The 46,112-nt window shown below is 71.0% G+C and carries 43 protein-coding genes and 4 pseudogenes; 22 read left to right on the top strand and 25 right to left on the bottom strand.

Translation table 11 applies throughout. The annotated features are described in order from the left end of the window. Positions 1-413: 413 nt before the first annotated feature. On the bottom strand, positions 414-1,532 hold the full coding sequence (locus tag ACFY16_RS37840) for a glycerate kinase (RefSeq protein WP_390651761.1): 1,119 nt from the start codon (positions 1,530-1,532) through the stop codon (positions 414-416). Between the two features lie 216 nt (positions 1,533-1,748). Between ACFY16_RS37840 and ACFY16_RS37835 the strand changes: the two genes are divergently transcribed. Beyond that, positions 1,749-2,891 (top strand): ADP-ribosylglycohydrolase family protein, encoded by a 1,143-nt coding sequence (locus tag ACFY16_RS37835; protein ID WP_390651758.1) that lies wholly within the window; start codon positions 1,749-1,751, stop codon positions 2,889-2,891. A 42-nt stretch (positions 2,892-2,933) separates the two neighbouring features. Here the strand turns inward: ACFY16_RS37835 and ACFY16_RS37830 are convergent, their stop codons facing one another. Beyond that, complete coding sequence (locus tag ACFY16_RS37830; protein ID WP_390651757.1) at positions 2,934-3,806, bottom strand: SDR family NAD(P)-dependent oxidoreductase; 873 nt, start codon at positions 3,804-3,806, stop codon at positions 2,934-2,936. An 84-nt stretch (positions 3,807-3,890) separates the two neighbouring features. Here ACFY16_RS37830 and ACFY16_RS37825 point away from each other — a divergent pair, with 84 nt between their 5' ends. Together ACFY16_RS37825 and ACFY16_RS37820 are read left to right on the top strand one after the other, a co-directional pair. Beyond that, positions 3,891-4,751, top strand: a complete 861-nt coding sequence (locus tag ACFY16_RS37825) for a helix-turn-helix transcriptional regulator (RefSeq protein ID WP_390651756.1) — start codon at positions 3,891-3,893, stop codon at positions 4,749-4,751. After that, on the top strand, positions 4,748-5,239 hold the full coding sequence (locus tag ACFY16_RS37820) for an NUDIX domain-containing protein (RefSeq protein WP_390651755.1): 492 nt from the start codon (positions 4,748-4,750) through the stop codon (positions 5,237-5,239). The genes ACFY16_RS37825 and ACFY16_RS37820 overlap by 4 nt, the downstream gene beginning before the upstream one ends. 15 nt (positions 5,240-5,254) lie before the next feature. On the opposite strand, the pseudogene ACFY16_RS37815 reads toward ACFY16_RS37820, so the two are convergent. Beyond that, positions 5,255-5,449 (bottom strand): annotated as a pseudogene (locus ACFY16_RS37815) (DUF2191 domain-containing protein); the annotation flags it as partial. Between the two features lie 77 nt (positions 5,450-5,526). Here ACFY16_RS37815 and ACFY16_RS37810 point away from each other — a divergent pair. Further along, positions 5,527-6,264 carry an NAD-dependent deacetylase gene (locus ACFY16_RS37810; protein WP_390651754.1) on the top strand — a complete coding sequence of 246 codons (738 nt, stop codon included), beginning with the start codon at positions 5,527-5,529 and terminating at the stop codon, positions 6,262-6,264. A gap of 12 nt (positions 6,265-6,276) precedes the next feature. Here the strand turns inward: ACFY16_RS37810 and ACFY16_RS37805 are convergent, their stop codons facing one another. Together ACFY16_RS37805 and ACFY16_RS37800 are read right to left on the bottom strand one after the other, a co-directional pair. Next, positions 6,277-7,506, bottom strand: a complete 1,230-nt coding sequence (locus tag ACFY16_RS37805) for a neprosin family prolyl endopeptidase (RefSeq protein ID WP_390651753.1) — start codon at positions 7,504-7,506, stop codon at positions 6,277-6,279. A 69-nt stretch (positions 7,507-7,575) separates the two neighbouring features. Continuing rightward, positions 7,576-8,526, bottom strand: coding sequence for a zinc metalloprotease (locus ACFY16_RS37800; RefSeq protein WP_390651752.1), 951 nt, complete (start codon positions 8,524-8,526; stop codon positions 7,576-7,578). A gap of 217 nt (positions 8,527-8,743) precedes the next feature. Here ACFY16_RS37800 and ACFY16_RS37795 point away from each other — a divergent pair, with 217 nt between their 5' ends. Then, positions 8,744-9,100, top strand: coding sequence for a hypothetical protein (locus ACFY16_RS37795; RefSeq protein WP_390651751.1), 357 nt, complete (start codon positions 8,744-8,746; stop codon positions 9,098-9,100). A gap of 5 nt (positions 9,101-9,105) precedes the next feature. On the opposite strand, the gene ACFY16_RS37790 is transcribed toward ACFY16_RS37795, so the two are convergent. The 6 genes from ACFY16_RS37790 to ACFY16_RS37765 form a co-directional block, all read right to left on the bottom strand. Next, a complete protein-coding gene (locus ACFY16_RS37790; RefSeq protein WP_390651750.1) occupies positions 9,106-9,588 on the bottom strand; it encodes a methylated-DNA--[protein]-cysteine S-methyltransferase in 483 nt (160 codons plus the stop codon). A gap of 27 nt (positions 9,589-9,615) precedes the next feature. Continuing rightward, positions 9,616-11,085, bottom strand: coding sequence for an AlkA N-terminal domain-containing protein (locus ACFY16_RS37785; RefSeq protein ID WP_390651760.1), 1,470 nt, complete (start codon positions 11,083-11,085; stop codon positions 9,616-9,618). 147 nt (positions 11,086-11,232) lie between these two features. After that, on the bottom strand, positions 11,233-11,706 hold the full coding sequence (locus tag ACFY16_RS37780; RefSeq protein ID WP_390651749.1) for a hypothetical protein: 474 nt from the start codon (positions 11,704-11,706) through the stop codon (positions 11,233-11,235). Beyond that, positions 11,703-13,058: a hypothetical protein gene (locus tag ACFY16_RS37775; RefSeq protein WP_390651748.1), complete on the bottom strand. Its 1,356-nt coding sequence runs from the start codon at positions 13,056-13,058 to the stop codon at positions 11,703-11,705. Before ACFY16_RS37775 ends, ACFY16_RS37780 begins: the two co-directional genes overlap by 4 nt. 128 nt (positions 13,059-13,186) lie before the next feature. Further along, the gene (gene lpdA / locus ACFY16_RS37770; protein ID WP_390651747.1) at positions 13,187-14,599 is read right to left on the bottom strand and encodes a dihydrolipoyl dehydrogenase; all 1,413 of its coding nucleotides are present in this window, start codon (positions 14,597-14,599) and stop codon (positions 13,187-13,189) included. A gap of 196 nt (positions 14,600-14,795) precedes the next feature. Next, the gene (locus ACFY16_RS37765) at positions 14,796-18,833 is read right to left on the bottom strand and encodes a molybdopterin-dependent oxidoreductase (protein ID WP_390651746.1); all 4,038 of its coding nucleotides are present in this window, start codon (positions 18,831-18,833) and stop codon (positions 14,796-14,798) included. On the opposite strand from ACFY16_RS37765, the gene ACFY16_RS37760 reads away from it, so the two are divergent. Continuing rightward, positions 18,832-18,972: a hypothetical protein gene (locus ACFY16_RS37760; protein WP_390651745.1), complete on the top strand. Its 141-nt coding sequence runs from the start codon at positions 18,832-18,834 to the stop codon at positions 18,970-18,972. The genes ACFY16_RS37765 and ACFY16_RS37760 overlap by 2 nt on opposite strands. 258 nt (positions 18,973-19,230) lie before the next feature. Here ACFY16_RS37760 and ACFY16_RS37755 read toward each other — a convergent pair whose 3' ends face one another. The 3 genes from ACFY16_RS37755 to ACFY16_RS37745 are packed head-to-tail and all read right to left on the bottom strand — an operon-like array spanning position 19,231 to position 21,695. Then, entirely contained in the window at positions 19,231-20,019 is a 789-nt protein-coding gene (locus tag ACFY16_RS37755) for an ABC transporter permease (RefSeq protein ID WP_390651744.1), read from the bottom strand. Beyond that, positions 20,016-21,005, bottom strand: coding sequence for an ATP-binding cassette domain-containing protein (locus tag ACFY16_RS37750; RefSeq protein ID WP_390651743.1), 990 nt, complete (start codon positions 21,003-21,005; stop codon positions 20,016-20,018). The genes ACFY16_RS37755 and ACFY16_RS37750 overlap by 4 nt, the downstream gene beginning before the upstream one ends. Positions 21,006-21,032: 27 nt before the next feature. Then, positions 21,033-21,695, bottom strand: coding sequence for a DUF4097 family beta strand repeat-containing protein (locus tag ACFY16_RS37745; protein ID WP_390651742.1), 663 nt, complete (start codon positions 21,693-21,695; stop codon positions 21,033-21,035). A 238-nt stretch (positions 21,696-21,933) separates the two neighbouring features. Here ACFY16_RS37745 and ACFY16_RS37740 point away from each other — a divergent pair, with 238 nt between their 5' ends. Continuing rightward, on the top strand, positions 21,934-22,689 hold the full coding sequence (locus tag ACFY16_RS37740) for a helix-turn-helix domain-containing protein (protein WP_390651741.1): 756 nt from the start codon (positions 21,934-21,936) through the stop codon (positions 22,687-22,689). A 296-nt stretch (positions 22,690-22,985) separates the two neighbouring features. Beyond that, a complete protein-coding gene (locus ACFY16_RS37735; RefSeq protein WP_390651740.1) occupies positions 22,986-23,747 on the top strand; it encodes a class I SAM-dependent methyltransferase in 762 nt (253 codons plus the stop codon). Between the two features lie 48 nt (positions 23,748-23,795). Here the strand turns inward: ACFY16_RS37735 and ACFY16_RS37730 are convergent, their stop codons facing one another. The 5 genes from ACFY16_RS37730 to ACFY16_RS37710 all read right to left on the bottom strand — a co-directional run bounded on the left by ACFY16_RS37730 (position 23,796) and on the right by ACFY16_RS37710 (position 29,345). Beyond that, positions 23,796-24,305: an O-acetyl-ADP-ribose deacetylase gene (locus tag ACFY16_RS37730; RefSeq protein ID WP_390651739.1), complete on the bottom strand. Its 510-nt coding sequence runs from the start codon at positions 24,303-24,305 to the stop codon at positions 23,796-23,798. Between the two features lie 94 nt (positions 24,306-24,399). Beyond that, entirely contained in the window at positions 24,400-25,812 is a 1,413-nt protein-coding gene (locus tag ACFY16_RS37725) for a phytoene desaturase family protein (protein WP_390651738.1), read from the bottom strand. A gap of 73 nt (positions 25,813-25,885) precedes the next feature. After that, positions 25,886-26,356: a hypothetical protein gene (locus ACFY16_RS37720; RefSeq protein ID WP_390651737.1), complete on the bottom strand. Its 471-nt coding sequence runs from the start codon at positions 26,354-26,356 to the stop codon at positions 25,886-25,888. A gap of 70 nt (positions 26,357-26,426) precedes the next feature. After that, positions 26,427-27,302 (bottom strand): inositol monophosphatase family protein, encoded by an 876-nt coding sequence (locus tag ACFY16_RS37715; protein WP_390651736.1) that lies wholly within the window; start codon positions 27,300-27,302, stop codon positions 26,427-26,429. Positions 27,303-27,515: 213 nt separating this feature from the next. Beyond that, positions 27,516-29,345 (bottom strand): gamma-glutamyltransferase family protein, encoded by a 1,830-nt coding sequence (locus ACFY16_RS37710; RefSeq protein WP_390651735.1) that lies wholly within the window; start codon positions 29,343-29,345, stop codon positions 27,516-27,518. A gap of 490 nt (positions 29,346-29,835) precedes the next feature. On the opposite strand from ACFY16_RS37710, the gene ACFY16_RS37705 reads away from it, so the two are divergent. Next, positions 29,836-30,504: a hypothetical protein gene (locus ACFY16_RS37705; protein ID WP_390651734.1), complete on the top strand. Its 669-nt coding sequence runs from the start codon at positions 29,836-29,838 to the stop codon at positions 30,502-30,504. A gap of 28 nt (positions 30,505-30,532) precedes the next feature. Here the strand turns inward: ACFY16_RS37705 and ACFY16_RS37700 are convergent. Beyond that, positions 30,533-30,712 (bottom strand): annotated as a pseudogene (locus tag ACFY16_RS37700) (nitrate reductase); the annotation flags it as partial. Position 30,713: 1 nt separating this feature from the next. Here ACFY16_RS37700 and ACFY16_RS37695 point away from each other — a divergent pair. Together ACFY16_RS37695 and ACFY16_RS37690 are read left to right on the top strand one after the other, a co-directional pair. Then, positions 30,714-30,925 (top strand): annotated as a pseudogene (locus ACFY16_RS37695) (hypothetical protein); the annotation flags it as partial. Between the two features lie 5 nt (positions 30,926-30,930). Beyond that, a pseudogene (locus tag ACFY16_RS37690) lies at positions 30,931-31,212 on the top strand (IS5/IS1182 family transposase); the annotation flags it as partial. A 19-nt stretch (positions 31,213-31,231) separates the two neighbouring features. Here the strand turns inward: ACFY16_RS37690 and ACFY16_RS37685 are convergent. Then, positions 31,232-31,417, bottom strand: a complete 186-nt coding sequence (locus ACFY16_RS37685) for a hypothetical protein (protein ID WP_390651762.1) — start codon at positions 31,415-31,417, stop codon at positions 31,232-31,234. 588 nt (positions 31,418-32,005) lie between these two features. On the opposite strand from ACFY16_RS37685, the gene ACFY16_RS37680 reads away from it, so the two are divergent. After that, positions 32,006-32,221, top strand: a complete 216-nt coding sequence (locus ACFY16_RS37680; protein WP_390651733.1) for a hypothetical protein — start codon at positions 32,006-32,008, stop codon at positions 32,219-32,221. Positions 32,222-32,417: 196 nt separating this feature from the next. Here ACFY16_RS37680 and ACFY16_RS37675 read toward each other — a convergent pair whose 3' ends face one another. Next, positions 32,418-35,012, bottom strand: a complete 2,595-nt coding sequence (locus tag ACFY16_RS37675) for a glycosyl hydrolase (RefSeq protein ID WP_390651759.1) — start codon at positions 35,010-35,012, stop codon at positions 32,418-32,420. Beyond that, a complete protein-coding gene (locus ACFY16_RS37670; protein WP_390651732.1) occupies positions 34,895-35,611 on the bottom strand; it encodes an MFS transporter in 717 nt (238 codons plus the stop codon). Before ACFY16_RS37670 ends, ACFY16_RS37675 begins: the two co-directional genes overlap by 118 nt. A 146-nt stretch (positions 35,612-35,757) precedes the next feature. On the opposite strand from ACFY16_RS37670, the gene ACFY16_RS37665 reads away from it, so the two are divergent. Both ACFY16_RS37665 and ACFY16_RS37660 read left to right on the top strand, forming a co-directional pair. Then, positions 35,758-36,099 carry a DUF317 domain-containing protein gene (locus ACFY16_RS37665; protein WP_390651731.1) on the top strand — a complete coding sequence of 114 codons (342 nt, stop codon included), beginning with the start codon at positions 35,758-35,760 and terminating at the stop codon, positions 36,097-36,099. Positions 36,100-36,201: 102 nt separating this feature from the next. Then, positions 36,202-36,414 carry a hypothetical protein gene (locus ACFY16_RS37660; protein ID WP_390651730.1) on the top strand — a complete coding sequence of 71 codons (213 nt, stop codon included), beginning with the start codon at positions 36,202-36,204 and terminating at the stop codon, positions 36,412-36,414. Between the two features lie 813 nt (positions 36,415-37,227). Here the strand turns inward: ACFY16_RS37660 and ACFY16_RS37655 are convergent. Then, on the bottom strand, positions 37,228-38,565 hold the full coding sequence (locus ACFY16_RS37655; RefSeq protein WP_390651729.1) for a histidine kinase dimerization/phospho-acceptor domain-containing protein: 1,338 nt from the start codon (positions 38,563-38,565) through the stop codon (positions 37,228-37,230). Positions 38,566-38,719: 154 nt separating this feature from the next. On the opposite strand from ACFY16_RS37655, the gene ACFY16_RS37650 reads away from it, so the two are divergent. Genes ACFY16_RS37650 through ACFY16_RS37630 form a run of 5 tightly spaced genes read left to right on the top strand, consistent with a single transcriptional unit; the run spans position 38,720 to position 44,255 of the window. Then, on the top strand, positions 38,720-39,355 hold the full coding sequence (locus ACFY16_RS37650) for a hypothetical protein (RefSeq protein ID WP_390651728.1): 636 nt from the start codon (positions 38,720-38,722) through the stop codon (positions 39,353-39,355). Positions 39,356-39,360: 5 nt separating this feature from the next. Beyond that, the gene (locus tag ACFY16_RS37645) at positions 39,361-40,095 is read left to right on the top strand and encodes an ABC transporter ATP-binding protein (protein ID WP_390651727.1); all 735 of its coding nucleotides are present in this window, start codon (positions 39,361-39,363) and stop codon (positions 40,093-40,095) included. After that, a complete protein-coding gene (locus ACFY16_RS37640; protein ID WP_390651726.1) occupies positions 40,082-40,744 on the top strand; it encodes an ABC transporter ATP-binding protein in 663 nt (220 codons plus the stop codon). The genes ACFY16_RS37645 and ACFY16_RS37640 overlap by 14 nt, the downstream gene beginning before the upstream one ends. A gap of 56 nt (positions 40,745-40,800) precedes the next feature. After that, a complete protein-coding gene (locus ACFY16_RS37635; protein WP_390651725.1) occupies positions 40,801-43,452 on the top strand; it encodes an FtsX-like permease family protein in 2,652 nt (883 codons plus the stop codon). Between the two features lie 56 nt (positions 43,453-43,508). Next, positions 43,509-44,255 carry a response regulator transcription factor gene (locus ACFY16_RS37630; protein ID WP_390651724.1) on the top strand — a complete coding sequence of 249 codons (747 nt, stop codon included), beginning with the start codon at positions 43,509-43,511 and terminating at the stop codon, positions 44,253-44,255. 45 nt (positions 44,256-44,300) lie between these two features. On the opposite strand, the gene ACFY16_RS37625 is transcribed toward ACFY16_RS37630, so the two are convergent. Further along, on the bottom strand, positions 44,301-44,486 hold the full coding sequence (locus ACFY16_RS37625; RefSeq protein ID WP_390651723.1) for a hypothetical protein: 186 nt from the start codon (positions 44,484-44,486) through the stop codon (positions 44,301-44,303). Between the two features lie 27 nt (positions 44,487-44,513). Here ACFY16_RS37625 and ACFY16_RS37620 point away from each other — a divergent pair, with 27 nt between their 5' ends. From ACFY16_RS37620 to ACFY16_RS37610, 3 genes are all read left to right on the top strand, one after another. Next, positions 44,514-44,936, top strand: a complete 423-nt coding sequence (locus tag ACFY16_RS37620; RefSeq protein WP_390651722.1) for a hypothetical protein — start codon at positions 44,514-44,516, stop codon at positions 44,934-44,936. Between the two features lie 232 nt (positions 44,937-45,168). Next, positions 45,169-45,543 carry a response regulator gene (locus ACFY16_RS37615; RefSeq protein WP_390651721.1) on the top strand — a complete coding sequence of 125 codons (375 nt, stop codon included), beginning with the start codon at positions 45,169-45,171 and terminating at the stop codon, positions 45,541-45,543. Between the two features lie 23 nt (positions 45,544-45,566). Next, positions 45,567-45,989 (top strand): winged helix-turn-helix domain-containing protein, encoded by a 423-nt coding sequence (locus tag ACFY16_RS37610; protein ID WP_390651720.1) that lies wholly within the window; start codon positions 45,567-45,569, stop codon positions 45,987-45,989. Positions 45,990-46,112 lie beyond the last annotated feature (123 nt).

The raw sequence follows: 46,112 nt of genomic DNA, 5'->3' as shown, positions 1-46,112 counted from the left end.
ACACGCACCAGCCACTTCGCACGACTTCGCCCCGCCGACCAGACGGCCGACGGGGCGAAGAAGGCGTAAGACCCCGGATTAACCAACAGCATCCGAGAGGTTCGGGGCCCTTCCGCTGTTCCCGGATCTGCTTCTGTTCCTGGATCTACTGTTCCTGGACGGGATCCTGGTCGGTGCCGTGTGGCGCGGGCGCGGCGAGGCTGCCGAGGATGTTCAGCAGTTCGGCGCTGCGGCTGCCGGGCTCGACGTGGAAGACGACAAGCGGACAGGGGGCGCCCCGGCCTCACCGGGCCAGGGGCGCAGCCCCCCGGATGGGACGGGTGGGGCGGCGGGGACGAGGAAAGGCCGCCGCCTCGGCTCCTCGGCTCCTCAGCCCCTCGGTCCAGGCCTTCCCGCCCCGTGCCGTACCCGCCTCACACCAGAAAGTCCCGCGCGATCCCCTCCGCGACCCGCTCCAGGATCGGCCCCGCCTCCGCGATGCACGTCGCCACGTCCGGTTCGACGTCCGTGAGCGGGTAGGCGCGCCGGATTCCGGCCCGGCCGAGTGCCTCGGGCGGCAGCGCGAGCCGTCCGCACACGGCGACGACCTCCTTGCCCGCCGCCCGCGCAGCCGCCGCGACGCCCGCCGGGGCCTTGCCGTGGAGGGTCTGTTCGTCCAGGGAGCCCTCGCCGGTGACCACCAGGTACGCCCGGTCCAGCGCGGGCGCGAACCCCAGGACGTCGAGCATCACCTCGATGCCGGGCCGGAAGCGCGCCCCGAGGAGCAGCGCGCCGTAGCCGATGCCTCCCGCCGCACCCGCCCCCGGCGACGCCGCGTACTCCGCGGCCCGGGCGCCGACCGCCTCCTCCAGCACCTTGGCGTAGTGCGCCAGCGCGGCGTCCAGCGCCTCCACGTCGTCAGGCGAGGCGCCCTTCTGCGGACCGTAGACCGCGGGCGCGCCCTTCGGACCGGTCAGCGGGTTGTCGACGTCGCTGGCGAGTACCAGCTCCACCGAGGCGAGCCGCGGGTCCAGACCCGACAGGTCCGCCCGCGCCAGATCGGCGAGCCCGCCGCCACCCGGCGAGACCGGCTCGCCCTCCTCGTCCAGGAAGCGCGCTCCGAGCGCGGACAGCATCCCGGCGCCGCCGTCGGTGGTCGCGCTCCCGCCGACCCCGAACACGATCGTCCGCGCCCCCGCGTCCAGCGCGGCCCGCAGCAGTTCCCCGGAGCCGTACGTCGATGCCGTGAGCGGTGCGAAGACGCCCGCCGGCAGCCGCTGCAGCCCGCTCGCCTCCGCCATCTCCACCACCGCGGTGTCGCCGCGCAGCGCGAACGCGGCCGTCACCTCCTGCCCGAGGGGACCGGCGACCCTGATCTCCCGCCGTTCGAACCCGGCGGCGACCGCCGCGGCCACGGTCCCGTCGCCGCCGTCGGCCACGGGCAGCGCCTCCACCTCGAGGTCCGGCACGACCCGGCGCAGCCCGGCCGTCACCCGCTCGGCGACCTCCACGGCCGTCAGCGACCCCTTGAACTTGTCCGCGGCGACAAGCACCCGCCGGGCGTTGTCCACTGCAGCGTCCGCCACGTTGAAATCCCCTTGCTCTCCGGGCCCGTCACGTCAGGGCCAGTCGCGCCGCTGCGACCTTAACCGGAGGACGCCCCCGGCGTCATGCCCCGACCGAACCCTGGGCACCTCCTGGCACCACTCCGTGTCCCGAACCCGGCCCGAACCCGCGCGGGCGCCCCCGGAATCGGGTAAACCGGAGCCATGACCCCTGTGGGCACCGAGCCAGAGCTCGACGACCGCATCCTCGGGGGCTGGCTGGGCCGGATCGCGGGCAACATGCTCGGCAAGCCGGTCGAGCAGGGCGACCTGTGGACGCGGGACCGTATCGACCGCTATCTGCGGCGGGCCGAGGCCCTGCCGCTCACGGACTACCTTCCCGAGCCCCCGAGCGAGAACGACGGCCTGGAGCTGCGACCCGAGTGGCGCAGTTGCGTCCGCGGCCGCATCCACGGCAGCTGCCGCGACGACGACGTCGACTACGCGATCCTCGGCCTCGACCTCCTCGAGACCCACGGCTTCGGCTTCAGCACCGAGCAGGTCGGCGACCGGTGGCTGCTGCGGCTGCCGTACCTCCAGACGTTCACCGCCGAACGGGCCGCTTACCGCAACCTCGCCAACGGCATCAAACCGCCGCTGACGGCGACGTACGACAACCCTTACCAGGAGTGGATCGGCGCGCTCATCCGCGCCGACATCTACGGCTGGACCTGCCCGGGCGTCCCGCACCGCGCCGCCGCCCTGGCCCGCCGGGACGCGGTGCTGTCCCACACCGGCAACGGCGTGTACGGGGCGATGTGGGCGGCGGCCCTGATCGCGGCGGCCTTCACGGCCCCCACCGTGCGGCACGCCATGGACGCCGCGCTCGGCGTGATCCCGGCGAGCAGCCGGCTGGCCCGTACCGTGCGTCGTGTCGCCTCGCTCCACGAGAGCCGGCTGAGCTGGGAGGACACCCTCACCACAGTGGCCGAGGAGACCGCCGGCCTCGGCTGGATCCACGCCGTCCCGAACGCCGCCGTCCTGACCGCCGGGCTGTTGTACGGGGACGGCGACTTCACCCGCACCATCGCGCTGACCGTGCGCGGCGGCCTGGACACCGACTCCAACGGCGCGACGGCCGGCTCGGTGGCCGGCGTACTGACCGGGGCCGACGCCATCCCCGCCCAGTGGAAGGACCCGCTCGAGGACACGGTCCGCAGCGCGGTGTTCGGCTTCGACGGGGTCAGGATCAGCGAACTGGCGCAGCGGACGCTGCGGCTGGCCGGAACGGAGCCCGCGACACCGACTGCCTCGCCGGCCGCCCAGCCGACCCCGACGGGCGGGTCCCGACCCACCGGCTCCTCCTGACCGACCGGTACGGGACCGCCCGACCGACCGGCACGCGCTCGTCTAACCGACCGGGACGGGATCGTCCCCGAACGCCTTCGCCGTCACCCCCATCGCCCGTAGCACCACCCGGTCGCGCACCCCGTCCGGCAGGAACCGCAGCAGCGCCAGCGCCCGGCCGTCCCGGCCTGTGGTGTACAGCGTGGCGGGGCGGCGCGCGGTGAGGGCGCGTACGACGGCGTCCACGGCGGGGGCGACGGGCCCGAGCGGCTGCCGGGCGGCCGTTGCCCGTACGGCGTCCAGGGCGCGGGCGTAGTAGCGCTGGGTCTCCGGCGCTCCGGTCCAGCCCAGCTCCGCGCTCGCCGCGTCCGCCGTGGCGAAGATCGCGGTGTCCATGGCGCCGGGTTCGACCAGGGCGACCTTGACACCCTGGTGCCGTACCTCCGCGCGCAGGGAGTGGGTGAGGGCGGCAAGCGCGGCCTTGGAGGCGGCGATCGGGCCGAAGAAGGGCGGGGGGACGCGGGCGGAGACCGCGCCGACGTTCACGATCCGGCCGCCCGCCGCGCGCAGGGCGGGCAGGACGGCGCGGATCACCGCCGTCTGTCCGATCACGTTGACCTCGAACTGGCGGCGCCAGGCCTCGGTCGGCGTCAGCTCGACGGGACCCTGCCCCATGATCGCGGCGCTGTTGACCAGACCGTCGAGCCGGGGCCCGACCGCCTCGGCCGCCGCCGCGACGGACTCCTCGTCGGTCAACTCCAGCCGGAGAGGTGTGAGTCCGGCATCCCGCAGTATTTCGGCGTCGGCGGGTTTGCGGTGGACCGCATACACAATCCAGCCCTCCGTATGCAGTCGGCGCGCGACTGCGGACCCGACGCCGCCGGTGGCGCCGGTGACGAGCACGGTACGGGAAGGGGACAGGGGCAGATCAGCCACAAGGGCCGCCTTTCACCGGTGAGTTCACTGTCCCTCCCACCCTCCGTCGGACCGCGCCCCGGTTGAAGAGTGCAGAATTTACTGGTGGCAGCGACACCAGCACCGCCGAACACCAAGGACCATGGCCGCAAGGCGCTCGGCGCCTTTCTGCGCTCCCGCCGCGAACGCGCCGACCCGGACCACACCGGTCTGCCGCCCGGCGGCCGCCGCCGTACCCCGGGGCTGCGCCGCGAGGAGGTCTCGCTGCTGTCCGGGGTCAGCCTGACCTGGTACACGTGGCTGGAGCAGGGACGCGACATCAACGTGTCCCCACAGATTCTGCTCGCCCTGTCCCGCGCCCTCCAGCTGGACGAGGTGGAACGCGCGCACCTGTTCCGCCTGGCGGGCATGCCGGCGCCGGAGCCCGCCCATCGCGCCCCGCTGGTCCCGGACACGGTCCGCCTCTTCCTGGACACGCTGATGCCGAACCCGGCGTTCGTGATCGACCGCTGCTTCGACGTCCTCGCCTGGAACGGCGCGCAGGAGCAGTTCCTGGGCGCGGCCCTCGCCGAACGCGCCCCGCACGAGCTGAACAGCGTCTGGATACTGTTCCGCACGCCCGGCATCCGCGCGATCATGCCGGAGTGGGAGGCCGAGGCCCGCTGGCTGACGGGCCTGCTGCGGCAGCAGATGGCGTATGAGATCGACAACCCGCGCTTCACGGAGCTGGTCGACGAACTCCTCTCCACCAGCCCGGAGTTCGCCGCGCTGTGGAAGGAGCACGACGTCGTCGAGTTCCGCTCCTCCGTACGCCGCTACGACCACCCGGACGTCGGCGCGTTCGAGGTGTCGTACGTACGGATGGCGCTGGAGGAGGCACCGTGGCTGAGTCTGATCTGCCACTTCCCGGAGCCGGGCAGCGAGTCGGAGAGGCGGCTGCGCAAGCTGGTTACCCTTCCTGGGTGACCACTGCTGACTACGCCACGTACATCGCAAGCCTCCCCCGCGTTCTCGCAGGGGCCGCCGCCCTCTTCCGCGACGCCGAGGGCCGGGTGCTGCTGGTCGAGCCGAACTACCGTGAGGGCTGGGCCCTTCCGGGCGGCACGATCGAGTCGGACGACGGCGAGACCCCACGCCAGGGCGCGCGCCGCGAGACGGCCGAGGAGATCGGCCTCGACCGCGCGCTCGGCCGGCTGCTCGCGGTGGACTGGGTGCACGGAACCGGCCGGCCGCCGCTGGTGGCGTACCTCTACGACGGCGGCACCCTGGGTGATGAGGACCTCAAGGCGATCCGCCTCCAGGAGGAGGAGCTGCTGTCCTGGCGTCTCGTCCCGCGCGAGGACCTCACCGACCACCTCCCCGGCGCCCTGGGCCGCCGCGTCCTGGCCGCGCTCGACGTGCTCACGGACGGCACGGGCACGGCCGAACTCGAGAACGGCCACCGGGTCGCCTGACCTGGGGCCGGCTCCCCCCTCGGGGTTTCGTGGCTTGCCGTCCACCTCCCGCAACGCCTCGTCGCGGTCGGCGGCCCGGGCCTCCGTACGGTGCCCGCGCTCGATGTGGTCGACGACGAGTTCCACCGCGTCCTGCGGGTTGCCGACCCCCGCGAGCACCATGACTTCCACGACGAGCGCGGCGTCCAGCGAGACAAGGACCTTGGCCATGCCCGGACGGCAGCCGCGGGACCCGGCCGCGGATATCCGTTCGCCGCATCCGGACGGCCCGGCCTACCCTCGGTCACATGACCAAGCCACTCGTCGCCATTCTCAGTGGTGCCGGTGTCTCCACCGACTCCGGTATCCCCGACTACCGCGGTCCGAACGGACTGTGGCGGCGGGATCCCGAGGCCGAGAAGCTCGTGACGTACGAGTACTACATGGGCGATCCGGAGATCCGGCGGCGGTCATGGCAGCTGCGGCGGAAGAACCGGACGCTGAAGGCCGAGCCCAACGCGGCGCACCGTGCGGTGGCCGAGCTGGAGCGGGCCGGGGTGCCGGTGCGGGTGATCACGCAGAACGTGGACGGGCTGCACCAGCTCGCCGGACTGCCCGCCCGCAAGGTGCTCGAGCTGCACGGCACCGCGCGCAGTGTCGTGTGCACGAAGTGCCACACGCGCGGGCCCATGGCGGACGCCCTCGCCCGGGTCGAGGCCGGTGAGGACGATCCGCCGTGCCTGGAGTGCGGCGGGATCCTGAAGTCGGCGACCGTGATGTTCGGCGAGCGCCTCGACCCGGTGGTGCTGGGCGAGGCGCTCGCGATCACGAAGGCCTGCCAGGTGTTCATCGCGGTCGGGACCAGTCTTCAGGTGCAGCCCGCCGCCGGGCTCGCCGGTGTCGCCGCCGACCACGGAGCTCGACTGGTCATCGTCAACGCGGAGCCGACGCCGTACGACGAGCGGGCCGACGAAGTCATTCGGCGGCCCATCGGTACCGCCCTTCCCGAACTGCTGCACGGACTGAGCACCGCGAGCGACTACTAGGGCCTGTCCGGATCAGTTGGCGCCCGGCCCGCCGACCCAGGCGTAACTCGCCCAGTTGTCGCTGCTGCCGAAGTGGGGCTCGATCCCGTACATGTCCGGATCGCTCTCGAGGACACCCGAGGTTCCGTCGTACCGGGCAAGGGTGCCGGCACGGTCGGTCTGGACGGCAAGGTTGTGCATGTACGCCGACCAGGTCCAGCCCGCGGTGGGCATGTATCCGCTGCCCAGGTCGGTTCCGGTCCTTCCCGCGACCTCGTCGGAGTCGAAGACCTCACCGAAGAAGTTGATGTGATCGGCATGGTCGCCGAGTGTCTCGAAGACGCTCTCGTTTCCCATGAACAGCCGCGACGGGTAGTAGCCGACCCAGCGGCCCTGCACCTGCAGCCACCAGTTGTTCTGCCAGAGCTGGTATTTGATGGTGATCGACCGCTGTTCTCCACCGCGCACGCTGTACGGCACGAAGGTGGTCTCCGGGAAGATCGTGTTGTCGACCTGGACCCATCCGTCGACATCCTGGTTGTAGCCGCCGATGTTGTCACCTTGCGCCGTGTAGTTGTTGGTCGTGTAGAAGACGAACAGGTGCGGGACCCAGTCACCGTACAGGTCCTGGCTCTCCTGCCAGCCCGCCTCGACCGTCTGCCGGTTGTTGCGGTCATGGTTCGCCAGACCGATCTGCAGCAGCGAGAAATCGTCGGAGGTCTCGGTGTAGGGGGAGAAGCAGCTGAACACGCCCTCTCCCCCGAAGCAGATGATCTGTTGTCCTGAGGCGGCGTATGCGTGTCCGCCGATTTCCGGCGCCGGGTATGCCGAGGCCGACAGGTACGGCTGAGGAGCCTTCTGCAGATACTGATTCAGCGGTTTGGTGTATCCGAGCTGATCGAGCCTTTTGCGCGCGACGGGAACGGTGCCTGCGGGTCCTCGCTCGGCACCGCTCTCCCCGAGCGGCGTGATGGCAGGAAGCTCGTCGCCGAGAAGAGATGCCATCAACGCCGCGTCGGACGGAGGGGGATCGGCGATCTCGCCCCCTGGCACCTGGGATTCGACAGGCACCCAGTCCAGAATGCGGCCATCCGGTGCTTCCGTGGTGGCGACGGTGTTCAGGCGGGTCTGGCGGTCCTCGAAGTACTCGCGTGTGTCACGCTCGTAATCCGACCGGTAGAGAAAGCGCAGCTCGCGCTCGCGCCCCTGGTCAGGGCTCATGTTTTCCTGGTGCTCTGTATTCTTGAACGGACCGCGTGGCATCTGCGCGTCCTCCTCTTCGTCAGCGGTCGAAGTGGCTCCCGAATGCTCGGGACCTGTTCCGGAGCACCGTCACACCGGTACGGCCTGGCGCGCGAGAGACAGGCGTGCGTTGTCGAGGACGGCGTCCATGCGCGCGACCTGCCCCTGGGTGAACATGAACATCGCCACGTCGTCGGTGTAGTCCATGTAGTTCATGAACATGTCGCCGTTCGGCGCGTTGCCGCACGTCACACTGGGGAAGCCGGGTTTCCCGAGATTGGGTCCGGCCTGGTTGGGGGTGTCCGCCACGAAGTCGCTGCCGCTGCATCCTTGGTCGTCGTCGCCCCAGATGTGCCGCAGGTTGAGCCAGTGCCCGATCTCGTGCGTGGACGTGCGGCCTCCGTTGAACGGAGCCGTGGCGGTTCCGTTGGTGCCGAAGCCGGTATGGGTGATGACCACCCCGTCCGTGGCCGCGGCGCCGCCCGGGAACTGGGCATAGCCGAGCAGACCGCGCTGCAACTGACAGACCCAGATGTTGAGGTAGGAGTTGGCGGGCCAGGAATCCATGCCCCCGCTCAGCGTGAACTTGACCAGGTCGTCCGTGCCGAAGTCCGCGTTGGACGTCTGGGTACGGGTGATGCCGTCCGTGGGCCGCCCCAGCGGATCGGTTCTGGCCAGGTGGAATTCGATGCGCGGATCAGCGATGAGTTCCTGCCACACAGCGGGCACGCCGGCGATGTCCGGGTTCTTGGCGCGGAAGTCCTGGTTGAGGACGTCGATCTGACTGTTGATCTGTGCGTCGCTGATGTTCTGCTGGGGCGTGTTGTACACGACATGCACAACGACGGGAATGTCGATCACGCCCTGCCTCGCGGTTGTCCGCTCCTGTCGTTCATAGGCGAAGGCGGTGTTCTCGATCAACGCCCGATTCCCGGCGTAGTCGGGATTTCTGTCGAGGAGCCTACGGTGAACTTCCATCGCTCCGCACCAGCGGCTGTAGTCGGCCGAGGTGACGCGAAGGTATGACTGTGCGTCGGACATGGGTGTGCCTCCTCCGGATATCCACGGAACAGCGCCGCCGATGCAGAAGAGCGGCTCAGGCAAGAGGTTCGCGTTGCGCGAGCGGGCAGCGCAGAACCTGAGGTGGGCAATGCGCACCACCCAAATAGCCCATACACTAAAAATGCTAGGCACACATCGCTGAACTGGTCAATTCGGCCCAGACCCGTGACGAGCGAGGTCAGAGCGAGGTGATCCCATGAGCGTCCCTTCCTGTCTTTTCAAGTACTGGGTTCACTCTTTCGAGGAGGACACCGAGGATGTGACGGTCTATCGGCCCGCCGACTACGCGTTTCCGCCCGCCCGGGGGCGTCGTGGGATGGAACTCGCCCCGGACGGCACTTTCTTCGACCACCCCGTGGGACGCGGAGATGCCCCGGACACCGTGCCCGGCCGCTGGCGGCTCGTGGACAGCCGGCATCTGGCCATCTCCTTTCCGCAGAGCGACGATCGCCCGGATCGGGGGCTGGAGATCCTGCGCTGCGACAAGGACATCCTGGAAGTTCGCCCCGCCGCCGTGACAAGCCCGCAGGCGCAGGGCGGCCTCGCCGGTTGAAACGGTTAGAACAGTGCCGTTCCCCGCTCGAAGTCGAGCAGTCGCTGCTTGCGTTCCAGGCCGCCGCCGTAGCCGGTGAGGCTGCCGCTCGCGCCGATGACGCGATGGCAGGGCACGATGATGCCGACGGGGTTCCTGCCGTTGGCGAGGCCGACCGCGCGGGACGCCTTGGGGTTGCCCAGCGCGTCGGCCAGGTCGCCGTACGAGCGGGTCTCGCCGTAGGGAATCCGCTGGAGCTGCTCCCAGACGTTGCGCTGGAACGGGGTGCCGTGCAGGCGCAGTTCGAGGGTGAACTCCTTCAACTCACCCGCGAAATAGGCGTTCAGCTGGTCGGCCGCCTCATCGAAGGGTGCGTCGTCGCGGTCGCCGAAGGTCTCCTCCGGGGGGCGGTGGCGCTGAGCCGTCATGTAGAGGCCGCAGAGGACCCCGTCGTCGGCCACGAGGGTGAGGGGACCGTACGGGCTGTCGATGATCGTGTGCTGCTTCACTGAAGTGTCCTTATGATCCTATGGCCCTTATACGGGAAGGAAGTTGATCGGGTGGCTGTCCGTCGCCCATAGGTACTGAACCGCGTACGCCCGCCAGGGCCGCCAGGCCGCTGCCCGGGCGGTGAGTGCCGCGGGCGTCGACGGAAGGCCCAACTCCTGGGCGGCACGTCGGATGCCGAGGTCGGTGGGGAGGAAGGCATCGGGGTCGCCGAGGGCGCGCATCGCGATCACGTCGACCGTCCAGGGGCCGAAGCCGGGGAGGGCGAGCAGCCGGGCACGGGCCTCCGCCCAGTCGCTGTCGACGCCCAAGCGCAGTGTTTCGTCGGCGAGTTGGCTCACGAGGGTGGTGAAGGTGGTGCGGCGCGTGCGCGGCATCGCCAGCGTCCCGGGATCGAGGGCGGCCAGTGCCTCGGGGGACGGGAAGAGGTGGGTGAGGCCGCCCTCGGGGTCGTCCACCGGCTCGCCGTGCGCGGTGACCAGCCGGGCAGCGTGGGTACGGGCGGCGGCCGTGGAGACCTGTTGGCCGAGCACCGCCCGGACGGCGAACTCGGCCTCGTCGACGGTGCGCGGGACGCGCCGGCCGGGGGCCTTGTCGACCAGGGGTGCCAGGAACGGATCGGTGCGGAGCTGGTCGTCGACCGCGACCGGGTCGGCGTCCAGGTCGAGCATGCGGCGGCAGCGGCTGATGGCGACGGGCAGGTCGCGCAGGTCGCTGAGGGTGAGGCGGCAGGCGATGTGGTCGGGCTGCGGGGTCAGCGCCACGATGCCGTGCCCGTAGGGCAGTCGGAGCGTGCGCCGGTAGGCGCCGTCCCGCCACTCCTCCACACCCGGTACGGCGGTCGCCGCGAGGTGGCCGAAGAGGTTGTCGGGGTTGAGCGGTGCGCGGAACGGGAGTCGGAGGGTGAGGACACCGGGGGTGAGGGCTGCGGTCGCCTTGGGGCGTCGGGTGCGCAGTTCGGTCGGGGCGAGTGCGAAGACCTCGCGGACGGTGTCGTTGAAGGTGCGGATGGAGGAGAAGCCGGCGGCGAAGGCGATCTCCGCCATGGGCAGCGCGGTCGTCTCGATGAGCAGGCGGGCGGTCTGGGCGCGCTGGGCGCGGGCGAGGGCGAGCGGGCCGGCGCCGAGTTCGGCGAGCAGTTGGCGTTCGACCTGGCGGGTGCTGTAGCCGAGGCGGGAGGCGAGGCCGGGTACGCCGTCGCGGTCCACGACGCCGTCCGCGATCAGCCGCATCGCGCGGGCGACCAGGTCGGCGCGCTGGTTCCACTCCGGGGAGCCGGGGCTGGTGTCGGGCCGGCAGCGTTTGCAGGCCCGGAAGCCCGCCTGCTGGCAGGCCGCCGCGCTCGGGTAGAAGGTCATGTTCTCCGGCTTGGGCGGCACGACGGGGCAGCTGGGCCGGCAGTAGATACGGGTGGTCGTGACGGCCGTGAAGAACCAGCCGTCGAAGCGTGCGTCCTTGGACTGGACGGCGCGTACGCAGCGCGCCCGGTCGGCGTGCATCCCGTTGTTCTGCATACGTCCAGCATCGGCCACCGGACAGGCCGGGGCTGGCGGGAATCCGACATCAACCTCGGCTGTCCAGGGCGTCCGCGGATCGCCGTGCGGACTCGTGCGGCAGCCGCGGCGACGACGCCGCGGGGCCGGGGATCAGCCCGCCCCTTCCTGCCGGGAGACCAGCGCCCAGATCACGAACAGGTCGATCGCGATCATGGTGATCGGCCAGAAGAACGCGTACGGCAGGAACATGAACTGGGTGATGAGGCTGAGCGCCACGAAGAACAGGCCCGCGAACCTGGCCCAGGCCATACCCTTGAGCACGCCCGCGCCGGTGACAGCCACCAGGACGCCGATGATCAGGTGGATCCAGCCCCAGCCGGTGAGGTTGATCTTGTAGACGTACGAGCCGACACGGGCGTAGACGTCGTCCTTGGCGATCGCCGAGATGCCCTGCAGGATGGACAGTACGCCGCTGCACAGCATCAGTACGCCGGCGAAGACGATGCCGCCGCTGACCCAGCTGTCCTGACCGCGCGTCGGGTCGGGTCCGTTGCGCGGCCGGCTCCACGCGCTGCCGACCTCGCCCCGCGGGTCTCCGGTCGGGTGTGCTGCGTCCTGGCTCATGCGGGTGTCCTTTCTGTGTCCCCCTGATGCGGTCCCCCGGTGATCGGTGTTCTCCCCGAGTCGTCCTCCGCCACGAAGTCGACGACGCCCAGCGCGAAGAGCAGGGCGAGCGCGAGGCCGATGACGACCCAGCCGGTCGGAAACGGCCACAGGACGTAGGCCAGGACCGCCGCCGCGACCAGGATCCAGTTGATCCACGTACGGAATCGGTGCACGAACGGTCCGACGGGCCCGGTGCGCAGCCCCGCGTGGTCGGCGGTGGCGCGGACGGCGCCGATGCCGGAGTGCCACAACCGCCGTACGAGACCGGCGTGGCGTTCCGGTCCGGTCAGCCAGGCCGCGACGGCGATCACCACGCCGAGGGCGACCACGGTCCGTACCGAGGTGCGCAGGAAGCGGGTCAGCGTGTCGTACACGGACGCCGCGGCGGGCTGCGAGACGCTGCTCGGGAGGTGGTCCAGGTACACGACCCGGAAGACGGTCAGGGCGGCGCCCAGCAGGAGCGTGGCGAAGGCGAAGCAGAGCGCTGCGACGATCAGGGTTGTGCGGCGGTGCCTGGAGAGCAGGACGCCGGCCGCGACCAGCACGACCGCGAGGACGGGCAGCCAGAGACCGGCCAGCTGGAGGAGCCGGAAGTAGGTCTTGACCCTGCCGATCTCGTCGGACCGGACAACCGTGATGTTCGTGTGGATCGCGGGGATCTTCCCCGCGACGGTCATGCCCGAGTCGACGAGGCGCTGCTTGACCTGCTCGACGACCGGGGCGAGATCCACGGTCACCGCGTCGTTCTCCAGCTTCACCGCGCCGCCGCCGCTGCCCGTCAGCGCCTTGTCCACGCTGCTGTGGATCTGGCGGTTGGCGTCGGTCCAGATCCGCTTGAAGGCGTCGGAAGCCGCGACCGCCCGCGCCTTGTCGTTGACGAAACTGCTGACCGCGCCTTCGAGGGAGTTCCCCAGTTTGCCCAGGGCCTTCTCCAGCAGGGGCCGCTGGGCCGGGGCCACGTCCTCCAGCAGCGTCGCCAGGTCGAGGTGTTGTGTCACCGCGGTGGTGACGCGGTTCGCCACGGCGTTCTGGATGTCGGGGTCGGAGGCGAGGGGCGCGACGGTTTCGACGTAGTGGTCGGTGTCGCCGATGATGTCGGCGGCCCAGGCGGCGACCACGCCGAACGGGGCGAGGACGCAGCCGAGGACGATGAGCAGGGTGGCGACGAGCGAGCGCGTCCAGTGCCGCGGGGGGCGCGGGGCCGGACGCGTCGCCTCCAGCGCGGTGATGCGGGCCCGGAGCTGCTCCAGCTCGGTCCGGGAGGCGTCCGCGCCGGATCCGTTCGCTCCGGGGACGCCGCTGTCCGGCATGGCGGGCTCCCTTGTCCGTCGGTTCGTCGGTGCGGACCGGTGGATACCAGGAGATCCCGCCCGTACGGCGGCGGCGAATGCTGCGGGGCCGTCCGGGTGAACGGCCCCGTGGGCTCAGGGTGTCCCTCTCACATGTTGATCATGTGTCCGGCGAGGCCGTGCACCGCCTCCTTGACCGCTTCTCCGAGGGTCGGGTGGGCGTGCACGTTGCGGGCGACCTCGTGGACGGTCAGGTCCCACTGCTGGGCCAGGGTCAGCTCGGGCAGCAGCTCGGTGACGTCCGGCCCGACGAGGTGGCCGCCGACCAGCTCGCCGTACTTGGCGTCGCTGATCAGCTTCACGAAGCCGGTGGTGTCGCCGAGGCCGTGCGCCTTGCCGTTCGCGGTGAAGGGGAACTTCGCCACCTTCACGTCGTAGCCGAGCTCGCGGGCCTGTTCCTCGGTGTAGCCGAAGCTGGCGATCTGCGGCTGGCAGTACGTGGCACGCGGGATCATCACGTAGTCGAGTTCCATGGTCTCCGCGTCGGCGAGCGTCTCGGCGGCGATCACGCCCATCGCCTCGGCCGCGTGCGCGAGCATCAGCTTCGCGGTGACGTCACCGATGGCGTAGATGTGCGGCACGGACGTGCGGCAGCGCCCGTCGACATCGATCGCGCCGCGCTCGGTGACCTTCACCCCCGTGTTCTCCAGGCCGTAGCCGGTGACGTTCGGGGCGAAACCGATCGCCTGCAGAACCTTGTCGGCCTCCAGGATCTGCTGGGCACCGTCCCTGCCGGTGACCGTGACACGCACCTGCGGACCCGACTCGTCGATCGCGTCGACGCGGGTCGAGGTGAGTACGTCGATGCCCAGCTTGCGGTACTGGCGGGCGAGTTCGGCGGAGACGTCGGCGTCCTCCAGCGGGGCGACGCGGTCCAGGAACTCGACGACCGTGACCTTCACGCCGTAGTTGTGCAGGACGTAGGCGAACTCGATGCCGATCGCGCCGGCGCCCGCGATCACGATCGACTGCGGGAGGTCCTCGGCGAGGATCTGCTCCTCGTACGTCACCACGCGCGAGGTGCGGCGGGTGCCGGGCAGCAGCTTCGGGGTCGCGCCGGTGGCGATGATGCAGTGCTCGAAGCCGATCGTGCGGGTGTCGCCGTCGTAGCCGGCGACCTGGAGCGTGTGCTCGTCGAGGAAGGTGCCCCGGCCGTCGAGCTCGGTGATCTTGTTCTTCTTCATCAGGTAGTGGACGCCCTTGACCCGGCCGTCCGCGACCTTCCGGCTGCGGCGATAGGCCTCGCCGTAGTCGAAGGAGACCTGTCCGTCGATCTTGATGCCGAAGGTCTTCGCCTCGCGGGTGACGATGTGCGCGAGTTCGGCGTTGCGCAGCAGGGCCTTGGTGGGGATGCAGCCCACGTTCAGGCAGACGCCGCCCCAGTACTTCTCCTCGACGACGGCGACGCGTTTGCCCAGCTGGGCGGCCCGCACCGCGGCGACATAACCGCCCGGGCCCGCGCCCAGGACCACGACGTCGAAGCGCTCGTCCTGCTCGACCATGGGGACTTCCTTTTCGATGAAATTGAGAGCCGTGGGCCGGGGGTGGTGGTGCCCCTGTGCCCCACGGATTGTTTCGTCCCGGCCTCGTTCTCGCCACACGGTCGGGCGGCGTGGCGGGCGGGCGGGCGAGGTGGTCGTTCGAGCAGGCCGTGCCCTTCGCCACCGTCGCCGGGGGTCACCACCGCCGTCCGGTCGGTCAGTAGACGTCGCGCACGTAGCGCTTGTCGGCGGCGAGTTGTTTGACGTAGGCCGCCGCGTCGGCCTCGCCGAGGCCGCCGTGGACGGTGGCGATGTCCCGCAAGGCCTGGTCGACGTCCTTGGCCATGCGGGAGGCGTCGCCGCAGACGTAGAAGCGGGCGCCGTCCTGGAGCCAAGACCACAGCTGGGGGCCGTGTTCGCGCATCCGGTCCTGGACGTAGACCTTGGCCCGCTGGTCGCGGGAGAAGGCGGTGTCCAGGCGGGTGAGGGTGCCCTCGGCCAGGAAGGCGGTGAGTTCGTCCTCGTAGTAGAAGTCGGTGGCGCGGTGCTGCTCGCCGAAGAAGAGCCAGTTGGGGGCCCGGTGGCCGCCGGCCCGGCGCTCTTCGAGAAAGCCGATGAAGGGCGCGATTCCGGTGCCGGGGCCGATCATCACCGCGGGTGTGGCGGCGTCGGCGGGCGGGCGGAAGTGCGGTGAGCGCTGCACCTGGACCGGCACCGGGGTGCCGGGTTCGGCGTCGGCGAGGAAGGGCGAGCAGACACCGTGGCGGGGACGGCCGTGCAGGTTCTCGTACCGGACGACGGAGACCGTCAGTGAGACCAGGTGCGGGTCGGTGAGCGGGCTGGAGGAGATGGAGTACAGGCGTGGTTGCAGGCGTCCGAGCACCTCGGCCCACTCCTGCGCCCCGGCCCGGACACCGAACTCGGCGACCACGTCGACGGCTTGCCGCCCCCAGGACCACTTCGCCAGCTCACCTTTGTTGTCCGGGCGCAGCAGACGCTTCAACTCGCGTGGGTCGCGGGCGCGTTCGGCGACGAAGCGAAGCAGGTCCGGGGTGATGCGGGTGATGTCCAGGTGGCGCAGCAGGGCCTCGGTGAGGGCGATCTCGCCGATACCGTCGACGTGTACGGCCGTGTCCGTGCCGGTTTCGGCATCCAGACCGGTGGCGGTCAGCCACTCCGCCACGAGTGCCGTGGAGTTGAGCGGCCGGACACCGAGGGCGTCTCCCGCCTCGTAGACGAGCGGGGTGTCGCTGTCGCGGGTGTCGAAGGTGAAGCGGCGTACCTCCTTGCCCGAACCCGGCAGGCTCAGCAGGCGGTTGCCGGTCAGTCGGGCGGTGACCGGGGCAGGCCGTTTGGCGCGGGGGGCGACCGGGGCGGGGGCGGGGTCCGTGCCGTCCTTGAGGGCGGTGAGCACCTGGTCCAGCCAGGCCTCCGCCCGGCTCTCGAAGTCGGGTTCGCAGTCCGTGCGCGGGGCGAGGCGCACAGCCCCCAACTCGTCCATGCGGCTGTCGAGTCGGCGGCCGTGCCCGCAGAAGTCGTCGTACGAGGAGTCCCCGAAGGCGAGGACGGCGTAGCGGCGTCCCTCCAGGCGTCGGGCGCCGGGTGCGGTCAGGCTGTCCCAGAAGCCGGTGCCGTTGTCGGGGGCGTCGCCGTCGCCGAAGGTGCTGGTGATCAGCAGGAGATCGGCGTCGGACGGCAGCGCGTCGGGGTCCGTCTCGTCCATGGCGACGAGGGACGTGGTGTGGCCGCCCGCGGTGAGCCGGTCGGCGGTGGCGGCGGCGAACTCCTCGGCGTTGCCGGTCTGCGAGGCCCAGAGGATCAGGACCCGGCGGCCCGGGGCCTGAGGAGCCGCGGGCTGCTGTGGATCGGCGGGGCCGGTCCGGGAGTACATGCCGGCCAGGGTGCCGTTGACCCACAGGGCGTGTTCGGGGGTGAAGGGCGCGTCCGGCGGCAGCACCGGGACGCCGGGGGCGCCGGAAGGGATCCCGGCGAGGAAGCCGGTGAGGTACTGGCGCTCGCGCTCGGAGAGCACCGGCGGCGGCACGGGGCTGAGGCCGAAGACGGCGGCGGGCGCGGAGACAGCGGCGGGCACGGGGACGGCGGCGGGCACGAGGGCGGACTGTTGTTCGACCTCGGCCGGTGCCGCCGTGCCAGGTGTCTGCACCGTCACCGGAGTGGAGACCTTGGTCAGCGAAACGGCGCACACCTTCAGCTCCGGCTGGAACGACAGCGGGTCGACGGCGTCGCTCGTCACGGCGTTGACGCTCAGGTACTCCCCGAACAGGTCGTTCCAGTGGAACGGCGCGAAGCAGGCCCCCGGGCGCACCCGGTCGGTGACGACCGCGGGCAGCACGGCGCGGCCGCGCCGCGAGGCGACCTCCACCGAGTCGCCGTCGGCGATGCCCAGGCCGGCCGCGTCCTGCGGGTGCAGTTCCACGAACGGGCCGGGGTTGAGCTTGTTCAGCTTGGGCACCTTCGCGGTCTTGGTCAGGGTGTGCCACTGGTGCTGGAGCCGGCCGGTGTTGAGGAGGTACGGGTAGTCGTCGTCCGGCATCTCCGCGGGCGGGATGTGCGGGCGGGCGTGGAAGACGGCGCGGCCGCTCGGGGTGGGGAAGGTGAGCGAGCCGTCGTCGTTCACGTACCGGACGGGGTTGCGGTCGGGTCCGTCGGCGGTGGCGGCCGGCCACTGCACGGGCGTGGCGCGGAGGCGTTCGTAGGTCACTCCGCGCAGGTCGTAGCCGGTCTTCGGGTTCCGGGCGCGCTTGATCTCCTCGAAGACCTGCTCGGCAGTGTCGTAGGAGAACCCGTCCTCGTAGCCCATCGCGCGGGCGACGGCGGCGATGAGCCGCCAGTCGGCCATGGCCTCGCCGGGCGGGTCGGCGGCGGGCCGGGCGAGGGTGAGGTTGCGCTCGCTGTTGATGAGGACGCCCTCGGTCTCGGTCCACAGGGCGCCGGGCAGGACGACATCGGCGTACGCGTTCGTCTCGGTGTCGGCGAAGACGTCCTGGGTGACGACGAACTCGGCGGCCTCCAGGCCTTCGATGACCGTCCTGCGGTTGGCGACGGAGGCGACCGGGTTGGTGCAGATGATCCAGCAGGCCTTGATGTCGCCGTCGGCCATCTTCCGGAACATCTCGATCGTGCCCTTGCCGACGCCGTCCGCCCGGATCGTGCCCGGCGGCAGCTCCCACAGTTCCTCGACGAAGGCGCGCTCGGCGTCTACGAGCACGGAGCGCTGTCCGGGGAGTCCGGGGCCCATGTAGCCCATTTCGCGGCCGCCCATGGCGTTGGGCTGGCCGGTCAGGGAGAAGGGTCCGCTGCCCGGGCGGCAGATCGCGCCGGTCGCGAGGTGCAGGTTGACCAGGGCGTTCGTGTTCCAGGTGCCGTGCGTGGACTGGTTGAGGCCCATCGTCCAGCAGCTCGTCCACTCGCCTGCCTCGCCGATCAGCCGGGCGGCCTCGCGGAGGTCGCCCTCCGGGATGCCGGTGAGCTCGGCGACGGCTGCGGGCGGGTAGTCGGCGAGGAACTCCGGTATCGCCTCCCAGCCCTCGGTGTACGCGGCGATGAATGCGGGGTCGGTGTGGCCGTTCTCGTGCAGGAGGTGGAGAAGGCCGTTGAGCAGGGCGAGGTCCGTACCCGGTTCGATCTGGAGGAACAGGTCCGCTTTCTCTGCGGTGGCGGTGCGCCGCGGGTCTACGACGATCAGCTTGGCGCCCGCCGACTTCACCCGGTCCATCATGCGCAGGAAGAGGATGGGGTGGCAGTCGGCCATGTTCGAGCCGATGACGAGGAAGACGTCCGCCTTGTCCAGGTCCTGGTACGAGCCGGGCGGGCCGTCCGCACCGAGCGACAGTTTGTAACCGGTGCCGGCGCTGGCCATGCACAGCCGGGAGTTCGACTCGATCTGGTTGGTCCGGATGAACCCCTTGACCAGCTTGTTCGCAAGATACTGGGCCTCGAGGCTCATCTGCCCGGAGACATAGAGGGCGACCGCGTCCGGTCCGTGCTCGTCGACGATCGCCCGCAGCCGCCGCGCGGTCTCGGCGATCGCCGCGTCCACGGGTGCGGGCTGCGGCTCCTCCCCGCGGTCCGACCGCACGAGGGCCGTGGTCAGGCGCCCGGGAGCGGACAGCATGTCGGCCGCGGTCGCGCCCTTGGTGCACAGCCGGCCGAAGTTCGCGGGGTGCTCCTTGTCACCGGACGCCTTCAGGACCGTACGGCGGCCGTCCGGGCCTCTGCCGATGTCGAGGACCATGCCGCAGCCGACTCCGCAGTACGAGCAGACCGTCCGCACCTTCGATGTGCTTTCGGCCCGCGTGTCCGGCGCGGCCACGGGCGCCCCCTATCCGATGATCGGCCTGGTTTCGACCTTCCACGACCGTACGAAACGCTGATTACGCGTATGTCTCTTCGGCTGATCATCGGGCGTTAAGCCCGTCGCACAGCCGCGCGGCGGCCGATGTGAGCGCACACCGTGTCCAACCCCCGGGGATCAATGGAACCGTGGCGGATTCCAGCCGGCGATGTTCCGCGGAGCGAGCCCGGCGGATGACCGGGAACGCCGACGGGGCGGCGTACGCCGATGCGGTGTCGGCGGTACGCCGCCCTCGGGCGGGACGGGTTGCGGGAGGTGGCCCGCGCGCTCATGACGGTTACTTCGGGTCGCGGTTGAACTGTGAGGTCGACCAGCGGTAACCGAGCGCGGCCAGGGCGATGGACCAGGCGATGGCGAGCCATCCGTTGTGGCCGATCTCGGTGCCGAGGAGGAGTCCACGGAGGGTTTCGATGGCCGGGGTGAACGGCTGGTACTCGGCGATCGGCTGGAACCAGCCGGGCATGGCGTCGATGGGGGTGAACGCGCTGGAGATGAGCGGCAGGAGGATCAGCGGCAGCGCGCTGTTGCTGGCGGCCTCGGCGTTCGGACTGGCCATGCCCATGCCGACGGCGATCCAGGTGAGCGCCAGGGCGAAGAGCGCGAGCAGCCCGAACGCCGCGAGCCACTCGAGGATGGTGGCGTCGGTGGAGCGGAAGCCGATGGCCACGGCGACGGCGCCGACGAGGACCACGCTGGCGATCGACTGCAGCACGCTGCCGACGACGTGCCCGATGAGCACGGAGCCGCGGTGGATGGCCATGGTGCGGAAGCGGGCGATGATGCCCTCGGACATGTCGGTGGAGACGGACACCGCGGCCCCGATGACGGTGCTGCCGATGGTCATCAGCAGGATGCCCGGGACGATGTAGGCGATGTAGGCGGAGCGGCCGCCGCCGCCACTGATGCCGGCCCCCATGGTGCCGCCGAAGATGTAGACGAAGAGCAGCAGCAGCATGACCGGGGTGAGCAGCAGGTTCAGGGTGAGGGAGGGGTAGCGGCGCGCGTGCAGGAGGTTGCGGCGCAGCATCGTGCTCGAGTCGCGTACGGCGAGGGAGAGGGCGCTCATCGGTCAGCCTTTTCGGTCTGGTCGGGCACGGTGGTGGCGGTGAGGGCGAAGAAGACGTCGTCGAGGTCGGGGGTGTGCACGGTCAGCTCGTCCGCCTCGATGCCGGCGGCGTCCAGTCGGTCGAGGAGCAAGCGCAGCTCGCGCTGGCTGCCGTCGCCGGCGATCTGCAGTGACAGCGACTCCTCGAGGGGGGTCCCCCCGCTCGAGCGAAGCCGAGAGGAGGGGAGGGTGACGTCGTACAGCGCGGCAGCGGCCGACCGGTAGGCCGTCGGGTCGGTGAAGCGGAGTCGGACGTGCCCGCCCGACACGAGCCGCTTCAGCTCCTCCGCGGTGCCCTCGGCGGCGATCTTGCCGTCGTTCAGCACCGCGATGCGGTCGGCGAGTTCGTCGGCCTCCTCCAGGTACTGAGTGGTGAGGAAGACGGTGACACCGTCGCTGACGAGCTCGCGGACGATCTGCCACATGGTGTGACGGGAACGCGGGTCGAGGCCGGTGGTCGGCTCGTCGAGGAAGATGATCCGGGGACCTCCGACAAGGGTCATGGCGATGTCGAGACGGCGCCTCATACCCCCGGAGTAGCCGGCGGCGGGCTTCTTCGCCGCCTCCACCAGGTCGAACCGCTCCAGCAGTTCGGCCGCGACGCGCCGTCCCTCGCGCTTGGACAGATGGTGCAGGTCCGCCATGAGGAGCATGTTCTCCTCGCCGGTGATCAACCCGTCGACGGCGGAGAACTGCCCGGTGACACCGATCGCGGCCCGCACCCCGTCCGGTGACGTGGCGACGTCGTGGCCCGCGACCCGGGCCTGGCCGCCGTCGGCGGTGATGAGCGTGGACAGGATCTTCACGGCGGTCGTCTTGCCGGCGCCGTTCGGGCCGAGCAGCGCGAACACGGACCCGGCCGGGATCCGCAGGTCGATGCCGTCGAGCACGACCTTGTCGCCGTAGGACTTGCGCAGATCGTTCGCCGCGATGGCCAGGTTCGTCATGAGGAGTGCTCCCTTGGAGGACGCGGGTCAGAGGCTGCGGGCGGTGATGTCGCCCTGGGAGGTGGTCGCCCGGATGTCGAGCTCGGCGGTGCCATCGTTCTTGAGGCCGTTGCTGATGCGGCCGTAGGAGGTGCCGGCGTCCAGGGAGGCGGAGACCCCGCGGGCGGCGGCGACCGAGATGTCGCCGGCCTCGGTGCGCAGCACGACCGTGCCGCGCACGGCTTCGGCGATCCGGATGTCGCCCCTCGCGGTGCTGATCTCCGCGGCGCCGCCCAGTCGGCCGACCTCGACGTCGCCGTCGGTCGCGGTGAGGCGGACGCTCGCGGCCTCGTCGATCTTGCTCTGGCGGTACGCGCCGTCGAAGACGACGTCGCCGAGCCGTCCGACGGCCCGGAATTCGGCGCCGGCCGCCTTCGCCTCGACCCGGGAACCGGCGGGCAGCTGGACCGTCACGTCGATGGACCCGGAGGGGCCGAGGTACTGGTTCTTCGCCGGGACCTCGATCCGCAGGACTCCGTCGGCATATTCGACCGTGGTCTGCTCCGCCGCTTGTACATCGCGGCTCTTCGAGGCGTTCGCGGGCAGGACCTCGACCGTGGTGTCGGCCCGGTCGGCGGCGATGAACCGGAGGCGCCCCGCGGGGATGTCGAGGACGGCGGCGATCGGGGCGGGGGTGTCGAACTTCTGCATCGTGTTTTCCTCTGCTCGTTTGCTCGTCGTTTCTGACGATGGAAAAGCTACGTTGCGTTTGAAGTTCAGGCAACTGCTTCGTTGCGCAAAATCAGCATCAGCGCAGGTAAGAGCTAGAAAACTGTTGCAATGATTTCGAGCTTAATGCAACAGTAGTCACCTGTTCGTTGCAATGGATCAGGAGTGAACGCTATGCTGGAGGCGCCGAGAACCACGAAGGATCACCAAGGAGATCGCGATGCCAGGAGGCAGGCTCACCCAGCCCGAACGCCAGCAGATCGCGCTGGGACTGGCCGACGGCCTCGCCTACGCGGAGATCGCCAGGCGTCTCGACCGCCCCACCTCGACGATCACGCGTGAGGTGATGCGCAACGGCGGCCCCACGGCCTACCGCGCCGACCTGGCCCATCGCGCCACCGAACACCGCGCCCACCGGCGCAGGCAGGCCGCGCCCCGGGGGCCGCAGGCACCCCCGCAGGCCCACGGACGCGACGCCGAGGCGGTGCGCGAGTACGAGGAGATGTTCACCACCGTCATGATGCAGTCGGGCATGCCCAAGATGATGTCCCGGGTGATGGCCTGCCTCTGCCTCACCGACGCGGGCAGCCTCACCGCGTCGGAACTCGTCCAGCGCCTCGAGGTCAGCCCGGCGTCCGTGTCCAAAGCGGTCGCGTTCCTCGAGAGCCAGGGCATGATCCGCCGGGAACGCGACGAACGCCGCCGCGAGCGCTACGTCGTCGACGACGACGTCTGGTACCAGTCGATGATGGCCAGCGCTCGGTCCACCGCCCACATCGTCGGGATCGCACGGCAGGGCGTCGGCGTCCTGGGCCCCCGCACCCCGGCCGGCGCCCGCCTGGAGAACATCGCCCGCTTCCTCGACTTCGTCTCCGAGAGCATCGCCCGCGCCGCGGAGCAGGCCCGCGACATCCTCCACACGAAACCCGAAACGACCCCGGACGGCACCGCCGAGCCAAGGTCGGATCTCGGATAGCCGGCCTCGGCGACCACCGCCGTGACGTCGGCCACCTTCCTCGCCGACGGACGGAGTGAACACCTCCGCCGACTCGCGCGCGGACACGGTGACAGCCATCCAGCCGCCGCATACGAGAGCTGATCCAGCGCTCACCTGGACGGCCCAGCCCGTCGCGCGGTGCCGCCACCAGGACGGCCACTGTGGTGACATCCGGAGCGAGAGGCACCGGGAGGGCAGAGGGAGGCACCGATGGACGGGGTGGCTGTCGCACGCCGTCACGTGGCCGGGTGACATGGATCCGAGAGGCGGAATCGATGACCGCACACGTGTACGTCGAGATGACGGACGCGAAGCGCGAAGTGGCCGACCTGCTTCCACTGGACGCGCCGGTCGAGGAATGCGAGGCGGTCCTGCAGGAGATCCCGATCTGGTTCCACACCTTCGCGCTCAACACGACGGCCGGCCTGTACACACGGGGCGTCGCTCGCGACCACCGCTACCGCATCCCGTTCCTTCCGGCCGACTTCCGTGGCGTACGGGTACTCGACATCGGCACGGGTGACGGCTTCTACGCCTTCCTGGCGGAGGCACGCGGGGCGGAGCGGGTCCTGGCCGTCGACAACGAGCAGTACACGCACACCGTCAGGGAACGCTGGGGCGTCGAGATCGCCGGAGGCGAGGCATTCCGCGCCGTCAGCAAACTGATCGGGTCCTCGGTGGAATATCTGCGGGCCGACGCGACCGAGTTGGCGACGTCGGCGGAGAGGTTCGACTTCGTCTTCTGCTGCGGGATGCTCCACCGGGTGGAGAACCCGCTCGGCATGCTCCGGACACTCCGCGGGCTCCTCAACCCGGGCGGCGAGATCCTGCTGGAGACCTACGGAATGTCCGGACAGAGCGACGACGCCTCTCCGGTACACGTACTGGCCGCCGGCGACGATCTGCACTACTGGGGCTTCAGCGCCCCGGCCGTGACACGGCTGGCCGCGTGGGCCGGGCTCACGGAGACGGGCGACACGGAGGAGCGGACGGTCGACGGCCACCCCCGGATCATCGCGACACTGCGCGCCACCTGAGCCGGGACAGGGCGGGCGCCTTCGTGTGCAGGTGCACTACGGCGCCCGTCACTGGACCTGCCTGGCGAACGCGTCGTAGGCCCGGTCGCCGAAAAGGACGAACCTGACCTCCTCGACCGCCGTCCGTGTGGCCCGCACCGTTTCCACGGCGATCCGGGCGGCGTCCTCCATCGGCCACCCGTAGATACCGGCGGAGACTGCGGGAAACGCGACAGTACGGGCGCCCAGCTCATCCGCGACCCGCAGCGACTCCCGATAACAGGAGGCCAGCAGCTCCGACCGGTCCTGCTCCTGGGTGAATCGCGGACCCACCGTGTGGATCACCCAGCGCGCGTCCAGCCGGCCGGCGGTGGTGGCGACCGCCTGGCCGACGGGCAGGCCCTTGCCGTAGTGGGAGGCGCGCAGCTTGCGGCAGTCCTCGAGGATCGCGGGGCCGCCGCGCCGGTGAATGGCGCCGTCGACGCCACCGCCGCCGAGCAGGGAGGAGTTCGCCGCGTTGACGATGGCGTCGACGGACTGCTCGGTGATGTCGCCCCGGGCGAGGGTGATGGTGGTCATGGCTGTCTCTATACCCGCCGGCCGAAGCCGAACATCACCACCGCCACCGCCACCGGCACCGGCAGTGACCGTAGGCCGGAGGGTGCGCCCGCTCCTACGGTTGTTGCCGCAGCCTCCGCCACACGGCCTTCGCCGCGTTGTGTCCCGACATGCCGTGGACGCCGGGGCCCGGCGGGGTGGCCTGCGAGCAGATGAACACGGCCGGGTGCGGGGTGCTGTAAGGGAACAGGGACAGCTTCGGGCGCAGCATGATCTGGAGTCCGGACACCGCGCCGGTGGCGATGTCGCCGCCGACGTAGTTGGCGTTGCGGGCGGCGAGTTCGGGCGGGCCTGCGGTGGCGCGGGCGAGGACGCGGTCACGGAAGCCCGGTGCGAAGCGCTCCAGTTGGCGTTCTATGGCGTCCGTGAGGTCGCCGGTCCAGCCGTGGGGGACATGGCCGTAGGCCCAGAAGACGTGCTTGCCCGCCGGGGCCCGGCCGGGGTCGACGACACCGGGCTGCACCGTGATCATGAACGGTTTGTCGGGCGCCCGGTTCTCCCGGGACGCCGCGCGCAGCGCCGCGCCGATCTCCGCGCTGTCCGCGCCGATCTGTACGGTGCCGGCGACCCGCGCCTCCTTCGCGGTCCACGGGACCGGACCGTCCAGCGCGTAGTCGATCTTGAAGACGCCGGGGCCGTACCGGTACCCCTCGTAGTACCTGCCGAAGCCCGCGATACGGGCCAGCGCGGTGGGCGAGGTGTCGAAGACGTACGCGCGGGCGGGCGGCAGGTCGTCGAGGCGCTTGACCTCGTAGTCGGTGTGGATGATGCCGCCGAGGTCCTGGAGGTAGGCGGCGAGGGCGTCGGAGACGGACTGGGAGCCGCCGCGGGCGACGGGCCAGCCACGGGCGTGCGCGGCGAGGGCGAAGACCAGGCCGACGGCGCCGGTGGCCAGGCCGCTGAGCGGGGCCATGACGTGCGCCACGAGGCCGGCGAAGAGGGTCTTGGCCCGCTCGTCGTGGAAGCGGCGGGTCAGCCAGGCCGACGGGGGCAGGCCGACGAGGCCGAAGCGGGCGAGGGTGACCGGGTCGCGGGGCAGGGCGGTGAGCGGCAGGGACATGAAGTCGCGGACCAGAGTGTCCCACTTGGGCAGGAACGGCTCGACCAGCCTGCGGTACACCCCCGCGTCGCGCGGCCCGAACGAGGCGGCGGTCTCGGCGACCGACCGGGACAGCACGGCGGCGGTGCCGTCGGTGAAGGGGTGCGCCATGGGCAGCTCGGGGTGCAGCCATTCGAGGCCGTAGCGTTCGAGTGGCATCGCTCGGAAGGCGGGTGAGTTGATGCCGAGCGGGTGCGCCGCGGAGCAGGGGTCGTGGCGGAAGCCGGGGAGGGTGAGCTCCTCGGTGCGGGCTCCTCCGCCGATGGTGTCGCGCGCCTCGAAGACGGCCACGGAGAAGCCGCGGCGGGCCAGCTCCACGGCAGCGGTCAGTCCGTTCGGCCCCGCACCCACCACGACCGCATCGAGCATCGACGGCACCTTCGGACTCCTTCGTCAGCCGACGGCCACTGGGGATCAGGATATGCCGGGGGACTGACAAGCCTCACGGTGCGGGTGAGTTCGGCGGCGTGACACGGTGGTTTCGGAGCGGGGCCGGGGAGTCGGGGGCGGATCGCTGGTTCGAGGTGACCGACGACGGGCAGCTGCTGCGCGAGGCGGGCTTCGGGCCTGACGGGAGCGCGCGGGCCGTCTTTTCGGCGCCCGATCTCGCCGGGCTGCGGGAGGAGTACGGAACGCTCGGTGGGCAGCTGTACGCCTCCGCGTACGGACAGTCGACGTTGGGCGTGGCGTCGGAGGCGTCGCAGTCCTCGCCCGGGGAACCGGTGACGGCCGAGGAATTCGAGGCGTCGTGGCACCGGGCGCTGCGGTACCGGCACGAGCTGGGCAGATACCGCTCCGGGCCGCTGCCGAGCGGGGCCGGGGTCACCGGGACGATCGCGCCCACCCCCTGGCCGCACGGCCGCTCCGCGTCGACCTCGGTCTGTCCGTCGACGGCTTCGTGGACGTCCTGCACCTCTCCCGCTAGGGCGCCGGCCGGCTGCCGGTCGGCACGGTGCCGGAGTTCGAGATGGTCACCGTGCTCCTCATGCCGGAGAGGCGCGCTCCGCAGATCGGACTCCGCCCGACAGCAACCCCACCACCCGGCGAGCCGTGGCCGCGTCCCGCGCCGCCGTGAACGGCAGGGCGTTGCCGCCCGTGATGCGGAACGGTTCGCCCGTGACGGTCAGGTGGGCGCCGCCGGCCTCCTCGACCAGCAGCAGCCCCGCCGCGTGGTCCCAGGCCGCCTCCCAGGAGAAGGCCGTGGCGTCCGACTCGCCGCGGGCGACGGCGAGATACTCCAGGCCCGCCGAACCGCAGGCGCGCGGCGCGACCCCGTCCGTCCACAGACCGAGCAGGGTGCGCTTCTGCTCGTCGGTCGTGTAGTCCGGGTGGGAGGTGGCCACCTCCAGGTCCCGGCCGGGTGCGGGCGGGCCGGCGAACAGCCGCTCGCCGTCCAGGAAGGCGCCGCGGCCCCGTACGGCCGTGGCCAGTTGGTCGCGGGCCGGCGCGTACGTCCACGAGGCGAGCAGGGCCCCGCCCCGCGCCAGCGCGACCAGGGTGCAGAAGCCGTCGTCGCCGTGCACGAACTGCCGTGTCCCGTCGACGGGATCGATGATCCAGACCGGCGCGTCGCCCTGTATCGCCTCGTACGTCGCGGGGTTGGCGTGCACCGCCTCCTCGCCGACCACGACGGAGCCGGGCAGGAGGGCGCCGAGCGCCTTGGTGAGGTACAGCTCGGCGTTGCGGTCGGCGTCCGTGACCAGGTCGTGCGGGCCGCTCTTCTGGTCGACCTCGTGCGCGGCGAGCCGGCGGAAGCGCGGCATGATCTCGGCGGCGGCCGCTTCGCGCAGCGCCTCCTCCACGTCGGTCGAGTGGCGTGCGAGAAACTCGTCGATGGTTTCCGTGATGTCTTCGGGCATGTCCACATGAGACCACGTGCCACTGACAATCCCCGCACGGCCGGTGCACAGCGGGTGGAATCGGCATGAACACCCGGCGCCGGGGCGTGCCGCCCGCTCCGGAGCCGGGACTGAACCAACCCCCCCCGTGCCAGGCCCCGAAGGTTCGCCCCGGCGACGCTCCCCTACGACGCACCCCTTCGGCGGGCCCTACGGCAGGCCCCCCTGCGCCCCTCAGCGTCCGACCGCGTAGCCCTGCATGCCCCGCGGGTTCGCCGCCGCCGACAGGATCCCGGTTTCCGGGTCCCGGGCGACCGCGCACAGCCGGCCCTCGGACCAGGGGTCCGCGACGGTCACCTCATGGCCGCGCCGCCGCAGCCCGTCGACGACGTCCGCGGGCATACGGGACTCCACGGTCACGCTCCCCGGCCGCATGCCGCGCGGGTAGAAGGAACCCGGGAAGCCGTCGTTGTGCCAGTTCGGGGCGTCGATCGCGCCCTGCAGGTCGAGGCCGCCGCGCACCTGCTCACGCAGGGCGACGGCCAGGAAGAAGTGCAGCTGCCACTGGTCCTGCTGGTCCCCGCCGGGCGTGCCGAACGCCATGACCGGCACCCCGTCGCGCAGGGCGATCGAGGGGGTGAGGGTGGTGCGGGGGCGGCGGCCCGGGGTGAGGGAGTTCGGCAGCCCCTCCTCCAGCCAGGTCATCTGGAGGCGGGTACCGAGCGGGAAGCCCAGTTCGGGGACGACGGGGTTGGACTGGAGCCAGCCGCCGCTGGGCGTGGCGGCGACCATGTTGCCCCAGCGGTCGACGACATCGAGGTGGCAGGTGTCGCCGCGGGTGGCGCCGTCGGCGCGCACGTCCGGTTCGCCCGGCACCGGGGACGACGCCGGGCCCTTGGCGACCGTCGGCTCGCCCGCGCCCATCGGGTTGAAGCCGGGGTCGTCGGCGGCCACCACGTGCGCGTGCGCGCTCAGCCGGGGGCTGCGGCCCCCGGGGGCGCCGGGCCGCAGCTCGTACGAGGCCTTGTCGCCGACGAGCGCCCGCCGCCGCACGTTGTACCCGGCCGACAGCAGGTCGTCGAGCGGCACGTCGGCGGCGTCCCCGTACCAGGCCTCGCGGTCGGCCATGGCCAGCTTGCAGCCCTCGACCAGCAGGTGGACGTACTCCTCGGACCCGTACCGGGGCAACTCGGGCGGGAGCAGGGCGAGTTGCTGGAGGAGGGCGGGGCCCTGGCTCCAGGGGCCCGCCTTGCACAGGGTCCAGCCGTTCCAGTCGTACGTCGCCGGCGCCTCGTAGGACGCGGACCAGCCGGCGAGATCGGCGGCCGTGAGCGTGCCGGTGTGGCGCTCGCCGCTGGTGTCCATGGTGGGCCGCCGCGCCTGCCGTACCAGCGCCTCGCCGACGAACCCGGTGCGCCACACCTCCCGCGCGGCCTCGATCTGCGCCTGCCGGTCGCCCGCCCCGGCGACCTCGGAGAGCAGCCGCTGCCAGGTGGCGGCGAGGGCCGGATTGCGGAACAGCCGGCCCGGCCGCGGGGCCTGCCCGCCCGGCAGGTACACGTCCGCGGACGAGGTCCACTCCGTCTCGAACAGCTCCCGGACGGTCTCGACGGTCGCGCCGACGTTCTCCACGGGCGCGTGCCCGTGTTCGGCGTACCCGATGGCGTACTTCAGGACGTCGGCGAGGGGCTTGGTGCCATGGTCGCGAAGCAGGAGCATCCAGGCGTCGAACGCGCCGGGGACGGCGGCGGCGAGCGGCCCGGTCCCGGGTACGAGATCCAGACCGAGTCCCCTGTAGTGCGCGACCGTGGCTCCGGCGGGCGCGACGCCCTGCCCGCACAGCACACGCACCTCGCCGCCCGCCGGGGCGAGCAGGATCGGTACCTCGCCCGCGGGTCCGTTGAGGTGCGGCTCGACGACGTGCAGCACGAAGGCGCCGGCGACGGCGGCGTCGTAGGCGTTGCCGCCGTCCTCCAGGACGGCCATCGCCGACTGGGAGGCCAGCCAGTGCGTGGACGACACCATGCCGAAGGTGCCCTGGAGGGTGGGTCGGGTGGTGAACACGGGCGGACTCCTCACACGCGGCGGCCGGTCCCATGATCGTACGCACGCGCCTGTGGCGGCCGCCCTCGGCGCCGTACCGGCCCTCAGCGGTGGGTCCCGCACCAACGGACTCCACGTCAGGTCCGGTCGGTTGCGTGAAGCGTGCGGTGGCGGGGAACCGGCTCCCCGGCCCCGGCGGCCGGCCCGGGCGGGGCCAAGCGGCGCTCCTCGCGCAACTCCCCTGACCGTTATGACCGTTCGAGAAGCCGTGGCACGGGCCGAGCATCAGAGCCACTCGGCGTGGCCCCCGGCGGCGGCAGCCGGTCAGGTCCGCCCGACCCACCGCCACCCGAGCGGACAAATCAATACACACGGCGCATGAGTTACCGGCCCCTGTGATCGCACAGGCACGCAGCGAGTTCGCACTTCCACCCCCCAGGGAGTCGTGTGACACTGGCGTCCCGTCCGCAGTGTGGACACCCTCCGCACCGACCCCCACGAGAAGTGCGCCTTGCGTTCTCTGCCACTGCCGCTCGCCCTCACCGCGCGCCTGTCGCCGGTCGTCGTGCTCGCCGCCGCCGGCTGGTCGCTGACGTCCGGTCCGTTCGCCCCGACATCGGCGGCCGAGCATGAACCGACCCAGAAGACGCCCACCTCATCGTCCTCCGCGCCGTCGTCGACGGCGGAGTCGAAGTCGTACGCCTCCGCCCCCGCACCCTGCGCGAGCGTGGCCGCGACGACGGTCAAGTCGCTTGTGCCGGGCGCCAAGACGGCCGGCAAGGAGATCCCGTCGACGGACACGAAGGTGCGCCGCACCTGCTCCTGGAACGCGCTGAAGGGGTACGACTACCGCTGGCTCGACGTCTCCTTCGAGATCACGGACTCGGACGAAGCGGCACAGAAGGCATACAAGGAGCGCGTCACGGAGAAAAGCGGCGGAGGGGATGTTCCGGGTCTCGGTGACACCGCCTACTCGATCGTGAACCTCACCACCGAGGACAAGCAGCAGACACGTGAGGGCGAGGTGATCGTCCGCGCGTCCAACGCGCTGGTGGTCATCACCTACAACGGCAGCGACTTCGAGTCGAAGAAGGCGCCGGGTACGGACGAGATCAACAAGGGCGCCATCAAGGCCGCCAAGGACGCGGTGGCGGCGTTGGAGGGCGGTCAGAAGGGCTGACGCCCTCCGACCGCCCTGCGGGCACGCGTCACACGGGGGTCTCCTGCCGGCCCCTGAGCAGCATCAGCACCACGTAGAGCACCATCGAGGTGCCCAGGCCGACCGCCCAGCCGTAGTCCGCGAGGGGTTCCAGCGCCGGGATGGGCCGCCCGTCGATCAGCGGCTTGAAGCTGGCGCCGCCGACGGCGAGGACACCGCCGGTCACGAAGGGCTTCGAAGAACAGAACGGGCAGGACACCGGGACGGATCCCGGACGGGAGGAGCGTCGACTCATCCGGCGTCGGCGAAAACTCCGGCTGAAGGCGGCTCTCCTCTGACGCTCCAGGGGCGGACTGACAAGAAGGTCCACCTCGCCGCCGACCGCAGATGCCGTCCGCTGGCGTTCGTGCTGACCGCGGGCCAGGCCGCGGACAGCCCGCAGGCAGCAACCGGGCCCACCTGCGCAGACGCGGCATCAAGGCAGTGATTCCGGAGAAGAAGGACCAGGCCGCCAACCGGAGGAAGAAGGGCTCCGGGGGCGGTCGGGCCGTCAGCCACGACACCGGCCTCTACAAGGAGAGGAACACTGTCGAGCGCCTGATCAACAAGCTCAAGGCCTGGCGAGGCGTCGCCACCCGATACGACAAAACGCCTCAGAGCTACCTCGCCGGCCTACACCTGCGCGCCTCGATGATCTGGATCAAAGACCTCACCCGGACCGCCCGTTGATAACGACTCAATACGCGCCCTAGCCGTCGGCCACCATCGCGATGTCGCCCACCGTCCACGGCCGCCCGGCGCCGCGGACCTTGCGCTCCAGCCCGGCACCGTCCCAGTGTCTGCTCGACTTCCGCCACACCTGTCCCTTCTGCTCTGTACGGCCCTGCGCCGCAACCGGGTTACGACAACCGGCGGCGCCGTTCGAGTCCGGCACGTTCGCAGATTCCAAAGGCCGCAAGGCGGTGCACCCGATGGCCAGTTGCCGCTGAAGCGGCGGGTGCCCGACCGGTTGAGTGCTGTTCGCCGAAAATGGTCATCGCCTTCGACTCGGGTATCCGCTGAGGGCCTGCCAAGACGCCAGGGAGGACGGGAACCGAACGGTGCCCCAGGACGTCGCAGTGGCGTCCGATGGCACGAAGGAGTGGTCATGATCGTGGAGGACTGCAGACGCGGCCGAGGACCTTGGCCCTCGCTCGCGGCTACCTTGGTGGCCCTCTCCTGTCTCCTGACCGCCTGCGGAGGCAGCAGCGGCTCGGAGGCAGACTCGGCACCACCACGCCCTTCCCCCACCCCATCCACCACCACGTCGTCGGCCAGCGGAGTCAGCACGTCGAGCAGTCCCAGCTCGCCCTCCGCGACGAGGTCGTCAACGCTCCCGACGTCGCCGTCGCCCCGAGCCCCAAACCCGCACGGAACAGGCCCCGCGACCCCCGGATGCCTCGCGGGCTCCACCACCATCACCCACGGCCCCGAGGACCCCTCAGCCCGCACCCTGTGCGTGCGATCCGGTACGACATTGACCGTGATCCTCAAGCCTCGGCCCCAGGGGGCATGGCCGCAGCCACGCAGCAGCAGCCCCATGCTGGCGCTGGTGACGTCGACGGCCACCGACAGCAACGGCGACAGCCGGGTCACGGTGCGGGCCGCGCGCACCGGCTCCGCGACCGTCACCTGGGGTCCGCAGAGCGCACCCCTCTTTACGCTCCGGCTGAGTGTGGCGGCGTACCCGGTGCAATGAGCCGAACATACGGCGGTCCGTTCTGACCAGCCGGAACGGCCACATGCGACTTCCAGGCTCCGGCCGGCGAGTTCCGCCGCCCGGACCACCGCGCAATAGGACCTGTCCATCTGCGACATTCACCGAGATCGCCCTCTGCGCAGGAGGGGTGACCCCGGAGGCCGGGATCACCCCTCATCTGACTGCCGGGTGTGCGTCAGTCGCAGTCGCGCACCTTGATGGTGTAGATGCCGCGGCCGTGGGTGGCCGCGTACAGGGTGCGGCTGTCGGGGCTCAGCTTCAGCTGGAGCACGGCGACGGCCGGCAGCGAGCCGACGCGCTGCCACTTGGTGTGGCCCGGGGCACGGTAGACGACACCGAGGTCGGTGGCGACGGCCAGGCCGCCGTTCGGCAGGACGATCGCCGAGTTCGTCGGCACGTCGGGGAGGTTCGCCGAGACGTCCTTCCAGGTGGTGCCGCCGTCGGTGGACTCGAAGACATGGCCGACGCCCGCGCCGGGGCCTTCGGTCCAGTGCCGGGAGAAGCCGTTGACGGCGAGGAAGACGTGGTCGGCGTTCTTCGGGTCGATCGCGAAGCCGCTGAGGTAGCGATTGGGCACCGTACCGTCCACCGGCAGGCTGATGTCATGCCACCCGGTGCCGTCCGCGTTGCCGACGGAGATGCCGCGGGCGAAGCCCTGGTTGTTGCAGGGTCCGCACCAGGCCGCGTAGACCTTGCCGCCGGAGGCGGCGACGGCAGTCGCGGTGCGCCCGGCGCCGAGGTCGTACACGCTCTTCCACTCGTCGCCGCTGCGGATGGCGTAGCCGTGGGTCTGCACCCAGATGTGCCGGCCGCCCGCGACCCACGTCGAGCTGCTCTTCAGATCGGCCGCGAGCGGGGCGATGAAGCGGGCCTCGCCGGTGGCGTTGTCGGCCGGGGCGACGTTGTACGACGTGGCCTTGCTCGGGTCGGTAACCCAACTGCCGTCGTTCACGCCGCAGTTCTGGGTGACCTGAATGGCGAGGTAGACGTACTCCTCGGCGATGTTGCAGCCGTTGGCCGGGTCGGTGAGCGTGTCGCCGCCGTCGCCACCGAAGTTGGAGCCCATCACGCTGTCGTTGCTGCGCAGCACGGACTGGCCGTTGTCCTGGAGGCCGCCGGTGACGGAGACGCCGCCGTGGTCGAGGTCCTTGCCGACGCCGACCGAGTAGTACTGCAGGGTGTCGATGGTGCCGTCGTTGAGGGAGGTCCAGTCGGTGGCGTGGCCGGAGGCGTCCTGCGAGCCGTTGACCGGGCGCTTGTAGACACCGCCGTCGTTGCCGACGTACACGAAGCTCTTGCCGTGGTAGCTGCCGATCGCGACGCCGTGCTGGTCGGAGTGGGTGGTCTGGTTGCAGTCACCGGTCTGCTTGGCCGGATCGATGGACCAGCAGGAGAAGTTGAAGTTCCAGTACGGCCCGACGGTCGACCAGGTGGTGCCGCCGTCGTTGGTCTCGTAGACCTCCTCCAGGCCCGCGTACACGTGCTTGGGGTCGTTCGGGTCGACGGTCAGGAACTGGTTGTACCAAGCCTGCACGCCCGGCATGTAGCCGCTGCTCGTCAGCGCCGAGCCGTCGGCGGCCAGCTGCTTGTAGTCGGCGACCTTCGTCCAGGGTCCGAACGGCGAGGCGGCGCTGTAGATGCCCTCCAAGCCGCTGTCCGGGTTGGTCGCCAGCTGCTCCGGCGACTGGTCGATGGCGTAATAGCGGGAGCCGTCGGCGGAGCGGGCGAAGGTGACGTTGCCGACGTTGTCCGCGTCGGTCGGCAGGTCGCCGAAGCCGCTGGTGATCCGCGTCCAGGCGCCCTTGGAGTTCTTGGTGTAGAAGCCGTTGTAGTCATCGCCGCTGCGCCAGCCGACGGCCAGGATCACCTTGGACGGGTCCTCGGGGTCGATGGCGATGTCATTGGCGATGTTCTTGTACGCGGCCGAGGGGTCACTCGCCAGTGAACCGCCCGGCAGATAGTCGGGGTTGGGCGCGAACTCCAGCTTCCAGGCGCCCTTCAGCGTCTTGGTGGAGTGGCTCCACACGCCCTCGCTGGTCGCCGCCCACACCTTGCCGCCGCCGAAGCGCAGCTCATGGATGGTGGTCGACTCCAGCTCGTCGCCGCCGACCCGGCTGCGGGCGGAGAACGTGCCGTCGTGCGGGTGGGACAGGACGTAGACACCGCTGCCGAGGTAGGCGTCCGCGTTGGTGGTCGCCTCGCCGGTGCCCAGCCACAGCCGGCCGGCCCCGTCCAGCGCGAGCGCGCCGGTCGACTGCGAGGGCAGCTTGTCGCTGATGGGCTTCCAGTTCCCGCCGCCCCGCTTCGAGCGCCACACGCCGCCGCCGGCGCTGCCCGCGTACACGTAGCCGTCGTCGTCGGCGGCGATCGCGGCCATACGGCCGGTCACATTGCCCGAGCCGCCGCTGGAGTTGGAGTCGATGTCCCGGTAGCGGGAGTCGTCGGAGTTGTACGGCAGATCGGTGACATTGCGCCAACTGCCGCCCGTGGAGGGCAGGTTGGTGAGGTCGTCCCAGGCGGCGCCGTAGGCGCCGGGCGCGACAATGCCGGGCGAGGTGCGGGCCTCGGCGTACTGGTCCGCGCCCTCGGCTATCTCGTCGGCCTCGTTGCCGTCGTCCCCGTCGTCGGCCTTCAGCTTGGGGCTGATGGTCCCTATGGAGTGCTCGCGTTCGGCGGCAAGCTGGGCGAGAGTGCGCGCCCCGAACGGGCTCTTTGTCTTGCCTGCCGCAGCGCCTGCGGGTGTCGCGACGAGTGCGGCAGATGCGGAGATGGCACAGATCGTGAGCCATCGTCTCTTACGGGTTGGTGCTGACACCAGATCCTCCGAAAACGGGTGGTCATACAGCCGTCGTGGAGAACCCGATCACCGGCCGCAGAAGACGTCCGGCATTTGGTCAAAACTTGACCAGAACCTGTCATCCTTCCCTGGGCGGGCGGTTCGCCCTGACGGTCCGGACCGAGAGCGCGATGGCCAGGGTGAGCGCGACGCCGCCCGAAATCAGCAGTGGGAGGCGGCCGTTGGTATCCCAGGCGAGCCCAGCCCATCAGCAGTGGGAGGCGGCCGTTGGTATCCCAGGCGAGCCCAGCCCAGAGGCCTGCGAGGAGCACGGCCACGCCGGTGCCGCCCTGGTAGAGGCCCTGGGCGGTGCCCTGTTGGCGGTCGGGGACCACGGTGGAGATCCAGGCTTTGCCGACCCCGTCTGTGCAGGCGTTGAAGCCGCCGTACAACGGCAGCACCACGAACACCATCCACGGGCTGTGGATGAGGCCCAGCCCGAGGTAGCCGACCGAGAAGAAGGCAAGGCCGGCTGAGAAAACGAGAGGCCGGGGCAGCCGGTCGGAGAGGGCACCCGCGAGCCGCTGATTCATTCCCCGGCCCGCCGGCCTCTCCCTCGGCGGCCAGTTCGCCCACGGCAGACCTCACCTTCCCGGAAACGACTACGCACTTCGGCACACCGCATGTCAACGTACGGACCACGGGAAAAGCCGCAGGTCAACGAAGGGACCGTCCACTCGTGAACGCCTCCAGCACCCTCCTGCCCGCCGTCGTCCGCCCCGCCGCGGAGGATCGTGACTGGCTCTCCAGCGACCACTGCGCGGGCCCGGTGCTCGAACTGCTCGGCAGACTCGGCTGGGCGATCGTCGACACCCCGGAGGCCAACGTGCACTGCACCAGCCCGGACCGCCGTGTCTACGTCGGCTGGCTCCCCGAGGACACCACCGCCTGGAAGCGCGGCATCGTCTGGCAGATCCGGGTCCTCCCGTCCGACGCCGAGCCCTGGATCCAGGAGTTCGGCCTCGACACCCCCTCCGAGGCCGTGGCCGGTTTCCTTGCCGCGCTCGTCGCCGGCCGCTGAACCACCTGGCAGCCGGTCTTGCGCGACCGGCTCCGCCTCGAGTCCGCTGACGCTCCACCACCACACACGCTTCACCCGCCCATCTCGCTCCCGGAGGTTCCCGTGCCCCACCACCTGACCGTCGGCCACCTGCTCCGCCAACTTCAGAACCTCGACCCCAACCTGCCGATCCGCCTGGCCGTCAACCCCGACTGGCCCTTCGCGTACTACCTCGGCACCGACGTCGTCGTGGGCGACGGCGCGGCGTTCATCGCCGAAGACGGACAGGAGGGCTACCTCCCGGCAGCTGTCCGCGATGACCTCGCCTGGGCCTGACCCGCTGTACCGACCCCGCCCGGGAGGCCCCAATCTCACCGCGACCCCACCCTTTCGCCGCCCGCCCGTTGCACGCCGTCGCCGTGCGGCCCATGCCGTCGGGAGTGAGCGGCGCACTGGTCCAGCGCGTCTCCGCCCTCCCGGAGGGACCGCTCGACGTCTCCTGGCTCCCGGGGGGGCGCCCCCAGGCTCCCGCTCGGCCGTATCCGCCTGCACCGGGAGCCCGCCGCCCGAGCGGGCTGGGACGTCACCGCCCACCTCGGCCTGGCGACCACCGAGGTCCTCCTCGCCTCCTGGCCCGCCGCCCCCGACAACTGGCCGTGCCTGGTCCACCCCACCATCCATGAGGTGACCGGCCTGTGCGCCGCCCTCGCGGTCGCCACCGTCGCCTTGGACCTCTCCAACCGCCTCGCCGACGTCTGATCGCAACCGCAGAAGGCCGCCCCGCGCCGACCGGCAGGGGAGCGAACTGCGGCTGGAGGGGTATTTCCCTCGTCCTCCCATCGCGACGGGCCGTCAACTTACCCCCGTCGCCCTCCGGGAGCACCACATCGCTCACACGCAGGGCGCGAGCCTCACGTCGGAGCAGAGCCTGCTCGGCCACGGTGCGCATGAAGGGGGTATACCGAGCGGTTGGCACCCGCGTGCCCGCGTATCCACGACAGCAGGGATCGAACCTGCCCGGCGGAAAGCAACCACTCTTCTGCCATTACTTCGACAGACACAGCTCTGAACTCCTCTGGGGAAACACCGGAATGAGCCACGCGGGAATCCGCATGGCAGGTTCAATGATCTGCAGGATCCCCGGTTTCGCTATACGCGGCCCGTCTCACCCCGGTGTCCCTGCCCCGGTGTCTCATCCCCTTCGACGGGAAGGAGCAATGTGAACGTAGCCGGGTGTCGGTTGGTCAGGGAGAGCCTGCCGCCGAGCGAAACAGCCAGTTCACGAGCGAGGGCCAGGCCAATGCCTGTTCCCTCTCCGTCGCCGGTGCGCCCGCGGTCGAAGAGCCGTGACGGCTCGCCCGTCACGACGCCCTCGTCGCTCACGTCGAAGGCGAGGGCATCCTCCAGGTCCCGCACGGCCACGCGGACCGTGCCGCGCCCGTGCACCCGGGCGTTGTCCAGCAGGATCCCGAGCACCTCCGAGACGGACGCGCCCGGCACCCGGACGTCGGCCAGTGTCTCCTGGCCGGCGCACTCCAGGCGTCTTCCGTCCTGGGCGAAGAGGCCGTGCCACCGTTCCTCCGTCTCCCACAGCAGCTGTCGCACAGCGATCGTTCCAGCGGTGGGGCGAGCCATTTCTCCGGAGCGGGACAGGCGCAGCACCTCCTCCACCGTGTGGTGCAGGCGTTCCGTGGTGGCCAGCGCCTCGGCCAGCACGGGCCGCAACCGGGCGTCGTCGTCCTGGGCGAGGCCCGCTTCCAGGGCGAGTTGCAGGCCAGTGAGCGGGGTGCGCAGCTGGTGGGAGGCGTTGGCGGTGAAGTCACGTTCGCGGCGCAGAAGTTCCGAAAGGCTGTGCAGCATTTCGTTGTGGGTGCGGGCGACCTGGTCGATCTCGGCGACGCTACTCGGGGCGGCCCGTACGTTCAGGTCACCTTCGGTCACCGCCCGGCAGTGGCGGGAGAGGTCCTCCAGCGGCGCGGCCAGCGCCCGGGCCTGACGGCGGGCGACGAGGACGGCGACGGTCAGCGCGAGCGCGGCCACGCCGAGCAGCAGCGTCCAGGCGGCGGCAACCCGGTTGCGTACGGCGACGGCGGGGGATGAGGCCCGTACGACGCCGATCACCTTCTCGGCGTGGGAGACGGGTACGGCCACCACCAGGTCCTGGCCCGCCCGGCTCCGTGCCACCTCACCGCCAAGGCTCTGCCGGACCGGGGTGTCGCCGGACCGGGGGCCGCTGCCCGCGCGCAGTCGCAATCGAGGGTCGTACAGGCCGAGACGCCCGCCAGATGGGGGCGCGGGCAGTTCCACCGGGTCACCGGTGACGAAGTCCGGGCTCACATGTACGGCTGCGGCCAGCGCGGACCGTTCCAGGGTGTCGCGCTGGTCGGCGTACAGGGACGACCTGATCGCCAGGGCCAGCGGGACGGCGAGGAGGACGACGGCGACCAGAGCGGCGGTCAGGGCGACTCGCACCACACGCTGTCTCATGCCCTCATCATGCGGGCCGTTCACCTGGGCGGATGCGCTGCGCCACACGCTTTTGCCGTCGTCTAACCCTCGGCGAGCGGGGCGTTAACCGGCCGCTTCCTAGCGTCGGTGCCATGACCGTCCGGTCCGAGGACTCCCCTGGAGGGCAGTGGCCATGGCAGGACACACAAGGATGTACGCGGTCGTCGGGCTGACCCTCGTGGCGGCGGTGACCGCCGGCTGTTCCGGTTCCGGGTCGCACGCCGGCTCCGGTAACCCTGCGTCACGTTCGACCACCGTCAGCGGACAGCACCAGCCGGCACCCACCGAGTCCAACCCGCCCGGCGACATCCCCGACAACCAGGTGTACGTCTCCTACCGGCCGACCGGCGGTTCCTTCACCGGCTTCACCCTGAAGGTGCCCGAGGGCTGGGCCCGCACAAGCCAGGGCGGCACCACCGCGTTCACCGACAAACTCAACACCGTGAAGATCACCGCGGTTTCCGCCTCCGGCGCGCCCACGGTCGCCTCGGTCACCAACACGGTCGTACCCCGACTCCGCTCCCAGGTCACGAAGTTCTCCTCGCCCAAGGTGAGTGAGGTGACCCGGCACGCCGGCCGTGTGGTCCTGCTGACCTATCAGGGCGACTCGGCGAAGGACCCGGTCACCGGCAAGGTGGTGCGGGACGCCTTTGAGCGGTACGCGTTCTACCGCGCCGGGCACGAGGTGGACCTGACCCTGTCCGGGCCGGTCAAGGCCGACAACGTCGACCCGTGGCGCATCGTCAGCGACTCCTTCGCCTGGCAGTGAGCACCATGTCCGACAGCACACAGATCGGCGGCGCCGACGACGATGTCCTCATGGCCCGCGAGCTGTACCGCTTCTACCGGGCCGGGGAGGAGGAGACGCTCGCGCTGCGCGGGGTGTCGCTGAGGGTGCGGCGCGGTGAGACGGTCGCGGTCGTGGGCCCGTCCGGTGCCGGCAAGTCGACCCTGCTGGCGTGCCTGGCCGGACTAGACGAGCCCTCCGGCGGCGAGGTACACGTCGACGGCGTACGGATCAGCCACCGGCCCGAGACCGAGCGGGCACGGTTGCGTGCCCGGCACATCGGCGTCCTGCTGCAGACCGGCAACCTGCTGCCGCACCTGAGCGTGCGGGACAACGTCCGCCTGCCGCAGCGGGGGCAGGGCCGCAGGGCCCCCGTCCCGGCCGAGGAACTGCTGGCCCGGGTGGGGCTGGCCAACCGGGCGCACGCCCTGCCGCGCCAGCTGTCCGGCGGAGAGCTGGCGCGGGCCGGGCTCGCCGTGGCGCTGGCCAACGCGCCCGCCGTGCTGCTCGCCGACGAACCGACCGGTGAACTGGACGGCGAGACCGAGCAGTTGGTTCTGTCGATGGTGCGGGAGCGGGCCGCGGAGGGATGCGGGGTACTGATCGTCACGCACAGCCGGGAAGCCGTCCGCATCGCGGACCGGGTGATCACCCTGACGGACGGGAAGGCCACCGATGCCCGGTGGCAGGACCGCGAGGAGGCGCCCGATGGCGTCGGATGAGGTGCTTGTCAGATGCGCGGGCGCGGCCCTGACCTTCGGCCGGGGACCTCGGGCGGTCGTGGCCGTACACGGGGCCGACCTGGAGGTCCGGGCCGGGGACCGGCTCGCGGTCGTCGGCCCCTCGGGGTCCGGCAAGAGCTCGCTGCTGTACCTGGTTGCCGGGCTCGAACAACCCACCAGCGGCACCGTCATCCGGGCCGCCTCGCTCGGGCCGTACGACATCGGCCTGGTGTTCCAAGGCGACAGCCTGATCCCAGCCCTGAACGTGGCAGAGAACACCGCTCTGCCCTTGGTCCTCACCGATCGTCCGGAGGGCGAGGCGCGACTGTGCGCGCTCGCGGCACTCGCGCTGGTGGACGCCGCCGACCTGGCCGACCGGCTCCCCGAGGAGATCTCCGGCGGCCAGGCCCAGCGGGTGGCCGCCGCCCGGGTCCTGGCCCAGGCGCCACGCCTGATCCTGGCCGACGAACCCACCGGCCGCCTCGACCACGCCACCGGCGCCCACGTCCTGGACGCCCTGCTGACGGCCGCCGACCACACCGGCGCGGCCCTCGTCGTCACGACTCACGACCCGGCCGTCGCCGCCCGGCTCACCGTCCGCCGCAGCATGCGCGCCGGGCGGCTGCTCGCACCCGAGGAGGTCCCGTGACCACCGCCTGGGCGCAGGGACCGCACCGGCACCCTGCCGGCCTCCGAGGAGACGCCATGATCACCGCCTGGGCCCGCGGCCTGGCCCGTCACCGTACCGGACGGCTCCTGGCCGCCCTGACCGGCATCGCGCTCGCGGTCGCCCTGGTCGCCGCGCTCGGCTCCTTCCTCACCGCGTCGAAGGCGACCATGACCCAGCGCGCCGTGCGCTCGGTCGCCGTGGACTGGCAGGTCCAGGTGCAGCCCGGCGCCGACCCACGTACGGTCCTGTCCCTGGTGGCCGGGACCCCGGGCACCCGCACCGCCCTGCCCGTCGGCTTCGTGCACACCAGCGGCTTCACCGCTCGCGTGCAGGGAAGCACCCAGGCCACCGGCCCCGGCATGGCCCTCGGCCTGCCTGACGGCTACCGCGCCCGCTTCCCCGACGCCATCCGCACACTCTCCGGCTCGTCCACCGGTGTCCTGCTGGCCCAGCAAACCGCCTCCAACCTGCACGCGGCCCCGGGCGACACCATCGGTGTCCAGTTCCCCGGTGCCGGTCTGCGCCAGGTGAAGGTGAGCGGCGTGGTCGACCTGCCCCAGGCCGACTCCCTCTTCCAGACCGTCGGCGCCCCCAGCCAGTCCCAGCCGACCGCGCCCCCGGACAACGTCGTGCTGCTGCCCGCCGCCCGCTTCGCCGCCCTCACCCGCGGCGCCACCGGAGTCACCACCCAAATCCACGCCGCTCGCGACAACGCCCGGCTGCCCTCCGACCCGGCCTCCGCGTACTCCGCCGTCACCGGCTCCGCCCACAACCTCGAAGCCCGCTCCGCCGGCACGGCCCTGGTCGGAAACAACGTCGGCGCGGCTCTCGACTCGGCCCGCCAGGACGCCCTGTACGCCCAGGTCCTCTTCCTCTTTCTCGGTGTGCCGGGCGCGGTGCTGGCCGCCACCCTGACGGCTGCGGTCGCCTCGGCCGGCGGCGAACGGCGCCGCCAGGAGCAGGGGCTGCTGCGGCTGCGTGGCCTGCGGCCCCGTCAGATCACTGCACTCGCCGGGCTGGAGGCCGCCCTCATCGGCCTCGCGGGAGGTCTGGCCGGGCTGGGCATCGCCGCCCTCACCGGCCGTCTCGCCTTCGGCACGGCCTCCTTCGGCGCGAGCGCGGCGACCTGGTCCATCTGGTACGCCGTCGCCTTCATACTCGGAGCCGCGGTGGCCGCAGGCGCCGTCCTCGTCCCCGCCCTGCGGGACCTGCGCACGGTCACCGTCGCCGACACCCGCAAGCAGGAGGACGTACGACGCTCCCGATCGCCCTGGTGGATGCGCTACGGCCTGGACTTCGCCCTCCTGATCGGCTCGTGGCTCATCTTCCGCGCCTCCTCCGGCAACCAGTACGCACTCGTACTCGCGCCCGAGGGCGTCCCCAGCATCTCCGTGTCGTACTGGGCCTTCCTCGGCCCCGCCCTGCTGTGGATCGGCGCGGCCCTGCTGCTGTGGCGCCTCACCCTGCTCGCCCTCACCCACGGCCGCCCCGCCCTGGCCCGGCTGCTCCGGCCGCTGACCGCGACCCTGGCCGGCACCACCGCCGCCGTCCTGGCCCGGCGCCGCCGCCCATTCGCCCGGTCGGTGGTCCTGCTCGCCCTCGCCGTCTCCTTCGCGATCTCCACCGCCGTCTTCAACGCCACCTACCACCAGCAGGCCGAGGTCGACGCCCGGCTGACCAACGGCGCCGACGTCACCGTCACCGAACCACCCGGCGCCCAAGTCCCTCCCACTGCCGGGGCAGCGCTGAAGATCTCCGGCGTGCGGCACGTCGAGCCCCTCCAGCACCGCTTCGCCTACGTCGGCTCCGACCTGCAGGACCTCTACGGCGTCCGACCGGACAGCGTCGCCAAGGCCACCTCGCTCCAGGACTCCTACTTCGCGGGCGGCACCGCAGAGCAGCTGATGCGCCGCCTCGCCCAGCGCCCGGACAACCTCCTCGTCAGTGCCGAGACCGTCAACGACTTCCAGCTCTCCCCCGGCGACACCGTCAACCTGCGCATCCAGGACACCCGCACCAAGTCCCTGCGCACGGTCCCCTTCCACTACGCCGGCATCGCCAAGGAGTTCCCCACCGCCCCCAAGGACAGCTTCTTCGTCGCCAACGCCTCCTACATCGCCAAGGCCACCGGCAGCGACGCGATCGGCGCCTTCCTCCTCGACACCGGCGGCACGAACCAGCAGCAGATCGCCGCCCACCTGCGCCGGCAGCTCGGTACCCGGGCCACCGTCACCGACCTCACCCAGACCCGCGGCACCGTCGGCACCAGCCTGACCTCCGTCGACCTGGCCGGCCTCACCCGCATCGAGCTCGCCTTCGCCGTCCTGCTCGCCGCCGGGGCCGGCGGCCTGGTCCTCGCCCTCGGACTCGCCGAACGCCGCCGCACGTTCGCCATCGCCACCGTCCTCGGCGCGCAGCCGCGCCACCTGCGCGGCATGGTCCTCTCCGAGGCCCTGCTGCTGGCCGTCGGTGGCTTGGCCGGAGGCGCCCTCATCGGCTGGGCCCTGTCGGAGATGCTGGTCAAGGTTTTGACCGGCGTCTTCGATCCGCCACCCGCGGTTCTGTCGGTCCCCGGTGCCTACCTGGCACTCACCGGGGCAGCCGCCGTCGCCGCCATCCTGGCCGCGGCCCTCAACGGCATCCGCGGCAGCCACCGCCCCGACGTGGAGGAGCTCCGCGACCTGTGAACCCGGCACGCGCCGACGACGAGCCCCTCGGCCCAGCGGCTCCTAGGCTGTCGACCATGCGCACGCCTGCCGCACCGGACCGCAGCCGACTGCGCGTCCTCGTCGTCGAGGACGACGACACCATCGGCCGCCACCTGGAAACCGGCCTGCGCGGCCACGACTACGCCCCGACGTGGTGCCGCACCGGAACGGGCGCACTGGCGGAGGCCGGGCGAGCACCGTATGAGGTGCTGCTGCTGGACCTGGGGCTGCCGGACATGGACGGCCTGGACGTCGCCCGGCAGCTACGCGCCCGCCTCCCCGACCTGCTGATCGTCGTACTGACGGCACGGACCGACGACATCGACATCATCGCCGGGCTCGACGCCGGGGCCGACGACTACCTGGTCAAACCGTTCAGCCTGACCGTGCTGCTCGCCCGGCTGCGGGCCCACCTCAGACGGCACGTGGTGGCCGTGCCGGCCCGGGAGCCGGTGCGGCTGGGCGATCTGGTCGTCGACGTGACGGCCCGACGCTGCACCCTGCTCGGTGTCGAAGTCCCGCTCCGGGCCAAGGAGTTCGACCTGCTCACGGTGCTGGCCGCGCGGGTCGGCGAGGCGGTCTCGCGCGAGACGCTGATGGCCGAGGTGTGGGACGAGAACTGGTTCGGCTCCACCAAGACCCTCGACGTGACGTTGGCGGGCCTGCGCCGCAGACTGACCGAGGCGGCACAGGCGGTCGGGCGGCAGGCCCGGCTGCCCCGAATCACCACGTTGCGGGGGCACGGATACCGGCTGGAACGGCAACCTGATCCGCCGGATTGAGGGCGCGCGCAGAGTGCCCCCCGGTACGACGAACACCTCGCCGACTCACAAGGCCGAAACCAGTAGATGCGGGACCCGCGCGAAGCGACGGACCGTGCCGGGCGAGGCAACGAGCAGGGCCGCATCCAGCACGCACCGGACGATCCCGCCTACGGCCGCCTTCACCGCGAGCGCGGTCGCCGAGCGCCGTGTGGACAGCCCGCACCCTGTCAGGAACCGCAGGTTGACCACCGTCTCATCGTCCTGGCTGCGGGCTTCATGCTCTGGTACGCCAGCGAGCGAACCCCTTCCGTCCACACCGTCCGGACCCGTAGCCGCGAAGCGTTCTACCGGGCGGCCGTACTCGCCACCTTCGCCCTGGGCACCGCCACGGGCGACCTCACCGCCACCGCCGGACTTGGCTACCTGGGCTCGGTCGTCCTGTTCGCGGCGGCCGTCTGCGTGCCCGCCCTGGCCCATCGCTTCGGCGCGCTCAATGCGGTCGCGGCCTTCTGGACCACGTACGTCATCACCCGCCCCCTTGGTGCTTCCCTCACCGACTGGATGGCCCTCGGCCGCGCCCGCGGCGGCCTCGGCTTCGGCCTGGCGCCGGTCACTCTGGCGGGGACGGTCGCGATCGTCGGATTCGTCGGCTACATGGCCGTCTCCCAGGGGGACCGGGGCGCCCACGCCGCGACCTGAGCGAAGGAGACGACCTGAGCGAAGGCGACACGGAAGCCGTCCACATAGCGACCGGTCTCTGCCCCGACGTCGTTCTCATGGACGTCCAGATGTGCGGGATGGACGGCATCGAGGCCCCACGCCGAGTGAACCAGACGGCGTCCGGAAACAGCGGCAGGCTGAGAGCAGGCTCAGAGGATCGTGTGGCATGGTCCGACATCCCATCTCGGGCCGACACCCACAGGAGGGAGCGATGGATCGCACAACCGCCCCCATGCCGCTGTTGCGGCCTGACGGCGGTGCCGTACGGATCCTCGTCGTGGACGACGAACCCGACACGGAGTACGTGGTCAGCACGGTGTTGCGCTACCAGGGCTGGCAGGTCCGCAGTGCCGTGGACGGCGCCAGTGCCGTGGCCCAGGCCGAACGCTTTCGCCCTGACGCCGTGGTACTCGACGTGCTGTTGCCCGACCTCGACGGCCCCGCCGTGGCTCGGCGAATCCACGCGCTCCTGCCCGAGGTCTCCGTTCTCTTCCTGACCGCTTGCGATGTTGCTAACACCGCGATAGCCGAAGGTGATGCCTACTTGGTCAGCCGGTCGGTCTGGCACAGATCATCGCGCGGCTGACCTCTCTGCTGCGCCGAGCCGGCATGAGACGACCGGATCCCGATCCCACCCATGCCGGAAGTCGCCTAAGAGTCGCAGATCTGCTGATGGACGAGAATGCACACGAGGTCACTCGCAACGGCAGGCTCCTTGAGCTCTCTCCACACGAGTTCGCTCCGCTTCGCTTCCTGATGAGCAACGTCGGTCAGGTGCACACTGCGGATCAGATCCTCGAACATGTCTGGCCCCACGCCTTCGGGAACACTTCCCGTGTCGTCGGTTTGTACATCGCCTACTTGCGCCAGAGGATCGACGCAGACGGCGAACCACTCATCCACACCGTGCCCGGCTCCGGCTACGTACTCGGCCCCGGTATCACCAACCCAAGTAGGTCCACTCGGGCAGCCTCAGACGGCAGTCAGCGGGACCGTCTGCAGCACCGACGTCAAGTAGCGAGCCGCTGGTAAGGGGACCCTTTCTTCACCGGCTACACGTAAGTAGACTGACGCTCCTTGCCCCGTTACGGCACCTGCAAGGCAGCCGACGGGGAAGGGCATGACCTGGGCACCGACCGTCTGAAGCAGTCGTCG

Origin of the sequence: Streptomyces sp. NPDC001315 (genome assembly GCF_042896175.1) — a bacterium.
GTDB lineage: Bacteria > Actinomycetota > Actinomycetes > Streptomycetales > Streptomycetaceae > Streptomyces.
The sequence above is the reverse complement of the archived record's forward strand: the minus strand, read 5'-3'. Positions and strand labels throughout refer to the sequence as shown.

Coding starts and splice junctions, on each gene's coding strand:
- ACFY16_RS37765 (WP_390651746.1), bottom strand. CDS start 18,833: ATGGTCCTCGACATCGGCAGAGGCCCGGACGGCCGCCGTACGGTCCTG.
- ACFY16_RS37670 (WP_390651732.1), bottom strand. CDS start 35,611: ATGAATCAGCGGCTCGCGGGTGCCCTCTCCGACCGGCTGCCCCGGCCT.
- ACFY16_RS37745 (WP_390651742.1), bottom strand. CDS start 21,695: ATGCAGAAGTTCGACACCCCCGCCCCGATCGCCGCCGTCCTCGACATC.
- ACFY16_RS37645 (WP_390651727.1), top strand. CDS start 39,361: ATGTCCGACAGCACACAGATCGGCGGCGCCGACGACGATGTCCTCATG.
- ACFY16_RS37805 (WP_390651753.1), bottom strand. CDS start 7,506: ATGCCACGCGGTCCGTTCAAGAATACAGAGCACCAGGAAAACATGAGC.
- ACFY16_RS37730 (WP_390651739.1), bottom strand. CDS start 24,305: ATGACCACCATCACCCTCGCCCGGGGCGACATCACCGAGCAGTCCGTC.
- ACFY16_RS37735 (WP_390651740.1), top strand. CDS start 22,986: ATGACCGCACACGTGTACGTCGAGATGACGGACGCGAAGCGCGAAGTG.
- ACFY16_RS37635 (WP_390651725.1), top strand. CDS start 40,801: ATGATCACCGCCTGGGCCCGCGGCCTGGCCCGTCACCGTACCGGACGG.
- ACFY16_RS37800 (WP_390651752.1), bottom strand. CDS start 8,526: ATGTCCGACGCACAGTCATACCTTCGCGTCACCTCGGCCGACTACAGC.
- ACFY16_RS37725 (WP_390651738.1), bottom strand. CDS start 25,812: ATGCTCGATGCGGTCGTGGTGGGTGCGGGGCCGAACGGACTGACCGCT.
- ACFY16_RS37780 (WP_390651749.1), bottom strand. CDS start 11,706: ATGAGCCAGGACGCAGCACACCCGACCGGAGACCCGCGGGGCGAGGTC.
- lpdA (WP_390651747.1), bottom strand. CDS start 14,599: ATGGTCGAGCAGGACGAGCGCTTCGACGTCGTGGTCCTGGGCGCGGGC.
- ACFY16_RS37755 (WP_390651744.1), bottom strand. CDS start 20,019: ATGAGCGCCCTCTCCCTCGCCGTACGCGACTCGAGCACGATGCTGCGC.
- ACFY16_RS37835 (WP_390651758.1), top strand. CDS start 1,749: ATGACCCCTGTGGGCACCGAGCCAGAGCTCGACGACCGCATCCTCGGG.
- ACFY16_RS37785 (WP_390651760.1), bottom strand. CDS start 11,085: ATGCACGCCGACCGGGCGCGCTGCGTACGCGCCGTCCAGTCCAAGGAC.
- ACFY16_RS37630 (WP_390651724.1), top strand. CDS start 43,509: ATGCGCACGCCTGCCGCACCGGACCGCAGCCGACTGCGCGTCCTCGTC.
- ACFY16_RS37760 (WP_390651745.1), top strand. CDS start 18,832: ATGCCGCAGCCGACTCCGCAGTACGAGCAGACCGTCCGCACCTTCGAT.
- ACFY16_RS37795 (WP_390651751.1), top strand. CDS start 8,744: ATGAGCGTCCCTTCCTGTCTTTTCAAGTACTGGGTTCACTCTTTCGAG.
- ACFY16_RS37615 (WP_390651721.1), top strand. CDS start 45,169: ATGGATCGCACAACCGCCCCCATGCCGCTGTTGCGGCCTGACGGCGGT.
- ACFY16_RS37650 (WP_390651728.1), top strand. CDS start 38,720: ATGGCAGGACACACAAGGATGTACGCGGTCGTCGGGCTGACCCTCGTG.
- ACFY16_RS37610 (WP_390651720.1), top strand. CDS start 45,567: ATGAGACGACCGGATCCCGATCCCACCCATGCCGGAAGTCGCCTAAGA.
- ACFY16_RS37750 (WP_390651743.1), bottom strand. CDS start 21,005: ATGACGAACCTGGCCATCGCGGCGAACGATCTGCGCAAGTCCTACGGC.
- ACFY16_RS37620 (WP_390651722.1), top strand. CDS start 44,514: ATGCTCTGGTACGCCAGCGAGCGAACCCCTTCCGTCCACACCGTCCGG.
- ACFY16_RS37715 (WP_390651736.1), bottom strand. CDS start 27,302: ATGCCCGAAGACATCACGGAAACCATCGACGAGTTTCTCGCACGCCAC.
- ACFY16_RS37775 (WP_390651748.1), bottom strand. CDS start 13,058: ATGCCGGACAGCGGCGTCCCCGGAGCGAACGGATCCGGCGCGGACGCC.
- ACFY16_RS37740 (WP_390651741.1), top strand. CDS start 21,934: ATGCCAGGAGGCAGGCTCACCCAGCCCGAACGCCAGCAGATCGCGCTG.
- ACFY16_RS37655 (WP_390651729.1), bottom strand. CDS start 38,565: ATGAGACAGCGTGTGGTGCGAGTCGCCCTGACCGCCGCTCTGGTCGCC.
- ACFY16_RS37810 (WP_390651754.1), top strand. CDS start 5,527: ATGACCAAGCCACTCGTCGCCATTCTCAGTGGTGCCGGTGTCTCCACC.
- ACFY16_RS37640 (WP_390651726.1), top strand. CDS start 40,082: ATGGCGTCGGATGAGGTGCTTGTCAGATGCGCGGGCGCGGCCCTGACC.